The sequence below is a fragment of the Streptomyces sp. NPDC059989 genome, assembly GCF_042736975.1.
Lineage (GTDB): Bacteria > Actinomycetota > Actinomycetes > Streptomycetales > Streptomycetaceae > Streptomyces.
The window spans coordinates 1-57,671 of record NZ_JBHWUO010000040.1 but is presented as its reverse complement, the minus strand read 5'-3'; the positions used below and the strand labels follow the sequence as shown (position 1 = coordinate 57,671).

44 protein-coding genes and 1 other RNA gene (1 of these 45 running past the window's edge) are annotated in these 57,671 nt (G+C 72.5%); 14 read left to right on the top strand and 31 right to left on the bottom strand.

The features are described 5' to 3' along the window. From ACFWBN_RS29115 to ACFWBN_RS29065, 11 genes are all read right to left on the bottom strand, one after another. Window positions 1-1,238, bottom strand: partial view of a hypothetical protein gene (locus ACFWBN_RS29115; protein ID WP_385181107.1) — the 5' portion only. 1,090 nt of this gene lie to the left of the window's left edge; 1,238 of the gene's 2,328 nt are visible here — the first part of the coding sequence; its start codon is at window positions 1,236-1,238; the stop codon falls past the left edge of the window. Between the two features lie 11 nt (window positions 1,239-1,249). Beyond that, window positions 1,250-1,672: a hypothetical protein gene (locus ACFWBN_RS29110; protein WP_385181105.1), complete on the bottom strand. Its 423-nt coding sequence runs from the start codon at window positions 1,670-1,672 to the stop codon at window positions 1,250-1,252. 73 nt (window positions 1,673-1,745) lie between these two features. After that, entirely contained in the window at window positions 1,746-2,930 is a 1,185-nt protein-coding gene (gene mycP, locus ACFWBN_RS29105; RefSeq protein ID WP_385181103.1) for a type VII secretion-associated serine protease mycosin, read from the bottom strand. Window positions 2,931-2,951: 21 nt separating this feature from the next. Continuing rightward, window positions 2,952-4,397 (bottom strand): WXG100 family type VII secretion target, encoded by a 1,446-nt coding sequence (locus tag ACFWBN_RS29100; protein ID WP_385181101.1) that lies wholly within the window; start codon window positions 4,395-4,397, stop codon window positions 2,952-2,954. Beyond that, window positions 4,397-4,930, bottom strand: a complete 534-nt coding sequence (locus ACFWBN_RS29095) for a hypothetical protein (RefSeq protein ID WP_385181098.1) — start codon at window positions 4,928-4,930, stop codon at window positions 4,397-4,399. Before ACFWBN_RS29095 ends, ACFWBN_RS29100 begins: the two co-directional genes overlap by 1 nt. A gap of 167 nt (window positions 4,931-5,097) precedes the next feature. Beyond that, window positions 5,098-7,383 (bottom strand): xanthine dehydrogenase family protein molybdopterin-binding subunit, encoded by a 2,286-nt coding sequence (locus tag ACFWBN_RS29090; RefSeq protein WP_385181136.1) that lies wholly within the window; start codon window positions 7,381-7,383, stop codon window positions 5,098-5,100. Between the two features lie 53 nt (window positions 7,384-7,436). Then, a complete protein-coding gene (locus tag ACFWBN_RS29085; protein ID WP_385181095.1) occupies window positions 7,437-9,422 on the bottom strand; it encodes a 2Fe-2S iron-sulfur cluster-binding protein in 1,986 nt (661 codons plus the stop codon). After that, window positions 9,419-10,291: an FAD binding domain-containing protein gene (locus ACFWBN_RS29080; RefSeq protein WP_385181092.1), complete on the bottom strand. Its 873-nt coding sequence runs from the start codon at window positions 10,289-10,291 to the stop codon at window positions 9,419-9,421. Before ACFWBN_RS29080 ends, ACFWBN_RS29085 begins: the two co-directional genes overlap by 4 nt. Window positions 10,292-10,601: 310 nt before the next feature. Beyond that, complete coding sequence (locus tag ACFWBN_RS29075) at window positions 10,602-12,242, bottom strand: beta-N-acetylhexosaminidase (protein ID WP_385181090.1); 1,641 nt, start codon at window positions 12,240-12,242, stop codon at window positions 10,602-10,604. A 146-nt stretch (window positions 12,243-12,388) separates the two neighbouring features. Next, entirely contained in the window at window positions 12,389-12,673 is a 285-nt protein-coding gene (locus ACFWBN_RS29070) for a DUF3039 domain-containing protein (protein ID WP_030010729.1), read from the bottom strand. Window positions 12,674-12,702: 29 nt separating this feature from the next. Further along, entirely contained in the window at window positions 12,703-13,263 is a 561-nt protein-coding gene (locus ACFWBN_RS29065; RefSeq protein WP_385181086.1) for a YqgE/AlgH family protein, read from the bottom strand. Between the two features lie 264 nt (window positions 13,264-13,527). Here ACFWBN_RS29065 and murA point away from each other — a divergent pair, with 264 nt between their 5' ends. Continuing rightward, entirely contained in the window at window positions 13,528-14,868 is a 1,341-nt protein-coding gene (gene murA, locus ACFWBN_RS29060; protein WP_385181084.1) for a UDP-N-acetylglucosamine 1-carboxyvinyltransferase, read from the top strand. A gap of 304 nt (window positions 14,869-15,172) precedes the next feature. Here the strand turns inward: murA and ACFWBN_RS29055 are convergent, their stop codons facing one another. The 8 genes from ACFWBN_RS29055 to ACFWBN_RS29020 all read right to left on the bottom strand — a co-directional run bounded on the left by ACFWBN_RS29055 (window position 15,173) and on the right by ACFWBN_RS29020 (window position 25,251). Next, window positions 15,173-15,454: an HU family DNA-binding protein gene (locus ACFWBN_RS29055; RefSeq protein ID WP_007264399.1), complete on the bottom strand. Its 282-nt coding sequence runs from the start codon at window positions 15,452-15,454 to the stop codon at window positions 15,173-15,175. A 340-nt stretch (window positions 15,455-15,794) separates the two neighbouring features. Then, window positions 15,795-17,198 carry an NAD-dependent malic enzyme gene (locus tag ACFWBN_RS29050; protein ID WP_385181083.1) on the bottom strand — a complete coding sequence of 468 codons (1,404 nt, stop codon included), beginning with the start codon at window positions 17,196-17,198 and terminating at the stop codon, window positions 15,795-15,797. 457 nt (window positions 17,199-17,655) lie between these two features. Next, entirely contained in the window at window positions 17,656-19,962 is a 2,307-nt protein-coding gene (locus ACFWBN_RS29045; protein WP_385181080.1) for a HelD family protein, read from the bottom strand. A 115-nt stretch (window positions 19,963-20,077) separates the two neighbouring features. After that, window positions 20,078-20,638 (bottom strand): CGNR zinc finger domain-containing protein, encoded by a 561-nt coding sequence (locus tag ACFWBN_RS29040; RefSeq protein ID WP_385181077.1) that lies wholly within the window; start codon window positions 20,636-20,638, stop codon window positions 20,078-20,080. 324 nt (window positions 20,639-20,962) lie between these two features. Next, window positions 20,963-21,511 (bottom strand): GNAT family N-acetyltransferase, encoded by a 549-nt coding sequence (locus ACFWBN_RS29035; RefSeq protein WP_385181073.1) that lies wholly within the window; start codon window positions 21,509-21,511, stop codon window positions 20,963-20,965. A gap of 31 nt (window positions 21,512-21,542) precedes the next feature. After that, window positions 21,543-22,706 (bottom strand): uroporphyrinogen-III synthase, encoded by a 1,164-nt coding sequence (locus ACFWBN_RS29030; protein WP_385181070.1) that lies wholly within the window; start codon window positions 22,704-22,706, stop codon window positions 21,543-21,545. Window positions 22,707-22,817: 111 nt separating this feature from the next. Further along, complete coding sequence (locus ACFWBN_RS29025) at window positions 22,818-24,188, bottom strand: MFS transporter (RefSeq protein WP_385181067.1); 1,371 nt, start codon at window positions 24,186-24,188, stop codon at window positions 22,818-22,820. A gap of 97 nt (window positions 24,189-24,285) precedes the next feature. Continuing rightward, the gene (locus ACFWBN_RS29020) at window positions 24,286-25,251 is read right to left on the bottom strand and encodes a LysR family transcriptional regulator (protein WP_385181064.1); all 966 of its coding nucleotides are present in this window, start codon (window positions 25,249-25,251) and stop codon (window positions 24,286-24,288) included. An 84-nt stretch (window positions 25,252-25,335) separates the two neighbouring features. Here ACFWBN_RS29020 and ACFWBN_RS29015 point away from each other — a divergent pair, with 84 nt between their 5' ends. The 3 genes from ACFWBN_RS29015 (at window position 25,336) to ACFWBN_RS29005 (ending at window position 27,269) form a co-directional block, all read left to right on the top strand. Beyond that, window positions 25,336-26,634 carry an MFS transporter gene (locus ACFWBN_RS29015; protein ID WP_385181062.1) on the top strand — a complete coding sequence of 433 codons (1,299 nt, stop codon included), beginning with the start codon at window positions 25,336-25,338 and terminating at the stop codon, window positions 26,632-26,634. Between the two features lie 105 nt (window positions 26,635-26,739). After that, window positions 26,740-27,015: a type II toxin-antitoxin system Phd/YefM family antitoxin gene (locus ACFWBN_RS29010; protein ID WP_385181059.1), complete on the top strand. Its 276-nt coding sequence runs from the start codon at window positions 26,740-26,742 to the stop codon at window positions 27,013-27,015. Beyond that, a complete protein-coding gene (locus ACFWBN_RS29005; RefSeq protein ID WP_319198016.1) occupies window positions 27,012-27,269 on the top strand; it encodes a Txe/YoeB family addiction module toxin in 258 nt (85 codons plus the stop codon). The genes ACFWBN_RS29010 and ACFWBN_RS29005 overlap by 4 nt, the downstream gene beginning before the upstream one ends. A gap of 58 nt (window positions 27,270-27,327) precedes the next feature. On the opposite strand, the gene ssrA is transcribed toward ACFWBN_RS29005, so the two are convergent. From ssrA to ftsE, 5 genes are all read right to left on the bottom strand, one after another. After that, window positions 27,328-27,716, bottom strand: a transfer-messenger RNA (tmRNA) gene (gene ssrA, locus ACFWBN_RS29000). A gap of 82 nt (window positions 27,717-27,798) precedes the next feature. Continuing rightward, entirely contained in the window at window positions 27,799-28,284 is a 486-nt protein-coding gene (gene smpB / locus ACFWBN_RS28995; RefSeq protein ID WP_030161337.1) for an SsrA-binding protein SmpB, read from the bottom strand. An 18-nt stretch (window positions 28,285-28,302) separates the two neighbouring features. Further along, window positions 28,303-29,487, bottom strand: a complete 1,185-nt coding sequence (locus tag ACFWBN_RS28990) for a S41 family peptidase (protein WP_385181055.1) — start codon at window positions 29,485-29,487, stop codon at window positions 28,303-28,305. A gap of 67 nt (window positions 29,488-29,554) precedes the next feature. Further along, a complete protein-coding gene (ftsX, locus tag ACFWBN_RS28985) occupies window positions 29,555-30,523 on the bottom strand; it encodes a permease-like cell division protein FtsX (RefSeq protein ID WP_385181052.1) in 969 nt (322 codons plus the stop codon). Between the two features lie 17 nt (window positions 30,524-30,540). Next, window positions 30,541-31,230, bottom strand: coding sequence for a cell division ATP-binding protein FtsE (ftsE, locus tag ACFWBN_RS28980; protein ID WP_069923855.1), 690 nt, complete (start codon window positions 31,228-31,230; stop codon window positions 30,541-30,543). 225 nt (window positions 31,231-31,455) lie between these two features. On the opposite strand from ftsE, the gene ACFWBN_RS28975 reads away from it, so the two are divergent. Beyond that, window positions 31,456-31,647: a hypothetical protein gene (locus tag ACFWBN_RS28975; protein ID WP_385181048.1), complete on the top strand. Its 192-nt coding sequence runs from the start codon at window positions 31,456-31,458 to the stop codon at window positions 31,645-31,647. Window positions 31,648-31,738: 91 nt separating this feature from the next. Here ACFWBN_RS28975 and prfB read toward each other — a convergent pair whose 3' ends face one another. Further along, entirely contained in the window at window positions 31,739-32,848 is a 1,110-nt protein-coding gene (gene prfB, locus ACFWBN_RS28970; protein ID WP_385181045.1) for a peptide chain release factor 2, read from the bottom strand. Window positions 32,849-33,174: 326 nt separating this feature from the next. Between prfB and ACFWBN_RS28965 the strand changes: the two genes are divergently transcribed. After that, window positions 33,175-34,176 (top strand): isopenicillin N synthase family dioxygenase, encoded by a 1,002-nt coding sequence (locus tag ACFWBN_RS28965; protein ID WP_385181042.1) that lies wholly within the window; start codon window positions 33,175-33,177, stop codon window positions 34,174-34,176. Between the two features lie 166 nt (window positions 34,177-34,342). On the opposite strand, the gene ACFWBN_RS28960 is transcribed toward ACFWBN_RS28965, so the two are convergent. Together ACFWBN_RS28960 and ACFWBN_RS28955 are read right to left on the bottom strand one after the other, a co-directional pair. Beyond that, window positions 34,343-35,605 carry a serine/threonine-protein kinase gene (locus ACFWBN_RS28960; protein WP_385181040.1) on the bottom strand — a complete coding sequence of 421 codons (1,263 nt, stop codon included), beginning with the start codon at window positions 35,603-35,605 and terminating at the stop codon, window positions 34,343-34,345. 161 nt (window positions 35,606-35,766) lie between these two features. Beyond that, a complete protein-coding gene (locus ACFWBN_RS28955; RefSeq protein WP_385181038.1) occupies window positions 35,767-37,530 on the bottom strand; it encodes a protein kinase in 1,764 nt (587 codons plus the stop codon). Window positions 37,531-37,946: 416 nt separating this feature from the next. On the opposite strand from ACFWBN_RS28955, the gene ACFWBN_RS28950 reads away from it, so the two are divergent. From ACFWBN_RS28950 to ACFWBN_RS28930, 5 genes are all read left to right on the top strand, one after another. Beyond that, complete coding sequence (locus ACFWBN_RS28950; protein ID WP_385181133.1) at window positions 37,947-41,210, top strand: FHA domain-containing protein; 3,264 nt, start codon at window positions 37,947-37,949, stop codon at window positions 41,208-41,210. A 96-nt stretch (window positions 41,211-41,306) separates the two neighbouring features. Beyond that, entirely contained in the window at window positions 41,307-42,674 is a 1,368-nt protein-coding gene (locus ACFWBN_RS28945) for an ABC transporter substrate-binding protein (protein ID WP_385181035.1), read from the top strand. Window positions 42,675-42,678: 4 nt separating this feature from the next. Further along, window positions 42,679-44,025 (top strand): carbohydrate ABC transporter permease, encoded by a 1,347-nt coding sequence (locus tag ACFWBN_RS28940; protein WP_385181032.1) that lies wholly within the window; start codon window positions 42,679-42,681, stop codon window positions 44,023-44,025. Further along, window positions 44,022-44,939 carry a carbohydrate ABC transporter permease gene (locus ACFWBN_RS28935; RefSeq protein ID WP_385181029.1) on the top strand — a complete coding sequence of 306 codons (918 nt, stop codon included), beginning with the start codon at window positions 44,022-44,024 and terminating at the stop codon, window positions 44,937-44,939. Before ACFWBN_RS28940 ends, ACFWBN_RS28935 begins: the two co-directional genes overlap by 4 nt. 107 nt (window positions 44,940-45,046) lie before the next feature. After that, complete coding sequence (locus ACFWBN_RS28930) at window positions 45,047-47,308, top strand: CDP-glycerol glycerophosphotransferase family protein (protein ID WP_385181026.1); 2,262 nt, start codon at window positions 45,047-45,049, stop codon at window positions 47,306-47,308. Window positions 47,309-47,589: 281 nt separating this feature from the next. Here ACFWBN_RS28930 and ACFWBN_RS28925 read toward each other — a convergent pair whose 3' ends face one another. Further along, window positions 47,590-48,204, bottom strand: a complete 615-nt coding sequence (locus ACFWBN_RS28925) for a TetR/AcrR family transcriptional regulator (RefSeq protein ID WP_385181023.1) — start codon at window positions 48,202-48,204, stop codon at window positions 47,590-47,592. A 159-nt stretch (window positions 48,205-48,363) separates the two neighbouring features. Between ACFWBN_RS28925 and ACFWBN_RS28920 the strand changes: the two genes are divergently transcribed. Further along, window positions 48,364-49,290, top strand: a complete 927-nt coding sequence (locus tag ACFWBN_RS28920) for an ABC transporter permease (RefSeq protein ID WP_385181020.1) — start codon at window positions 48,364-48,366, stop codon at window positions 49,288-49,290. Next, window positions 49,283-50,068 (top strand): ABC transporter ATP-binding protein, encoded by a 786-nt coding sequence (locus tag ACFWBN_RS28915; RefSeq protein WP_385181018.1) that lies wholly within the window; start codon window positions 49,283-49,285, stop codon window positions 50,066-50,068. The genes ACFWBN_RS28920 and ACFWBN_RS28915 overlap by 8 nt, the downstream gene beginning before the upstream one ends. 164 nt (window positions 50,069-50,232) lie before the next feature. On the opposite strand, the gene ACFWBN_RS28910 is transcribed toward ACFWBN_RS28915, so the two are convergent. The 3 genes from ACFWBN_RS28910 to ACFWBN_RS28900 form a co-directional block, all read right to left on the bottom strand. After that, window positions 50,233-55,200: an NAD-glutamate dehydrogenase gene (locus ACFWBN_RS28910; protein ID WP_385181016.1), complete on the bottom strand. Its 4,968-nt coding sequence runs from the start codon at window positions 55,198-55,200 to the stop codon at window positions 50,233-50,235. A 371-nt stretch (window positions 55,201-55,571) separates the two neighbouring features. Further along, window positions 55,572-56,243, bottom strand: coding sequence for an HAD family hydrolase (locus tag ACFWBN_RS28905; RefSeq protein WP_385181013.1), 672 nt, complete (start codon window positions 56,241-56,243; stop codon window positions 55,572-55,574). Beyond that, on the bottom strand, window positions 56,240-56,752 hold the full coding sequence (locus ACFWBN_RS28900) for a DUF6912 family protein (RefSeq protein ID WP_385181011.1): 513 nt from the start codon (window positions 56,750-56,752) through the stop codon (window positions 56,240-56,242). Before ACFWBN_RS28900 ends, ACFWBN_RS28905 begins: the two co-directional genes overlap by 4 nt. A 331-nt stretch (window positions 56,753-57,083) precedes the next feature. Here ACFWBN_RS28900 and ACFWBN_RS28895 point away from each other — a divergent pair, with 331 nt between their 5' ends. Beyond that, window positions 57,084-57,521: an Rv3235 family protein gene (locus tag ACFWBN_RS28895; RefSeq protein ID WP_385181130.1), complete on the top strand. Its 438-nt coding sequence runs from the start codon at window positions 57,084-57,086 to the stop codon at window positions 57,519-57,521. Window positions 57,522-57,671: the final 150 nt, after the last annotated feature.

Sequence of the window (57,671 nt, the reverse complement as noted above, 5' to 3'; positions counted from 1 at the left end):
TTCTCGGTCCCGTCCTTGTTGTACGCGTGCGGCTCGCGCTCGGGGTCGAAGAACTCCTTCGCGGCATCCGGGCTGTGCCCCATCGCCTCCAGGAAGCTGACCACCGGGTCGTAGCCGGCGCCGTTGACCCCGGACGGATTGAACAGGTTCTTGCCGTAGCCGTTGATGTGCCGGGTCGAGTTGAAGAAGTCCGGGTCCTTGGCGTGGATCTGCGTCGCGTGCTCGGCGATCGGGACCAGGAACTTGGGGTCGTAGTTGCCGTACCGCATGATCCCGCCGAGGAGCTGGTACCCGTACGGCGGGTTCTGGTCGTACTTGGCGAGCGGGATGTGCTGGGTGCCGAGCTTGCGCAACTCCTGCGCGTAGGAGTCCGGCAGATGCGGCTCGCTCTTCGAGTTGGTGGCGGTGGCCAGGTTGAGGCCCAGGTTCTTCTGGAGTTCCTGGACGTCCTTGAGGCGCTGCTCGTCGAGCTTCGAGTAGTCGTACGTGTCCGTCGACATGTATCCGAAGAACTCGAGCGCCCCCTTGGGGCCGAGCGTCTCGTAGAAGTTCTTCGAGAACTCCGGGACCTTCGCGTTGTCCGCCAGCAGCTCGTTGAGCTCCACGAGCTCGTCGTGGCTCAGCTCCCGCCCCTTCTTCGCGAGGTCGGCGGCGCGGCCGGCCTGCTCGGCGTCGAGGCTGCCGTACTTCGGCCCGCTGAAGTCGTGCGAGTCGGTGACGTTGGCGCTGAGCATGCGGGACAGCGACTGGTCGGTGTCGTCGCAGTTGTCGATGATCGCGTCGATCTTCTGCTGCCACAGCCCGCGGTTCTCGCGCAGGGACCGCTGGTAGTCGGGATCGTGGCGGGCTGCGTTCCGCTCCCCCTCGGTGGCCAGGGGAATCTCGGACACCCGGCCGGAGGCGTCGACCCGGAAGCCGGCGGCGGGGGCCTCCTCGTCCGAGATCTTCTTCAGCTGGTCGCGGGAGGACTTGAAGACGGCCAAGCCCTCGGACAGCGCCTTGTGGATGCCCTTGGCCTCCTTGGCGGCGTCCTCGAACTCCTTGGCGGTCTTGTCGACGAAGGCTCTGCCGACACCGGCCGTGACCCCGTTCCACTCGGCCTTGTCGGCCTTGGCCTTCATGCCGTTGCGGGCCGCCTCGGCGAGCTCGTCCAGCTTGGTGACCATCGCCTGCCAGTCGGTGACGGTCGTCTGGAGCTTGTCGACCGGGGCGTTCAGCACGTTCTCGTACGTCAGCATGCGACGGGCCCCTACTTGAGGTACTGGTCGATGGCGGAAGCGGAGAAGTCCGCGTGGAGCTGCTGCTCGTCCTTGGCGTGGGAGGAGAGCGAGTAGTTCAGACCGTTGGAGATGTTGGCGCATGCGGCCACGAGGGTCTTCACCTGGCTCTCCCAGGTGGTGTGTGCCTTGAGCAGGGCCGCCCCGCTCGCGAAGCCCTCCTTCGTGAGCGCGCCCGCCGCTTCGGTGGTGGCGGTGGCGGCGTGCTTGCCGTCCGTCAGGAGGCGCGTGTGCAGCTTGTACGCCTCGGAGCCGATGGCTCCGATGTGGTCCTGGTTGAGCTCCAGGTCACCGCCACCACCGCCGCCGGGCTCGACGGGTACGTGGTTGAGCCTCATGGAGACGTTGGTGGCGGCCGTGGCGCGTGCCGCCGACCATTCCTCGTCGAACGACATCGCGTGAACTCCCGTGTGAAGGCAGGTCCGGTCAGCGGTCAGTGGTGAGTGGCCAGTGGTGGGTGGTGAGTGATCAGCGTCTGTTGCGGCTTACGACGACCGCGGTGACAGCTCCGCCGATGAGCACGCAGGCTCCCAGACCGAGGGCGATCCAGGGAAGGGTGCTGCCGCTCTTCTTCTCCTCGGCCTGGGGAGCCGGAGAGGACGCCGCCGTGTCGGGGGCCTTGCCGTCGGTGGAGGGCGAGGGGTTCTTGGCCCCGTCCGCGGCAGCCAGGTCGGGCAGCGGGTACACGTCGGCCGGGCCGGGGTCGCCAGGGGTGGGGACCGCGATCCGGGGCCGGACGATGCCGTAGCCGATGTAGTCGTTGCGCTGGGCGCCGTCGGTGGGCTTGCCGGCGGTGTTCAGGAGGACCCGGAGGACCTGGTTGTTGGTCCAGTTCGGGTGCGCGGACCAGAGCAGGGCCGCGGAGGCAGAGGCCAGGGCGGTGGCGTCACTGGTGCCGTGTGTCTTGCACAGCCCTGTCTTACCGGTACACGCCATGACGATGTCAACGCCCGGGGCAGACAGGTCGACCTGCGAGCCGTGCTGTGATTCCTTCGTCGCATTGCCACCGGCATCCACCGCACCAACGCCCACGACTCCTGGCGTCGCACCGGGGTACTCGACCTTGTTGAGTGCGTCCCCGGTGTTGCCGACAGAAGCAAAGATCAGTTTTCCCTTGGAGATCGCGTACTTCACCGCGTCCGCCCGCCCCCGGTCTTCCTCCGGCTGGCCGGACGTTCCCTGGGAAATGTTAATGATCTTGGCATCCGTGTCTGCCGCATATCTGATGGCCTCGATAAGCGACGGGGTCGATGCCTCTTCCAACATATTCGGAACACGGATCGGAAGGATCTTGGCGCCGGGTGCAAGCCCGTAGGCGCCATCCCCGCTCGGATGCTTTCCAGTACCCGCGATGAGCGCAGCCATCCCGGTGCCGTGGCCGCTGTAGTCGGTACGTTCGTCGCCCTCGGCCTTCCCGGCAAGGAAATCCTTGCCGGGAAGGACTTGCCCTTCCAGTTCTGGGATGCTCTTGACCCCGGTATCGATCACCGCAACGGTGATCCCCTTACCCGTGCTGACCTTCCAGATGTCGTCAGCCTTCATGGTGTCGAGATGCCATTGCTGCGAGCGAATGGTCTCCGCGTGGGCCGGGGTCGCGGCGACCCCGGCCAGCAGCAGGCCCACCAGGGCCGAGGTCGCCTTGCGCATGTGCATCCCGTACAACGTCCGTTCTGCTCAGTCGATCACCGGCGGAACAACACGACGGTTGCCCTGCCAGGTCTCTTCGTCCTCGGCAAGGTAATCGGGGCGTTCGCCGCCCTGGTCCTCGCGTCGCCTGTTCGGAGTGTGCGCACCCGCGCCGGTACCACCAGCGGTGTTCCGCACCAGGCCGGAGCCGCCCTGTGTGAACGGCTGACCGCCCTTGGCGCCCGCCGCGGACTGGCGCCCGCCGACGATACCTCCCGGCTCCGAAGCCAGTCGACGGCCCACCGGGGAACCGCCTACGCCACCGTGGGCGCCGCCGCCCATACCGCCACCCATCATGCCGCCCATGCCACGACCGGCCTGAGTGCCGCCCATGGCACGGCCGGTCTGAGTGCCTTCCGTGCCGATGACCGTACCGCGCGGGATGCTCGAGCTGGGGCCACTGGTCGGCACCTGGCGGCCGCCCATGATCCCGTTGTCCCGCGGGGGCAGGCCGGCTACTTGGCCAACCTTGCCGAGGCCGTTATTGGGACCGCTCAGTCCCTGCAGCGGTCCGGGGCCGCCGGGGCCGATGCCGGGCTTCGGCCCGCTGATCGGCGGGAGCGACACGGGCGGGATCGGCAGCACGGGGCTGGGTCCGCCGGGGCCCACGGGCACCTGGGGAACGGGCGTACCCGTCGCAGGCAAGGTCGTCGGCGGCGGCAGCGTCGCCACGTGGTCGAGGCCCAAGTCGACGTTATGGTCCGGGATTCCGGGCACGGGCAGAGTTGGCGACCCCGTCGTCCGAGGCGGCGTAGTGTCCGCCTGCGGCGGGTGCCCAGGGACCCAACCGGGTTCGTTCGACTGGCGTTCCCCAGGACCGCTGGGAGTCACGTGCGAGGACCCGGCCGAACCGGCCGCTCCTCCGCCGGGGCGCGCCATGTCCTCACTCTCAAAGCGTTCCTTCGGCACGAACGTCTCCGGCGGCGGCGGGAACGTCGGGATCTCCGCCTTGTTCATCTCCGTCGACGACTGCTCGTACTTCTGCGCCAGGTTGTTCATCAGCCTGACCGCCTCGCGGTGGTCGGCCTCCAGCGTCGCTTCCGCCTCTTTGGCGACCTTAGGCGCGTCCGGGTCGTTGTGGGCCTTCCGGGCGGCTTCGAGGTTCTTGGCAGCGCCCGTGTCGTAGCCGGGCATCTTCTGTGCCTCGGTCATCATCTGGACGGTGTCGGCCATCCACTTCGAGCCCGTCGCGCTGTAATCGCTCAGCCGGAGCGTCGCGTTGCCCGCCCGGCCCACCCACTCCTGGAAGGCCGTGGCCCCTGCGCCTTCCCAGCCTGTGACGCGGTGATTCTTGAGCTTCTCCGCGATCTTCCGGATGTCCTCGGACGCCTTCTCCAGCCGATCGGCCCGGTCCTTGACCGCGATCGGGTCCAGCGAAGCGATCATCGCGCGCAGCTGCTGGTGCGAGTAGCCGTCAAAAGTCGTTGCCACCATCAGTGGTTACCCCCCGTCGCGTTGCCACCAGTTCCAGGAGTCGGGGTACCGGGGTGCTGCGAGGCTGCCAGCCTGCGCTGCTCCTCCAGATAGGGATCGCGCTCCGGCACGTACTGCTTCTCTGCCTCCTTGGCAATGGCGACCATGCGACGCTGCGTGTCTTCGTCGACGTCGCCGTAGCCCTTGCCCGCCGTCATGATCGCGATGCCCAGCGCCTCGATCTGGTCCGCCAGCCCCTTCGAGAGCTTCTGGAGCTCCGTGATGACGGTGTCGTACGACTTGAAGAGGGCGTCCGCCTCCGGGAAGCCGTGGCCGAGCTTTGCGGCCGGCAGGGTGCCGTCCGCCAGCTTCTTGTGGTCCGCGTTCGAGCCGGTGAGGTCGTCCAGGAGGACCTTCACCATGTTCTTGTATTCCGTCAGCGAGTCGTACTCGATCTTCAGCGCTGCCGCCGTCTGGGCCGCGGCCTGCGCGCTGATCGCCGCCGCCGTACCCGCCGCAGCTCCCATCAGAACCGGCCCATTGTCCACTGCCACGATGGCCTCCCCGACTCCCCGTCTCCCCGTGGTCGCGGCGCCAGCGCCGCTCCCCGTCCCCGTTCGCACCCGTTCGCACGCGCACGTATTCACTCTTACCGATCACTCTAGCGACCGGCACCGACAGTCCCAAGTCCGGTGTTGCACGTGCAATGCGTGTCACACGGTCACGAGTTGGGCACGGCGACCGCCGCCGATGGCCTGATCGGGAGCCTGTTCACCGGGCGGCCCGTGGCCGCGCGTACTGCCGAGGCTACCGCCGCGGGCGCCGTCACCACAGGGATCGCGCTCGCCGCCTTCGCTCCGAAGGGGGCCACCACGTCCCGTTCCTCGACCAGTTTGACGATGCGCACCGTCGGGGCGTCCAGCGAAGTCGGCAGGGCGTAGCCCGTCAGGTCCGGGTGGCGGACCAGGCCCGAGACCGTGCGGAGGTTTTCGGTCAGGGCCGCGCCGACCCCCTGCGTGACGCCCGCTTCGATACGGGCTTCCAGCTGGCGGGGGTTGAGGATGCGGCCGACGTCCTGGGCCACGGCCAGTTCGACCACGCGGACCGAGCCCAGTTCGATGTCCACGTCCACCACCGCGCGGATCGCGCAGAAGGCGAGGCCCACGAAGGCGTCGCCCTGGCCGTCCCCGTCCAGGGGTTCCGTCGGGTGGGGGCGGCACTGGGCCGTCGCCCAGAGTTCCTTGCCCTCCATCGCCTCCGTGACCGTCGTGGAGAACGCGCCGTCGTACGACGTGATTCGGCCATCCGCGATCTGGAGCAGTTCCGTCGACATGCCCAGCTTGTGGGCCATGGGCTGGAGGAGTTGGGTGCGGACCATCTTGGCGGCCCGTTCGACCGCTCCGCCCGAGACCCAGGTGTGGCGGCCGTGCGCCGACGGGCCCGCCGGCGGCTGGTCGGTGTCGACCGGGGCCATCGTCACCTCGTCGACGCCCAGGACCTCCTGGACGATCTGCCGGGCGAGGGTCGCGAAGCCCTGGCCCGTGTCGACCGCGGCGCAGATCACCGTCGCCACGCCGTTGACCACCTTCACGGTGGCGGTGGAGACCTCGTCCGTACCCTCCGCGCCGAGCATGTGCACCATGCCGACGCCGTAGCCGACCCCGCGCCGCACCGCGCCCGGCTCGCCCGCGCCCTCCAGGCCGCCCGGGAGCAGCCACTCGTCCTCCGGGGTGTCCTTGGGGAGGGCGGGCAGCTCGAAGTCGCGGACGGAGCGGAGGAGTTCGGCCACCGGGGCCGGGCAGGTCACCGTCTGGCCGGTGGGGAGCAGGTCGCCGGTCGCCAGGACGTTGCGCATGCGCAGTTCCGCGCCGTCGATGCCGAGGGCGGCCGCGAGCTTGTCCATCTGGCCCTCGTACGCGGCGCAGACCTGCATCGCGCCTTCGCCCCGGACGTGGCCCGACGGGGGGTTGTTCGTACGGACCGCCCAGCCTTCGACGAAGGCGTGCGGGACGACGTACGGGCCGCAGGCGAAGGCCACCGCCGCCGCGAGGGATTCCGAAGAGGCGTCCGCGTACGCGCCCGCGTCCATCAGGATCTGGGCCTCGACCTTGACCAGACGGCCCTCCGCGTCCGCGTGGTGGCGGTAGCGCAGCAGGGTCGGGTGGCGGTGGGTGTGGCCGAGGAAGGACTCCTCGCGGGTGGCGGCCAGTTTGACCGGGCAGCCCGTGCGCAGCGCCAGGAGGCCGAGCGGGAGCTGGAAGGCGGCGTCCTCGCGGTCGGCCGTGGCGCCCGGGACCCCGGTGACGACGACGCGGACGCGGTCCGGGTCGAGGCCGAAGCAGGCCGCCGCCAGGTCGCGGTCGGTGTGCGGGTCGGTGGAGGCGGTGTACAGCTCCACGCCGCCGTCGGGGCGCGGCACGGCCAGCCCGGCCTCGGCGCCGATGGGGGCGGGGTCCTGGCGGCCGATGCGGTAGAGGCCCTCGACGACGACCTCGCCGGTGGCCTCCGGGTCGCCGTAGCGCAGCGGGATGTGCCGGATCAGGTTGCCGTCGGGGTGCAGGGCGGGCGCGCCGAAGGACTGCTCGGGGTCGGTCACCGGGTCGAGGAGCTCGTACTCGACGGCGATCGCGGCCGCGGCGAGGCGGGCGGTGTCGGGGTGGTCGGCGGCGACGGCGGCGATGGGCTCGCCGTGGTGGCGCACGACGTCGTGCGCGAAGACCGGCCGGTCGGCGATGCGGCGGCCGTGGGTGGTGGCGCCGGGGACGTCGGCGTGGGTGACGACGGCGCGCACGCCGGGCATGTCGGCGGCGGCCGAGGTGTCGATGGAGAGGATCCGGGCGTGGGCGTGCGGGGAGCGGAGCACGGCGGCCCACAGGAGGCCCTCGGCCCACAGGTCGGCGGCGTACGGGAAGGTGCCCTCGGTCTTGGCGCGGGTGTCCGCGGCGGGCACGGAGGCGCCGATTCCGCGGGGCTCCTGCTGGTCCGCGGCCTCCGGGGGCGCCGCCATGGCCGTCACCGTGCTGTTCACCGTCGTCGTCGCCGTCGCCGCGTCCTGCGCGCTCACACCGTGCCTCCGTGGTGGATGCCGCCCTCGCCGGGCGCTGCCTGATGCGGAATGCGCGGCTCCGGCGAAGCCGCGGGCTCGGCGGTCGCCGCCTCGCGCCCGGCCACGACCTCGCGCACGGCGTCGATGACCCCCGCGTAGCCGGAGCAGCGGCAGAGGTTGCCGCAGAGCGCCTGGCGGGTCTCCAGCTCGCTGGGGGCGTGATTGCCCTCCAGCAGGTCGTGAATGGTCATCGCCATGCCCGGGACGCAGAAACCGCACTGCACCGCACCCGACCTGCACAACGCCTGCTGCACGTCCGAGAGTTCCCCGTCCGTCGCGAGACCTTCGACGGTCTTGACCTCGCTCCCGGCGGCCGTCGCGGCCGGCACCAGGCAGGAGGCGACGAGCCGGCCGTCGACCTGCACGGCGCAGGCGCCGCACTCGCCCTGCGAGCAGCCGTCCTTGGCGCCGGCGAGGCCGAGGCGCTCGCGCAGCACGTAGAGGAGGGATTCGCCGATCCAGGCGCCGGTGACGGGCCGGTCGGCGCCGTTGACGCGCAGGACGTAGGAGGCCTGCGGGTGCTCGTGATGGGCGACGGCCCCGGCTGCCGCCGTTCCTTCTTCGTACGTCGGCACCTCGGCCGGGAAACCTTCGGCGGTGTCCTCGGTCGGCGGTGCCACAGCGGTGTCGGCGGTGTCGCCGGTCGGCGCGGGCCCGGCCGGAATCCCGGCCGGTGCCGGGGCGGCCCCGGCGAAGCCGTGCCCGTCCGTGTCGCCAGGCTCCGGGGCGGGCGAGGACGAGGACGAGGACGAGAGCGAAGGCGAGGCCGTGACCACGGCCTCGGGCGCGACCACCGGCTCGGCCTCGGCCTCGTGCGCGACCACGGGCTCCGGATCCGGCTCCGGCCCGGCCCCGAACTCCTGCCCGGCCGCGAACTCCGCCCCCGCCCCGAACCGCGACCCGCCCGCAGCCGCCAGATCCGGCATGTGGCCGAACGCCGCGAAGCCGTGCCCGTCGGTCTCCGTGAACGAGCTGGGCGATCCGGACGACCCCGACGATGCGGGCCGGGACCCCTCGACCGGCATCTCCGCCGGACCGTGGGCCGCCTCGATGTCGTGCGGAGCCGGATGCACCGGCTCGCCCTCCGGCAGCGGGGTGCCCACGCCGGGGCCGCCCAACACGCGCGGGCCGCGCCCCAGGGCGCCGACCCCGGGCCCGCCGAGCAGCCGCCCGGCACCCGTGGCCGTGGCCGTGGCGGCGGCCGTGGCCACCGCCTCGTCCGTGCCGGGCAGTACGCCCGCGTCCGGGCCCCCGGCCGGCTGCTGCGCCGCGTACCCGCGCGCGCCCTCGAAGTCGGGGTGGTTCGCCCAGGGCGCCGGGGCGCCGCCCGGCAGCGTCGCCGGGGCCTGGCTCCAGTCGGCGGCCGGCGCGCTCTGGCGGAACTCGCGCGGCTGCTCGGACAGTTCCTGCATGTTCGAGATATCGGTCATGTCCGGCATGACCCATTGGCCGGTCGCCCCGCCCTCGGGCTCCTGCGGCACGTCCGGGAACCGCCATTCCGCGGTCGCCGCCGGATCGGGCTCCGGCTCGGCCTCGGCGAACGCCGCGGCCACCGACGCCGGGATCGGGATCGACGCCGGAATCGGCCCGCCGACGGGCGCGGGCGCCGGAGCGGACACGCCCCCGCCACCGGCCGCCGGGTCGGCCGGACCCGAAGCGCCCGCCTCCGGCCACTGCACCGGGAGCGTCCAGGTGCCCGTAGCCGCCGGGTCCGTACTGGCCGAGCCGAGCGGCACGATCATCGGCGGCGGCACGTACCCGTGCCCGGGCGCCGCGAGCGGCTCACCCGTGCCGAGCGCGTCCAGCATGTCCTGCGGCAGCTTGACGAAGGCCGTCGCGTCCGAGTCGTACTCGCCGCCCTGCGGGACCGGTTCCCAGCCCCAGCCCGCCGCACCGTTCCCCTGGCCCTGGCTCACGTTCTCGTTCTCGTTCCCGCTCATGAGGTCAGCGCCCTCCCCAGGGCCCTGCGCGCCAGCACGGCCACCGTCCGCCGCAGATGCAGTACACCGGGAGCCACCGGTTCCCCCTGGTCGGGCACGCAGGCCGCCGCGACGTACTCGCCGAAGGCCTCCAACGCCTCGGGGGCCAGGCTCCGCTCGCCGTCCCAGTCGATCAACGAGGCCACCCACTGCTCGGCCTCCAGCGGCCGCAGCGGCATCGGGGCGACCGCCCCGATCGCGCAGCGCACGCCCCGGCGCGCGGGATCCAGCACCAGCCCCACGGACGCCACCGCGCGCCCCGGCCCCGTACGCCCCGTGGCCTTCAGGAACACCTGCGGCGCGTGCAGCAGCGGCACCCGTACGAAGCCGATCAGCTCCCCGGGCCGCAGCATCTCCCGGCCGGCCAGCAGGTGCGAGACCGGGATCTCGCGCGATCCGCCCGGGCCGACGATGACGAGCACGGCCTCCAGCGCGGCCAGCACGGGGAGGGCGTCACCCGTGGGCGCTGCGGTGGCGATGTTGCCGCCGAGGGTGCCGGCGTTGCGGATCTGCGGGGGCCCGGCGGCGCGCGCGGCGGCCGCCAGCGCGGGGATCAGAGCGGCGAAATCCGGCCGCCCCATCCGCGCGTGGGTCAGGCCCGCGCCGAGCAGCGCGTGGCCGTCCTGGTACTGCCAGCCGCGGATCTCGTTGATCCGGCCCAGGCCCACCAGCGCGGCGGGCCGCAGCTGCCCGGCGTTGACGGCGGCCATGAGGTCGGTGCCGCCCGCCACGGGCACGGCGGCGGGCATGGCGGTGAGTGCCGCCACGGCCTCGTCGAGCGAGGCCGGCAGCGTCACGGACTGCGCCGCCTGCGGTGCGTGCGTGGTCAACCCAGCTGCCCCTTCCCGATGTCCCGGTCCCGGCGCTCACGCCTGTCCGCCGTACGGTACGTCCTCACCGCCGGGAGGTGGCAACTCTGGCACATCTTCGCGGACGTCCGGCGCGAGGGTCGGCCGGGCGCCCCCCTGGGCCGGCCCGGCACGTTCGGGCCCCCGCCGGGGACCGCCCCGGCGCCGCCCGCTCCCGGCCCGGCCCCGCCCCCGCACCGTCCGCCCACCACCCCGCTCCGCCGACTGACCGTTTTTCCCCGTATCACCGGAAATCCAGCCAGAGTTCCGCTTCTCTTCGCCCCGCGTCCTGTCACACGTTCGGGGGCGCGCCCTCCTTCGGCCGCCCCAGCACCCCCGGCCGCCGCTGCCACGGCAGCGGGCCGCCCGGCGGCCGGTAACCGACCCCGAGCGCGTCCAGGCGCGCGTAGTGCGCCGCCGCCATCCGCCCCTCGAACCAGGCGAAATCGCGCTCCTCAGACTCCGGGAGCCGCGACCACACCACCTCCGCGAAGGCCGCCAGCCGCGGGAACACCTGGTAGTCGACCCGCCCCTGGTCCTCCATCACCTCGGTCCACACGTTGGCCTGCGCGCCGAGCACATGGGCGGCCGCCTCCGGCGACAACTTCGGCGGTACCGGCTCAAAGCGGTACACATCCTCCAGCGAGCGCACGTACGCGATGGGCACCGGCTCCTCGGAGCCGCCCGCCTGACGGTAGTCCAGGTAGACGTGCTGCTCGGGGCACATCACCACGTCGTGCCCGGCCTCGGCGGCGGCGATCCCGCCCGCGTAGCCGCGCCACGAGGAGACGGCGGCCCCCGGCGCGAGCCCGCCCTCCAGGATCTCGTCCCACCCGATCAGCCGCCGCCCGCGCTCGGCGAGCCAGGTGTCGAAGTGCCGGATGAACCAGGACTGCAGCCCGTCCTCCCCGTCCACCCCCAGCTCGCGGATCCGCTCCTGCGCGACCGCCGAGGCCCTCCACTGCTCCTTGGGGCACTCGTCCCCGCCCACGTGCACGAAGGGCGACACCTCGGCGGGGAACAGTTCGAGCAGCTCCTCGAAGACCCCTTCGTAGAACCGGACCACGGCCCCGGTCGGCGCGAGCACGTTCTCGTTGATCCCCCAGTCGTCCCACACCCCCAGCGCCGAGGTGTCGACGACGTCGGTGTTGCCCAGCTCCGGGTACGCGGCGATCGCGGCCTGCGAATGCCCCGGCACGTCGATCTCCGGGACCACGCGGACGTGCCGCTCGGCGGCGTACGCGACGATCTCGCGGATGTCGTCCTGCGTGTAGTAGCCGCCGTGCGGGGTCTCGTTCCACAGCGGCGAGGCCCGGTGGCCCCACCGGCTGCGCGCCCGCCACGCGCCGACCTCGGTCAGGCGCGGGTAGCGCTTGATCTCGATCCGCCAGCCCTGGTCGTCCGTCAGGTGCAGGTGCAGGACGTTGAGCTTGTGCGCGGCGAGCAGGTCGATGTAGCGCAGCACCCCGTCCTTGGGCATGAAGTGCCGGGCGACGTCGAGCATCAGCCCGCGCCAGCCGAACCGCGGGCCGTCGGTGATCCGCCCGTACGGCAGGCTCCACGCGCGCCCGGGCAGCGGCGCCTTGCGGTACGCGTCCGGCCCCAGCAGCTGACGCAGCGTCTGCAGGCCCCAGAACAGCCCGGCCCCGCTCGCCCCGACCAGCTCGACGCCCGCCGCGCCGACGGTGATCCCGTACGACTCGGGCCCCAGCCGCTCCCCGTACTCCGGATCCAGCCGCAGGGTCACGTCCGCGGCCGCGCCGGGCCCGGCGGCCGGCAGGCTCCAGCCGGTGGCCGCGCCCAGCTCCCGGCGCAGCAGCCGCGCCACGCCCTCCGTGCCGGGTCCGGCCGCGAGGACCGGCTCGGCGCCGAACGCGTAGCGGCGCCCGCCCTCGTCGAAGACGGCGGCTTGGGGTACGGGGATCAGGTCCATGCGTCAGCCCTTCGCAGCAGCCTGTTGCACCCTGCGCAACGCCCGTTCCACAGAGTGCTCGTGACGCCGACCCTAGTACGCGAAAGGCCCCCGGGACGCGACAATGCGCGCCCCGGGGGCCTCGGTCCCGCCAGGGAGGGGCCGGACTACTTGTCCTTGCCGCCCTTGTCCTTGTCCCCGCCGGGGCCCATGGACTCGTAGATCTCCTTGCACATGGGGCAGACCGGGTACTTCTTCGGGTCACGGCCCGGTACCCAGACCTTGCCGCAGAGCGCGACGACGGGGGTCCCGTCGAGGGCGCTCGCCATGATCTTGTCCTTCTGGACGTAGTGGGCGAAGCGCTCGTGGTCGCCGTCACCGTGCGACACCTGCGGCGTCGGCTCTACGAGGGTCCCCGTGCCAGTCCCGCGCTCGGGCTCAAGAGTGCTCATGGAACCCAGGGTACTGAACCCCGTGCGGGTCAGTTGAGCGACGGGTCGTCCGGATAGGTGGCGACCATCGCGAGCTCGCTGCGCTGGCGGCGCAGTACCGCCCGCCAGAGCCGCTCCGGGTCGGGGAAGGACACGTCGCCGGGCTCGGATTCCACGACGTACCAGGCGCCGTCGCCCAGCTCGTCCTCCAGCTGGCCCGGGCCCCAGCCCGAGTAGCCGGCGAAGATGCGCAGCGAGCCCAGGGCGGCGGCCAGCAGCTCCGGCGGGGCCTCCAGGTCGACCAGGCCGATCGCCCCGTGCACCCGGCGCCAGCCGAGGGGGCCCTCCTCGCCCGGGATGACCGCCACCCCCAGGGCCGAGTCCAGTGCGACGGGCCCGCCCTGGAAGACCACGCCCGGGTCGCCGGCCAGCGGCGCCCAGGGCAGCAGGACGTCGCCGACGCCCACGGGCGTCGGCCGGTTGAGGACCACGCCGAGCGAGCCCTGCTCGTCGTGGTCGAGCAGGAGCACCACCGCGCGGTCGAAATTCGGGTCCGCGAGGCGGGGGGTGGCCACGAGCAGCCGCCCTGTGAGGGAGGACACCTCGGTCATGCCGCCATGATCCCGCACATTCGCCCGTTGCGGGGAGCGGGCGGGGAGATCGGATCTCACGCAGCTCAGGGCGCACGGCAGCAGGAAGGAGCGCGCACGGGAAGCACGGGCGGAACGCAACGCTCCGCCACTTGGCGCACACACACGGTGCTGTGTCTCATTCATGACAGTCATACGGCCGCGTCACCCTTACGAACAAGGGGGTGGTGGCCCTTACCCTTTTCCCTGGCCCCCCTGCCCACCCCTCTTCGGAACGCGAGATTCATGACCGTCACCGACGATGTCCTGCTTGTCCACGGCGGCACCCCGCTTGAGGGCGAGATCCGTGTCCGCGGCGCGAAGAACCTCGTGCCCAAGGCCATGGTCGCCGCTCTGCTCGGCAGCGAACCCAGCCGGCTGCGCAACGTTCCCGACATCCGTGACGTGCGCGTCGTCCGCGGGCTGCTCCAGCTGCACGGGGTGACGGTCCGCCCCGGCGAGGAGCCGGGCGAGCTGGTGCTCGACCCGACCCACGTCGAGAGCGCGAACGTCGCCGACATCGACGCGCACGCGGGCTCCTCCCGCATCCCCATCCTGTTCTGCGGCCCCCTGCTGCACCGCCTCGGCCACGCCTTCATCCCGGGCCTGGGCGGCTGCGACATCGGCGGCCGGCCGATCGACTTCCACTTCGACGTGCTCCGCCAGTTCGGCGCGACCATCGAGAAGCGCGAGGGCGGCCAGTACCTGGAGGCCCCGCAGCGCCTCCGCGGCTGCAAGATCCGCCTCCCCTACCCGTCGGTCGGCTCGACCGAGCAGGTGCTGCTGACGGCCGTCCTGGCCGAGGGCGTCACCGAGCTCAGCAACGCCGCGGTGGAGCCGGAGATCGAGGACCTCATCTGCGTCCTGCAGAAGATGGGCGCGATCATCTCCGTCGACACCGACCGGACCATCCGGATCACGGGTGTGGACCGGCTGGGCGGCTACAACCACAAGGCGCTCCCGGACCGGCTGGAGGCCGCCTCCTGGGCGTCCGCGGCCCTGGCGACCGGCGGCAACATCTACGTCCGCGGGGCGCAGCAGCGCTCGATGATGACGTTCCTGAACACCTTCCGCCGCGTCGGCGGGGCGTTCGAGATCGACGACAACGGCATCCGCTTCTGGCACCCGGGCGGCCCGCTCAACGCCATCGCGCTGGAGACGGACGTGCACCCCGGCTTCCAGACCGACTGGCAGCAGCCGCTCGTGGTGGCCCTGACGCAGGCGACCGGCCTCTCGATCGTCCACGAGACGGTCTACGAGTCCCGGCTCGGCTTCACCTCGGCGCTCAACCAGATGGGTGCTCACATCCAGCTGTACCGCGAGTGCCTGGGCGGCTCGGCCTGCCGCTTCGGCCAGCGCAACTTCCTGCACTCGGCGGTCGTCTCCGGCCCCACCAAGCTCCAGGGTGCGGACCTGGTCATCCCCGACCTGCGCGGCGGGTTCTCGTACCTGATCGCGGCGCTGGCGGCCGAGGGCACCTCGCGCGTCCACGGCATCGACCTGATCAACCGCGGCTACGAGAACTTCATGGAGAAGCTCGTGGAGCTCGGCGCGAAGGTCGAACTCCCGGGCGGCGACCTCGTCTGAGCCCCGCGGCTCATCGCGAAGCCCCCCGTGCCCCGCAAGGGGCCGGGGGGCTTTCCCGTCCCCTCCCCGCCCCTTCCCCGTCCCTTCCGCCGGGCCTGGCGGACCCTCAGGCCCCGCTGGGGGCCCGCACGGCCCGCCGGTACGCCCGCAGGCCCTCCAGGGCCCCCAAGCGGCGCGCGGGGGCCCCGGAACAGGCCGAAGGGCGGCCGCCCCGCCTGGGGTGGCCGCCCTTCGCCGTTCTACGTACTGCTTGCCGTACTCGCCGTTCCAAAAGCCTGTGCGGCCTTCGGCGCCGGGGGCAGGACTACTTGCCCTTGGCGGCTTCCTTGAGCTTGGAGCCCGCGGAGACCTTCACGCTGTAGCCGGCCGGGATCTGGATGGGGTCGCCGGTCTGCGGGTTGCGCGCGGTGCGAGCGGCACGGTGGGTGCGCTCGAAGGTCAGGAAGCCGGGGATGGTGACCTTCTCGTCGCCCTTGGCGACAATCTCGCCGACGGTCTCGGCGAGCGCGGCCAGAACGGCGTCGGCGTCCTTGCGGGTCACCTCGGCGCGCTCGGACAGAGCGGCCACCAGCTCACTGCGGTTCATGTTGTACTCCCGTGTTCAACTTGCCTTAGAGGCGTGAGATCGAAGCCGATGCTGCCAGGGCCCTCGGACAGTCCCCGGACCCGGGTCTGAACGTCAGACCCTCTCGCCCGGTTACGCATCCTGCCCCCACCAGCGGCGGGAAAGCCAATCCGGCACCCGCCGGGGTCACACGAAAAGCGCCACAGTCACGCCGCGGTGACGCTCCGTCCACGCCTTCGCTCACACGCCGGTGCGGACCGCGGACCTCGCGGGCATCCCCGCAACCCTAGAGGCGGCCCACCGGGCCCGCATCTCGCGACGCGCCGGTATCAGCGGGCCGTGAGGGCGCTCGCAGGGGCTGTCACCCGGCCGAGGCGGCCTTGCGGACGGCGCCCGCGACCGCACCCGCGACCTTGTCGTTGAACACCGACGGGATGATGTAGTTCGCGTTCAGCTCGTCCTCGCCGACGACGTCGGCCAGGGCGCTCGCGGCGGCCAGCATCATGTCGGTGTTCACGGTGCGGGACTGGGCGTCCAGCAGGCCGCGGAAGACACCCGGGAAGACCAGCACGTTGTTGATCTGGTTCGGGAAGTCGGAGCGGCCGGTGGCCACGACGGCGGCGGTCTGGCGGGCGACGGCCGGGTCCACCTCGGGGTCCGGGTTCGCGAGCGCGAACACGATCGCGCCTTCCGCCATGGCGGCCACGTCCTCGCCGGAGAGCACGTTGGGGGCCGAGACGCCGATGAAGACGTCGGCGCCGACCACGGCCTCCTTCAGAGTGCCCGTGTAGCCCTCGGGGTTGGTGTTGTCGGCGATCCAGCGCAGCGGGGAGTCGGCGGCCGCGTCGACGAGGTCGGGGCGGTCCGCGTGCACGACACCGTGGATGTCGGCGCTGACGGCGTTCTTGACGCCCGCCGCGAGGAGCAGCTTGAGGATGGCGGTACCGGCCGCGCCGGCGCCCGACATGACGACCTTGACGTCGCCAACTGCCTTGCCCACCACGCGAAGTGCGTTGGTGAGGGCGGCGAGGACGACGATCGCGGTGCCGTGCTGGTCGTCGTGGAAGACGGGGATGTCGAGGGCCTCGCGCAGCCGGGCCTCGATCTCGAAGCAGCGCGGCGCGGAGATGTCCTCCAGGTTGATGCCGGCGAAGCCCGGGGCGATCGCCTTGACGATGGCGACGATCTCGTCGGAGTCCTGGGTGTCGAGGCAGATCGGCCACGCGTCGATGCCGGCGAAGCGCTTGAAGAGGGCCGCCTTGCCCTCCATGACGGGCAGCGCGGCCATCGGGCCGATGTTGCCCAGGCCCAGTACGGCGGAGCCGTCCGTCACGACTGCGACGGAGTTGCGCTTGATGGTGAGGCGGCGGGCGTCCTCGGGGTTCTCGGCGATCGCCATGCACACGCGGGCCACGCCCGGGGTGTAGATCATCGAGAGGTCGTCGCGGTTGCGGATGGGGTGCTTGGACGCCATCTCGATCTTGCCGCCGAGGTGCATCAGGAAGGTGCGGTCGGAGACCTTGCCGAGGCTGACGCCCTCGATCCCGCGCAGCTTCTCGACGATCTCGTCCGCGTGCGCGGTGGAGGTCGCGGCGATGGTGACGTCGATCCGGAGCTTCTCGTGGCCGGAGGCGGTCACGTCGAGGCCGGTGACCGAACCACCGGAGGACTCCACGGCGGTGGTGAGCTGGGAGACCGCGGTTCCGCTCGCGGGCACTTCCAGGCGGACCGTCATCGAATACGAGACGCTGGGCGCCGTTGCCATGGCCGTGTTCCTCTTCTGTCCCTGGTTTTCGCTTGTACACACAGGGCCCGGCACACGGCGGGTGTGGCAGGACCTGTTGTCCGATCGTCCCACCTACCAGCCGGTACAAGGTAACCAGCTACAAATTTCGGAAAGACTCTTCCACCATACGAGATACCAGGGGTGTTCGGAACAGTGGGTCCATACAAAACAGGTCCGCGCCCCCCACAGGTGGAGGGCGCGGACCTGGTTATTCGTCTATGACACCGACCCGCCATGCTCGCCTCGCGGCAAGTGGTCGCTCTAAGCGACGAAGGTTGGGCCCGGGGGCTTGGATCGAGTCGGTGCCGTACCCAGGCTAACAAAGGATCGCCCGATGTCATCCCCGTGCTCGAAGTCCGTTTCGAGCACCACGCTCCTGGCCGCGGACCATACGGCCCTATGCGACCCGGCCCGCCCCCGGCCGGCCCCCGGTCCGCTACGGCAGCAGCAGTTCCGGCACCCCGTCCGCGCCCGGCTTGTCCCGGTCCGCGGAGACCACCGTCAGCTGCTGCGTCGCGCGCGTCAGCGCCACGTACAGCACCCGCAGGCCCGCCGGGGACTCGTCCGCGATCTCCGCCGGGGAGACGACCACCGTGGCGTCGTACTCCAGGCCCTTGGCCTCCAGGCTGCCCAGCGCCACCGCCCGCCCGCCGAGGTCGGCGAGCCAGCCCGCCGCCTCCGCGCGCCGGTCCATGGCCACGACCACGCCCACCGTGCCGTCCACCTGGTCCAGCAGCCTGCGGGTCTCCTCCCGTACGGCCGTGCCCAGATCGCCCTTCGCGGCCGTGAAACGGGGCTCCAGGCCCGTGGAGCGCACCGCCGACGGCGGCTCCATGCCGGGCATCGCCAGGCGCAGCACCCGCGAGGCGACCTCGGCGACCTCCGCCGGGTTGCGGTAGTTCACCGTCAGCGTGAACCGCCGGCGCGGCCGGGACCCCAGGGCCTCGTCGCGGGCCGCGGCCGCCTCGTCCGGGTCGGTCCAGGAGGACTGCGCCGGGTCGCCGACCACCGTCCAGGTGCCCATCCGGCCCCGGCGGCCCACCATCCGCCACTGCATCGGCGTCAGGTCCTGGGCCTCGTCGACGATGACGTGCGCGTACTCGGTGCGCTCCGCCGCGAGCCGCTCGGCCCGCTCCCACTGGGTCTCCTCGCGGGTCGGCATCAGCTCCTCCAGCCCGCTGAGCTGGTCCAGGGGGTCCATCTCCCGCTTCCGCTTGGGCCGCGCGGGGGCGCCGAGCAGCTGCTGGAGCTCGTCCAGCAGCGCCACGTCGTGCACCGACAGGGGGCCCTTGCCGTCCGGGCCGACCCGGCGCAGCGAGCGGGCCAGCATGCGGGTCTCGCGCGGGTTCAGGTCCCGGCGCGACCAGCGGCCGAGCCTGCGCTCGTCGGCCATCGCGGCCAGCACCCCGCGCGGGGTCAGCTCGGGCCACCAGGCGTTCAGGAAGCCGATGAAGTCGTCCTCGGTGGAGATGTCCTCGTCGAAGGCGGAGCGCAGCTCGGCGGCCAGCTCCGGGTCGCTGTGCCGGCCGGCGCCGCCGGACTTCGCGTAGAGGGCGTCGAGCAGCAGCTTGCGGGCGCGCGGGCGCAGCAGGTTGACGGGCGCGGTGCCGCTGAGCACGTTCTGCCGGATCCGGTTCAGCTCGCCGGCCTCCAGCTCCTGGCGGCGGCCGAAGGCGACCACGCGCAGCCGGTCGGGGGCGTTGCCGAGCTCCAGGGCGCCCCGTACGGCCTTGCGCAGCACCTTGAGCATCCGCGAGGAGCCCTTGACGCGGGCCACGGGCGGATCGTCGTACGTGGTCGCCTCCGCGCCGTCGACCAGCGAGCCGAGCGCCCGGATGGCGACCTGGCCCTCCTCGCCGAGGGAGGGCAGCACGCCCTCGGTGTACGCGACGAGCAGCGGGGTCGGGGAGACGATCAGGATGCCGCCGGAGTAGCGGCGCCGGTCCTGGTAGAGCAGGTAGGCGGCGCGGTGCAGGGCGACGGCGGTCTTGCCGGTGCCGGGCCCGCCCGCGACCTCGGCGACCGAGGCTGCGGGGGCCCGGATCACCATGTCCTGCTCGGCCTGGATGGAGGAGACGATGTCGCGCATCGAGTGCGTGCGGGCCCGGCCGAGCGCGGCCATCAGGGCGCCGTCGCCGATGACGGGCAGCTCCGTGCCCTCCAGGAAGGCGGTGACCTCGGGGCGCATCAGGTCGTCCTCGACGCCGAGCACCTTGCGGCCCTTGGAGCGGATGACGCGGCGGCGCACCACGCGGCCGGGATCCTTCGGCGTGGAGCGGTAGAACGGCGCGGCGGCGGGCGCGCGCCAGTCGATGACCAGCGGCGAGTAGTCGGCGTCGAGCACGCCGATGCGCCCGATGTGCAGGGTCTCGGCGATGTCCGCCGTCAGATCGCCGCGGATCGCGTCGTCGGCGGGCTCGACGGAGGTGTAGGCGCCGTCCGCGCCGCGCTCCCCGTCCTTGCCCAGCACCAGGTCGACGCGGCCGAAGAGGAAGTCCTCGAACTCGTTGTTCAGCCGGTTCAGGTGGATGCCCGCCCGGAAGACCTGCGCGTCGCGCTCGGCGAGGGCGCCGGGCGTCCCGACCTGCCCGCGCTTGGCGGCGTCGTTCATCAGGAACTCGGCCTCGTGGATCTTCTCCTCAAGGCGTCGGTACACCTGGTCGAGATGCGTCTGCTCGACCGCGATCTCCCGATCTCGGACGGAATCCGCCGTGCTGTCGACAGCGGCATTCTGCGCGGCCACCAAGGCCCCCTTCTGACGTGCATGGGCGACCGTCAACCGTACGCGAATCGGCACCCTGTCCGCACGCCCGTTCCGGAACCGACCACGGACCGGATACGAACCGGCTCCGGAGCGGCTACACGGATCCCGCGGCCAGGGCCCTGCGGCGGTGCCGGGCGACGCGCTCGCGGTTGCCGCAGAGCTCGCTGGAGCACCAGCGGCGGCGGTGGCCGCGGGAAGTGTCCAGGTAGACGCGGGTGCAGCCGTCGCCCTCGCAGGCGCGCAGCAGGGCCCGCTCGCCGGGGTCGGTCAGCAGCTCGACGGCGTCCCGGGCGACGGCGGCGAGCAGCGCGCCGCACTCCACGCCGCCGCACAACTCCCGGACGAGGTGGCCTTCCTGGTCCCGTACGGCACACAGGCCCGGGGGTGGTCCGGCGGCCAGCGCGTTGACCCGGGCGAGGGCCGGCTCGTCGGGATCGGTCCCGTCCAGCTCCGCCCGTACGAGGACCTCCACGTCGGCGCGCAGCGCCCGGAAGGCCGCGACCCAGTCCGGGCCGACCCGGGCGAGCGGCGTCCGGTCGGGCACCAGCCCGGCCCCGGCGAGCCACAGCCGCAGCTCGTCGCCGTCCCGGATCCCCTCGTGGGGGGCGAATGTGGCCACCAGGTCCAGGCAGACCCGGCCGGAGTCGAACCGCATGCCCGTCACCGCCTCGCGTCGTGGGGCGCCTCCCCAGAGTGCCGCGCGCCGCTCCGCAGCGGAACCCCCCGAACCGGTCCCTCCGGGGGTCGCGGGTTGCCGCTCCGCTGCTGGGGCTCCGCCCCAGACCCCGCGCCTCAAACGCCGGCGAGGCTGGATTTGGCTGATGCCGCCCGCCAGGTGCGGCTGGATTGCCCGCAGGGCAATTTCAGCCCCGCCGGCGTTTGAGGCGCTGGGGGTCCCCCCGGACGGAGTCTGGGGGAGGGTCCGGGGGCGGAGCCCCCGGCAGCGGCGCCGCAGACGGGCTCGGGATCCGCGTCCCGACTAAGCCGGTGGGGGCGAGTCGTGGAGGAGGCGCTGGAACAGCCGGTGGTCCCGCCAGGCACCGTTGATGTGGAGGTACCGCGGCGCGACGCCGAACGGCTCGAAGCCCGCCTTCGCCAGCACCCGCTGCGACGCCAAGTTGTCCAGCAGGGTCCCCGCCTCCACCCGGTGCAGGCCCACCTCGTCGCGGGCGACCCGGCAGACCTCCAACACGGCCGCGGTGGCCAGCCCCTTGCCGTTCCAGGCCTGGTCGACCCAGTAGCCCACGCCCCCGCTGCACAGCGGCCCGAGCTCGATCGACCCGAGGTTGATCGCACCGACGATCGCACCGGTCGCCGTCTCGGCGAACACGTACGGGACCAGCCGGCCCCCGTCCCGGTCCGCAAGCAGTCCCTCGATGCGGGCCAACTGCCCCCGCTCCGTGTAGTAGGCGTCCGTCCGCACCGGCTCGGTGGGGGCCATGTACGCCCGGTTGCGTGCGAACGCCTCGGCCAGCCCCGCGGCATCGTCGAGCGCGACGCCCCTCATCTCCACCCCGTCAATGATCATCCCGGTACGCTAACGGCCCGCCCGCAGCGGCTCAACCCAGCGGAGCGCCCCCGTACTTGACCTCTCCGCCCGCGTCCAGCGACAACCGGTACCCCCGCTTGACCACCGTCTGGATCAGCTTCGGCGCCCCCAGCGCGGCCCTGAGCCGGGCCATCGCCGTCTCCACGGCGTGCTCGTCGCGCCCCGCCCCCGGCAGCGCCCGCAGCAGGTCCGCCCGCGAGACCACCCACCCCGGCCGCCGGGCCAGCGCCCGCAGCAGGGCCATCCCGGCCGGCGGCACCGGCCGCAGCTCGGCGTCGACCAGCACCGCGTGCCCCCGGATCTCCACCCGGTGCCCGCCCACCGGCAGCACCCGGGCCCGGCCCGGCAGCTCCTGGCAGAGCAGCTGGACCAGCGGGCCCAGCCGGAACCGCTCCGGCTGCACCGTGTCCACCCCGTGCCCCTGCAACGGCAGCGCGGTCACCGGCCCCACGCACGCCGACAGCACCCGGCCCCGCAAGGCCTCCAGTACGGCCCCGTGCACCCCCCGCTCCTCGGCCCGGGACAGCAGCGAGGCCGCCGCCGGGGCCGAGGTGAAGCTGACCGCGTCCACCCCGCCGCCGACCACCGCGTCCAGCAGCCGGTCCAGCGGACCGAGATCCTCCGGCGCCATCCACCGGTACACCGGGACCACCACCACCTCGGCCCCGCCGGCCCGCAGCGCCTCGACGAACCCGGGCAGGGGCTCCCCGTGCAGCTGGAGCGCGATCCGCCGTCCGGCCACCCCGGCCGACAGCAGCCGTTCCAGTACCTCGGCGAGGGATTCCGACTCCGGGGACCAGTCCTCCACCAGCCCGGCGGCCCGGATCGCGCCCTTCACCTTCGGGCCGCGCGCGAGCAGTTCGGTGGACCGCAGCCGCTCCAGCAGCTCCTCGCCGATCCCCCACCCGTCGGCGGCCTCGATCCAGCCGCGGAACCCGATGGCGGTGGTGGCGACCACCGCGTCCGGCGCGCAGGCGATCAGCTCCTTGGTGGCGGCGAGCAGCTCGCTGTCGTCGGCCAGCGGCACGATCCGCAGTGCGGGCGCGTGCAGTACGGCGGCCCCGCGGCGGCGCAGCAGGGCGATCAGCTCGTCGGCCCGGCGGGCGGCGGTGACCCCGACGGTGAAGCCCGCGAGCGGACCGGTGTCCGGTCCGGTGTTCCTGACCTCGTCCATGGTGACCTGCCTTGCCCAGTGGGTCGGTAGCGCATCGCGGGAGCGGAACCGAGCCTGCCAAGTCGGCGTGTCAGGCTCGGTTCCGCAGCATTTCGGCGCGGTAAAGCGCTGTTACACCGAGGTGAGCTGCGGCTTCGCGGCCGCCCCCGGCTCCGGAACGATCACGGTGGCGGGCCGGCGAAGGTATACCGCCCACGTCACGCCGCAGGCGACCGCGTAGAAGCCGAGGAAGGTCACGAAGGCGGACGTCCCCGACCCGGAGCTCAGGAAGGCCTCCCGGAAGACGAGGTTGATGCCGAGCCCGCCGAGCGCGCCCACCGCGCCGATCAGCCCCATGGCGGCGCCCGACAGCCGTCGCCCGTACGCGGCCGCGCCCTCGCCGCTCATGCCGCGGGCCAGTGCCTTCGCCTGGAAGATCCCGGGGATCATCTTGTACGTCGATCCGTTGCCGAGCCCGCTCAGGACGAACAGCGACACGAACCCGACGAGGAACACCGGCAGCGACTCCCGGACCGAGGCGAAGACGACGACCCCGGTCGCCGCGGCCATCGCCACGAAGGTGGCGAGCGTGATCCGCGCCCCGCCGAACCGGTCCGCGAGCCCCCCGCCCAGCGGCCTGATCAGCGAGCCGAGCAGCGGCCCGATGAAGGTCAGCGAGGCCGCCTGGAGCGGGGTGCGGCCGAACTGCGTCTGGAGCACCAGCCCGAAGGCGAAGCTGTAGCCGATGAAGGACCCGAAGGTGCCGATGTACAGGAACGCCATGATCCAGGTGTGCGGCTCGCGGACCGCCTCGCGCACCGCGCCGGTGTCGTTGCGCACGGGCGCCAGGTTGTCCATCCGCAGGGCGGCCAGCGCCGCGGCGACCACGATCAGCGGGATGTACGCCGCGAGCAGCAGCCGCGGGTGTCCGGCCCCGGCGGTCCCGATGACCAGCAGCGCGGCGAGCTGTACCACCGGCACGCCGATGTTGCCGCCGCCCGCGTTCAGCCCGAGCGCCCAGCCCTTCTTGCGGAGCGGGAAGAAGGCGTTGATGTTGGTCATCGAGGAGGCGAAGTTGCCGCCGCCGACACCGGTGAGGGCCGCCACCGCCAGGAAGGTGCCGTACGAGGTCCCGGGCTCCATGACCACCAGCGCGGCCACGGTCGGGGCGAGAAGCAGCAGGGCGCTGACGACGGTCCAGTTCCGGCCGCCGAAGCGGGCGACGGCGAAGGTGTAGGGCACCCGCACCACGGATCCGACCAGCGTGGCGGTCGCGATGAGGGAGAACTTCCCGGCCGGGTCGATCCCGTACTGCGGGCCCATGAAGAGGACCATCACGGACCACAGCGACCAGATGGAGAACCCGATGTGCTCGGAGAGCACGGAGTAGACGAGGTTGCGGCGGGCGGTCCGCTCCCCCGTCTCCTTCCAGAACGTCTCGTCCTCGGGATCCCACCGCTCGATCCAGCGGCCCCCCTTGCGCGGTGCGGTCGTACCGGTCATCGCTCGCCTCCACAGCTGTCGCGTCCGTGGTGACGACCGTAGGAACGGCGCGTTTCGGCCTCGGTCCCCGCCGGATGACCGGTGGGAAACCTTGCTCTCACCCACCGGCCGGGCCGCGTGTGAGCGCGGCGGGGCGCCAGCTTCCCGAGGGCACGTCCAGCCAGCCGCACGCGGCCGTGAGCCCGGCGGCGGCCTCGTGCAGCGCGTCCAGCCCGGGGTGGCCGAATCCTTTGCGCCACACCATCGACAGCGGGGACAGCGGCACGGGGTCGGTCAGCGGCCGCTTCACGCACCCGGGCATGTCGAGGAAGTCGACGGTGACCAGCACCGGATTGCCGGTCTTGGCCATGACCCGCCGGAACTCCTCCTTGCCGACCGCCACCGGCGCGGGCGGCGCGAGCGCGATCCCCCGCCCGGCGAACAGCTCGCGCGCCAGCCCGGTCCACTCCAGGGTCCGCGGATTCCCGTCCCCGGCGTACACGGTCTCCCCGGCGAGCGCGTCCAGCTCCACGGCCGCCCGCGCGCTCAGCGGATGCCCCTCGGGCAGCAGCACGGCCAGCGGCTCGTACCGTACGGGCCGGTGCGCGAGCTTGGCCCGCAGCGCCGGGTCGAGCCCCTGGACGTACCCGAAGGACACGTCCAGGCGCCCCGCGGCGATCTCGGCGGCGGCGTGGGTCAGCCCGCTCTCGAAGCGGGCCATCAGCTCCTGGCCCGGGGCGAGTTCGCGGGCGCGCTCCAGGACCCGGCGCCCGGTGCTCGGGCCGTCGGTGTTCAGGTCGACGAGCAGCGCCCGGGGGGCGGTGAAGGCGCCGGCCAGCTCCTCGTGCGCGGCCAGCACGCGGCGGGCGAGCGGCAGCAGCCGCTCCCCGTCGGCGGTGAGCTCGACGGCGCGGGTGGTCCGTGCGAACAGCGCGGCGCCCAGGGTCTGTTCGAGGCGGCGGATGTCCCGGCTCAGCGCCTGCTGGGCGAGGAACAGGCGGGCGGCGGCGCGGGTGAAGTGCAGTTCCTCGGCGGCGGCGACGAATCCGCGCAGCAGCCGGGGTTCCACGTCACGGGTTTTCACCTGCGGAGACTAACAACGCAGAGGCGTGAATGGGTCCTCAGCAGGTGTTGGACGGTGGCGGGGGGCGGGCCGGAGGCTTTTCCCATGCCCTCCACCGCCGCGGCCACCGCCCGTACGCCCCGCATGACCGTCACCGGCAGCACCCTCGTCATCACCGCCCCGGCCGCCCCCGCCCCCGCTCGTGCCGCGGGCCCGGGCCGGTCGCGCCGCGCCCAGGGGCCGTACCGCCGCCTGTTCGCCCTGCCCGGCACCCGCGCCTTCACCGCGGGGAACCTGCTCGCGCGGCTCCCCATGGGCATGTTCGCTGTCAGCGCGGTCATGATGATCGCCGGGCAGCGCGGCTCGTACGCCCTCGCGGGCGCGGTCACGGCGACCGGGATGGCCGCCACCGCGCTGGTCGCTCCGTGGACCGCCCGGCTGGTCGACCGCCACGGCCAGGCCAGGATCGCCGTCCCGGCCACCCTGATCGCGGTCCTCGGCTCCCTCTCCCTGATCGTGTGCGTCCGTACGCAGGCCCCCGCCTGGACCCTCTTCGCCTCGTACGCCGCGACCGCCACCACCCCCAACATCGGCGGCATGTCCCGCGCCCGCTGGACCCACCTGCTGCGCGGCGCCCCGGCCGCCCACCACACGGCGATGTCCTTCGAGCAGGCCGCCGACGAGCTGTGCTTCATGCTCGGCCCGGTGCTGGCCGCCTTCCTGTGCACCGCCGTCTTCCCCGAGGCGGGCACCCTCGCGGGCGCGGTCCTGTTCCTCGGCGGCATGCTGCTCTTCACCGCCCAGCGCGCCACCGAGCCGCCGGTGACGCGGGACGCGACGGCCCGGGGCGGCTCCCCCGTACGGGCCCTGGGGCCGCTGCTCGCCCTCTTCCTCGCCCTGGGCCTGGTGTTCGGCTCGATGGAGGTCACCTCGATCGCCTACCTCGACGCCCAGGGCCTGGGCGCCGCCTCCGGCCCGGTCCTCGCCCTCCAGGCGGCGGGCTCCTGCGCGGCCGGCCTGCTCTACGGCACCCTGCGGCCCCGCTCGCTGCGGGCCTGCGTGTGCGCGCTGGCCGCGCTCATGACCCTGCCGTGGGCCGCGGCGGCCACCGGCTCCGTCCCCGCCCTCGCCGCGGCCCTGCTGCTGGCCGGCATGGCCACGGCCCCGACGATGGTCACCGCGATGTCCCGGGTGCACGCCCGCACCCCCGAGGGGCGCCTCAACGAGGGCATGACCCTCGCGGTCACCGCCATCCTCGCGGGCATCGCGGCCGGTTCGGCCACGGCGGGCCTGGCGGTCGACCACATCGGCCCGGCCGCGGCCTACCTGCTGCCCGCGGCGGCCGCGCTGCTCGCCCTCGCGACCGCCGGGACGGGACGGGCCGCCCGGCCCGGCCGCGCATGACGAAGGCCCCGCAGCCGAGAGGCTGCGGGGCCCTTCTGGTACAAGATTTAGGTACCTATCTGGTACCGTAAATCGGTACCAGCCGTCTGGATGGGAGCGTAGACCATGTCCATAAGCGCCAGCGAGGCACGGGCGAGCCTCTTTCCGCTCATCGAGCGTGTCAACACCGACCACGCCCCCGTGCGCATCACCTCGCGCAACGGCGACGCCGTCCTCATGTCTGCCGACGACTACGACTCCTGGCAGGAAACCGTCTACCTGCTGCGCTCCCCCGCCAACGCCCAGCGCCTGATGGAGGCCGTGGCTCGCGACCGGGCAGGGTCGTCCACCGTCGCCAAAACGATGGACGAGCTACGGGACTTGGCCGGCGGCGAGGAGTGAGGAGCGTGCACTTCGACTCCGACGCGTGGGAGGACTTCCTCTTCTGGCTCGCCTCGGACCGGAAAATGGCCCGCAGAATCACCCGGCTGATCGGCGAGATCCAGCGTGACCCGTTCACCGGAATCGGCAAGCCCGAACCGCTGAAGGGCGAACTGTCGGGCTACTGGTCCCGCCGGATCGACGACGAGCACCGTCTCGTCTACCGGGCGGACGAGAAGGAAGTCAAGATCCTCAAGGCTCGCTACCACTACTGATCCGGCATGACGAAAGCCCCGCAGCCGAGAGGCTGCGGGGCCTTTGCCCACATGGGATGAGTGGAGATGGCGGGAATCGAACCCGCGTCCAACGGTGCAGAAGCAGGGCTTCTCCGAGCGCAGTCCGCTGCGCTTTTCTCGGCCCCGGAGATCACACGGACAAGTCTCCGACGGGCTCAGTCACTGTTTGATTTCCCTCCAACCCCCGTGACCGGGGCTAGAGGTTTAGATCCCTAATTGACGCCAGGATCCGGACCGGGACCACTTCCGGGCTGACGCTCCTCACAGAGGCTTCAGCTCACTGTTATTAGGCAGCGAGGGTGAAGCGGGAGTTATCGCTCTTGGAGTTGGCGATTATTTTTTGCGACATGTGGTTAGCGAGATCATTGCCGCTTCCTCGGCTCGCTTCCCCTGCATCGACATCCGCTGTCGAAACCGATCATCCCCATGTTTTTTTAACAAGGTGCTCCACCCCGTGGGGCGGTGCTGACGCCATGGTACGCGAAGTGGACCACGGGATGCCAGGAGATTACAGCTGACCGCGCTCCTTGCGCTTCACGGCCGAGATCACCCGGTTCGTCTCGCGCGTGTCCTGCTTCTCGCGCAGCGCCTGGCGCTTGTCGTACTCCTTCTTGCCCTTCGCCAGCGCGATCTCGACCTTCGCCCGGCCGTCCTTGAAGTACAGCGAGAGCGGCACGATCGTGTTGCCCGTCTCGCCGGTCTTCGAGTCCAGCTTGTCGATCTCCTCGCGGTGCAGCAGGAGCTTGCGCTTGCGGCGGGCGCTGTGGTTGGTCCAGGTGCCCTGGCTGTACTCCGGCACGTGCACGTTGTAGAGCCAGGCCTCCCCGCTCTCCACCGACACGAAGCCGTCCACCAGCGAGGCACGGCCCTGGCGCAGGGACTTGACCTCGGTACCCGTGAGCACGAGGCCGCACTCGTAGGTGTCGATGATCGTGTAGTCGTGCCGCGCCTTCTTGTTCTGGGCGATCAGCTTGCGCCCTTTTTCCTTAGCCATAGTGCGGTCATTTTCGCACTACGGACCCACCCCGAGGCCACCCAATACCTGAGCGGCCCGCTCCTCGACTCCCTCGCCCGCGGCCAGGTCGGGCGTGATGCCGCTGCCGTCCAGGCTGCGGCCGCCCGGGGTGCGGTAGGTGCCCACCGTCAGCTCGGCCACCGAGCCGTCCGGGAGCTCGGTCGGCATCTGCACCGAGCCCTTGCCGAAGGTCCGGCTGCCGACCGCCACCGCCCGGCCGCGGTCCTGGAGGGCGCCCGTCACCAGCTCGGCCGCGCTCATCGTGCCGCCGTCGACCAGGGCCACCAGCGGCCTGGCGGTGTCCCCGCCCGGCTCCGCGTAGAGGGCGCGCTGGTCGCCCCGTACGTCGTACGTCGCCACCAGCCCGCCGTCGAGGAAGGCGGAGGCGGCGGTCACCGCCTCGGCGACCAGCCCGCCCGGATTGCCGCGCAGGTCGAGCATGACCCCGGCGCCGGGCGGGGCCGCGCGGACGGCGGCCCTGACCCGCTCGCCCGAGCCGCGGGTGAAGGAGGCCACCTTGATGACGGTGATGCCGCCGGACAGCTGCCGTACGGTCACCGGCTCGGTGCGCAGCTGCTCGCGGCGGACCGTCTCGGTGAGGTCGGCGCCGTCGCGGCTCAGGTTCAGTACGACGGGGGTGCCGGCCTCGCCGCGCAGCAGGGAGATCACATCGGCGACGGCCAGGCCGGTGACGGCGTGCCCGTCGACGCTCAGCAGCCGATCCCCGGCGCGCAGGCCGGCCCGGGCGGCGGGGCCGGCGGGCTGCACCTTGTCGACCGTGATCCGGCCGTCGCCACCGCGTAAGGCCCAGAGCCCGACGCCGGTCCAGTGGCCGTCGAGGCCCTCGGTGAAGGCGGCGTACTCGCCCTGGTCGTAGACGGTGCCCCAGCGGTCGCCGCTGCGGCTGACCACCTCCTGGGCGGCCTTCTTGCCCGACTTCCCCTCCGCGACGGCCTCGGCGGCGGCGCGGGCCACGGCCTCCCGGTCGGCGGTGCCGGCCGCGCGGGGCGCTTCGGGCGCGGTGGCCCCCGTACGGCCGGACAGGGCGGCGGCCGCGGCGTCCTCGCGGTCCCAGCAGCCCATGGTCCCGGCGGTGCCCACGGCCGCGAGGAAGGCCAACGTCAAAACGGCCCCGCGACTCAGGTCGCGGGGCCGGTGACAGAAGGCGGGCAGAGCCGGCATGGCGCCGAGTCTAGGACAAGCCCCGCGCCGGTACGGATGGTTGGCCGGACCGCTCGCGGGGTGCTTGTCACACCTTCAGGTACTTGCGCAGGGCGAGGAAGGCGGCAACGGAGGGCATCAGGAGGCCGATGAAGAGGACGAACGGCAGCTTGCCGATGACCGAGCTCCAGCCCATGAAGTCGATGATCTGGATCTTGTCGCGCAGGCCGACGCCGTGGTCGATCACGAAGTACTGGCCGGAGACGAGCATGGCGCACGCGAAGAGCGCGCCGATGAGCCCGGCGACGGCGGCCTCCATGATGAAGGGGACCTGGATGTAGAAGCTGGAGGCACCCACCAGCCGCATGATCCCGGTTTCCCGCCTGCGGCTGAAGGCCGAGACGCGCACGGTGTTGACGATCAGCAGCAGCGCCACGATCAGCATGACCAGCATGATGCCGAGCGCCGCGTAGTTCAGGTAGTTCAGGATCTTGAAGAGCTCGTCGATGGTCTGGCGCTGGTCGTCGACGGTGTAGATGCCGTCACGGCCGGTGAAGGCCGAGGTGACGCTCTTGTACTTCTCCGGGTTCTTGAGCTTGACCCGGAAGGACTCCTGCATCTGGTCCGGGGTGATGGAGGAGGCCAGGGCGGTGTGGCCGTACTGCTCCTGGTAGTGCTTGTACGCCTCGTCCGCCGACTCGTAGGCGACGGACTCGACCAGGGACATCCCCTTGAGCTCGGTCTCGATCTGCTTCTTCTGCTCTTCGGTCACCGCGCCCTTGCCGCAGGCGGCGACGCCCGGGGCACCCGCCGCCGTACCGCCCGTCTTCGCGGCGGCGTCGTTGGCGTCCTGGGCGTCCTGCTTGTTGCAGAGGTAGATCGAGACGTTGGCCTTGTCGTACCAGTAGCCCTTCATGCTGCTCACTTGCTCGCGCATGAGCAGGGAGCCGCCGAACAGGGCCAGCGACAGGGCCACGGAGATGATGACCGCGAAGGTCATGGTGAGATTGCGACGGAGACCGACGCCGATCTCCGACATGACGAACTGGGCGCGCATTGCGTCTCAGGGACCTTTCAGTGCTGGTAGCCGTAGACGCCGCGCGACTGGTCGCGCACGAGACGGCCCTGTTCGAGTTCGATGACGCGCTTGCGCATCTGGTCCACGATCTGCTGGTCGTGCGTCGCCATGATGACGGTGGTGCCGGTCCGGTTGATCCGGTCCAGCAGCTTCATGATGCCGACGGAGGTCTGCGGGTCGAGGTTGCCGGTGGGCTCGTCCGCGATCAGCAGGGCGGGGCGGTTGACGAAGGCGCGGGCGATGGCCACGCGCTGCTGCTCGCCGCCGGAGAGCTCGCCGGGCATCCGGTCCTCCTTCCCGCCGAGGCCGACCAGTTCGAGGACCTGCGGGACGGCCTTGCGGATCTCGCCCCTGGGCTTGCCGATGACCTCCTGCGCGAAGGCGACGTTCTCGGCCACCGTCTTGTTGGGCAGGAGGCGGAAGTCCTGGAACACGGTCCCCAGCTGGCGCCGCATCTGCGGGACCTTCCAGTTGGAGAGCTTGGCGAGGTCCTTGCCGAGGACGTGGACCTGGCCGTGGCTCGCCCGCTCCTCGCGCAGGATGAGCCGCAGGAAGGTGGACTTGCCGGAGCCGGAGGAGCCGACCAGGAAGACGAACTCGCCCTTCGCGATGTCGAGGGAGACATCTCTGAGTGCGGGACGGTTCTGCTTCGGGTAGGACTTGGAGACGCTGTCGAATCGGATCACGGGTGCACCACGGTCGCCGGGAGTAGGTGTGCGTGACCATACGCGAACGGGCGCGGGGTGTGGACCCGGCATCCGGAGTTGCCCCATTTATCCCCTGGTCCCGGGCGGTCCGGGGTGTGATTGACCGGACGGGCCGCGCCGAACGCCGACGAAGCTGGCACAGTGGTAGGGGGAACGGTCTCGTTCCCCGCTGCGTTGTAGAGATGGGGACGAGAGGAGGAGCGCATGACATATGACCGGCTCGTGTGCGCGAACTGCGCCGCACCCGTAAACCAGGGCCGCTGCCCTGTGTGCCGGGCGAACCGGGAGCGCCTCCAGCAGGAGGGCCCCTTCTCCGGCCTGAACCCCGTGGCGCTCATCGCGCTCATGGTGATCCTCGTGGCAGCTCTGGTACTGGTGGCTCAGCAGACGGCTTAGCCGGCGCAGCCGCGTACCGCGTACCGATCACACGCATGGGAAGGGCCCGGACACCTCTGGTGTCCGGGCCCTTTCTCGCACGTAGGGGAGATTACGCGGTCTGCTCCTGCTGCTTGCGCCAGCGGATCCCGGCCTCCAGGAAGCCGTCGATCTCGCCGTCGAGCACCGCCTGCGGGTTGCCGACCTCGAACTCCGTCCGCAGGTCCTTGACCATCTGGTACGGGTGCAGGACGTAGGACCGCATCTGGTTGCCCCAGGAGCTGCCGCCGTCCTTGAGGGCGTCCATCTTGGCCTGCTCCTCCTGGCGGCGCCGCTCCAGCAGCTTGGCCTGGAGCACGTTCATCGCGCTGGCCTTGTTCTGGATCTGCGAGCGCTCGTTCTGGCAGGAGACCACGATGCCGGTCGGCAGGTGCGTGATGCGCACCGCCGAGTCGGTGGTGTTGACGCCCTGGCCGCCGGGGCCGGAGGCGCGGTACACGTCGATGCGCAGCTCGCCCTCGTCGATCTCGACGTGGTCGCTGGACTCGACGACCGGCAGCACCTCGACGCCCGCGAAGGAGGTCTGGCGGCGGCCCTGGTTGTCGAAGGGGGAGATGCGCACCAGGCGGTGCGTTCCCTGCTCGACGGAGAGGGTGCCGTAGGCGTACGGGGCCTTGACCACGAAGGTGGTCGACTTGATGCCGGCCTCTTCCGCGTACGAGGTCTCGTAGACCTCGGTCGGGTAGCCGTGGCGCTCGGCCCAGCGCAGGTACATGCGCTGGAGGCGCTCCGCGAAGTCGGAGGCGTCGACGCCGCCGGCCTCGGCGCGGATGTTGACCAGGGCCTCGCGCTCGGCGTACTCGCCGGACAGGAGGGTCCTGACCTCCATCTCGTCCAGCGCCTTGCGGACGGAGACCAGCTCGGTCTCGGCCTCGGCGAGGGTGTCCGCGTCGTCCATCTCCTGGGCGAGCTCGAACAGCACCGCGAGGTCGTCGATGCGCCCGCGCAGGGTCTCGGTCTTGCGGACCTCGGCCTGGAGGTGCGAAAGCTTGCTCGTGATCTTCTGAGCGGCGTCCGGGTCGTCCCACAGGGACGGCGCGGCGGCCTGCTCCTCGAGCACGGCGATATCTGCCCTCAGCTTGTCGAGGTCCAGGACGGCCTCGATCGACCCCATGGTCGAGGAGAGGGACTTCAGCTCTTCGGAAACATCGACGACTGCCACGGGTCCAGCGTAGCCGGTCCCCGGACAAGGCCGTCCGGGCAGGCCGATTCACCCGTACTGGCGGGCGGTCGCACGGGCGTACGCTCACGGTATGACCGTTCTCGCCGTCGTGCGCCTCGTGAAGCGCCGCCATGTGGACCACATGCGTGTCACGACGACGAGCTGTCAGCCGCCGGACCATCCCCAAGCCTGATCCACACCGATCCGACTTGGTCCTGTACGCGGCCCGAGCCGTCCCGGCGCCATCCCTGCCGGCGGCCCACCCCACCCGCGGCCCCCGCCACCTCTGGGGAACAGGACCCGTGACATCCCGAAACGGAGCCGTCATGCCGTCCGCGCACACCCTGCCCGTCCTTGACCTCTCGCAGGCCGACGACCCCGAGCTGCGGCCGGGCTTCCTGAAGCAGCTGCACGCAGCGGCCAGGGACACCGGTTTCCTGCACCTCACCGGGCACGGCGTCACCGCCGCCGAGAGCGCCCGCATCCTGGACCTGACCAGGGCTTTCTTCGCGCTCCCGGAGGCCGACCGGCTTGCCGTGAGCAATCTGAACTCCCCGCACTTCCGCGGCTACACCCGGATCGGCCACGAGCTGACCGGCGGGGCCTCGGACTGGCGGGACCAGCTGGACGTGGGCGCGGAGCGGCCCGCGCCGGCGGTGGGGCCGCACGACCCGCCGTACCTGTGGCTGGAGGGCCCGAACCAGTGGCCGGCCGCCCTCCCGGAGCTCCGTACGGTGGTCCTGGACTGGCAGTCGCGCCTGGCGGGCGTGGCCCACCGGCTGCTCCAGGAGCTGCTGGCCTCGATCGGGGCTCCCGCGGACTTCTTCGACGCGGCCTTCGCGGACCGCCCCCACCTGCACACGAAGCTGATCCGCTACCCGGGCTCCGCCCCGTCGGGCGCCGACCAGGGCGTGGGCGCGCACAAGGACTACGGCTTCCTGACGCTGCTCCTCCAGGACTCGGTGGGCGGCCTGCAGGTGGTCCGGGACGGCGGCTACCTGGACGTGCCTCCGCTTCCCGGGGCGTTCGTGGTGAACCTGGGCGAGCTGCTGGAGATCGCGACGGAGGGCTACCTGACGGCCACGGACCACCGGGTGGTCAGCCCGCCGGGCGCGGTGGAGCGGTACTCGGTGCCGTTCTTCTACAACCCGCGGCTCGACGCGGTCGTCGAAACGGTCCCGGGCGACTACCTCCGCTCGGCGCCGGGCATCGCACACGACGCGTCGAACCCCCTGCACGCGGAGTACGGGCGCAACGAGCTCAAGGGCTGGGTCCGCGCCCACCCGGCGGTGGCCCGCCGCTGGCACCCGGAGCTGGTCGGCGCGTAGCGGCCGGGGGCGCGGGGCCCGCCGGCTGCCCCTCGGCTCCGCCCGGGCGGGACTGGATGTGGCTGATGCCGCCCGCCAGGCGCGGCACCGCTGCCAGGGGCTCCGCCCCCGGACCCCCGCGCCTCAAACGCCGGCGAGGCTGGAGAGGTGCGGCGCCGCCTACGGGCTATGGCCTTGCCGGGACCGACTGTTTGCTGTCCTGCGGAGGGGGCGGGGAGTCGTCGCCGGAGACGGCGAACCACGTGCCCAGGCCGATCGCGGCCGCCAGGGCCACCGCCGATGCCGTCAGCACCAGCCTCCGCTTGCGGGCCGCCTCCGCCCGGTGCCGGGCGGAGCCCGGCCGGTGGCCGCCGGCCGGCCGCGGGACCCGGGCCGTGCCCAGCGCGCCGCCCGCCAGCTCGTCCGGCCCCGGCACCCTCATCGAGGTGTGGGTGTCCCGGTTGGAGTCCGTCGCCGAGCCCGGGACGAGCGGGACCACTCCCCGCCGCCGTACCGGATCGGCGGCGGCGGCCGGATCGTCCGAAGGACCCGGCTCCGGCTCCGCGTCGTCCGGCTCGTCCACGTCCAGCGGCGGCATCCCGGCCAACAGGGGGAGGAGGTCCCGCAGGCGGACCGAGAGTTCCGAGGCGCGCAGCCGCGAGGCCGGGGCCTTCGCCAGGCACTGCACGATCAGCTGCCACAGCTCGTCGGGGATCCCGGGCAGCGGGACGACCGTCTCCGTGACGTGCCGCCGCAGCACCGCACCCGGGTGTCCCCCGCCGAAGGGCGTGAACCCGGCCAGCAGCTCGTAGAGGACGGTGGCCAGGGCGTATATGTCGACCGCCGCCCGCGGGGGCAGCCCCTCGACGATCTCCGGAGCCAGGTAGTCCGGCGTGCCGATGATCCGGGTCGTCGGAGCGGTAGCCCGCCCCCCGGCCCCGGAGGCCCGCTTCGGGGTGTCGATGAGCTTGGCCACGCCGAAGTCGGTCAGCAGCGCCGGATGCGCCCCGCCCGGCCCGAGCGGCCCCTGCATGTCCAGCAGGACGTTCTCCGGCTTGACGTCCCGGTGGACCACCCCGGCCGCGTGCGCCGCCGCCAGCGCGTCGGCCACGTCCGCGACGATCGCCACGGCCGCCTCGGGGGCGAGCCGCCGCTCCCGGTCGAGGCGCGTGCGCAGGTCCGTACCGCGTACGAGGTCCATGACGAGGGCGAGGTCGTTCCCGTCGACGACGAGGTCGCGGACGGAGACCACGTGCGGGTGCTCCAGGCCGAGCAGCGCGCTGCGCTCCTGGACGAAGCGTCCGACCAGCTCCTGGTCGGACGCGAGGTCCTCGCGCAGCAGTTTGACGGCGACGGGCCCGTCAGGCCCCTCGCCCAGCCACACCGTGCCCGCGCTGCCCCGCCCCAGGATCTGGTGCGCGGTGTACCGGCTGCCGATCTTCCGTGCCACGACTGCTCCCTCAGCGGCTGGCCCAACGCACCCAAAGCTACGCGGCCGGGTGGGGGTTGGAGGCCAGCAGGGGGCCGGATTCGCGGCGACCTTCACTTCTGCGGGCGAAAACCTGCCCCAGAAGTCGACAAATCCACGAACTCGGCGCTACAGGGGTCCGGTCAGGGCGTGTTGGACCCCGCGGCGTCCCCGATGGCGCTCACCCAGTCGACGGCGTCGGAGCCCCAGGTCCACACCTGGTCCCACCATCCCTTGCCGGTGCCGACCCACTCCTGGAGCGGGGTCAGCTCCCAGACCAGCCAGCCCGCCACGAAGAACAGCAGGATCATGACCAGGCAGCCCTTGAGGCAGCCGAGGCCGGGGATCCGCACCGGGTTGGCGCTGCGGCGGCGCGGCTCACGCGGGGCCTGCTGCCGGGGCGGCGGGGCCTGCGGGGGCTGCTGCCGGGGCGCCTGGGGCTGCTGGTAGGGCTGGGGCTGGTGCTGCTGCGGCTGGTAGTGCTGGGGCGGCGGCGGGGGCGCGTACTGCTGCTGTTGCGGCGGCGGCTGCTGCTGCCGGTACTGCGGCTGCTGCTGCGGAGGCTGCTGGTACTGCCCCTGCCCCTGCCCCTGCTGGTACGGCTGCTGCGGAGGCCCCTGCCGGTACTGCTGCGGCGGCGGCTGCTGCGGCTGGTACTGCGGCGGCGGGGGCGCCTGGCGCTGCGGGCGGCGGCGCAGCGGGTCCTCGCTCGGGTCGAGGTACTGCATCTGCGTCTGCTCGTTGCGGTCGCGGGCGGCCCGCATCTGCGACTGCCACGGGTGCGGCTGGTCCGGGCGCTCCACCGGGGGCATGACCGAGGTCGGATCGGCCCCCGCGGGTCCGGTGCTCGGCAGCACGGAGGTGGCGTCGGCCGCGCCGACCGGCGGCATGACGCTGGTCATGGCGTTCGGGTCGTAGGCACCCATGGGCGAGCCGCCCCCGGGCAGGACCTGGGTGGCGTCCGCGGCCCCCGGCGTGACGGGGACGGGCGCGGGCGAGGGGTCGGGCGCGAGCAGCGCGCCGACGCCGAGCGCGGCCTCCACCTCGGCGGGGGCGCTGTGCACGCCGATGCCGGAGGCGACCACGCGCAGGCCGCGGGCCAGGCTCTCGGCGCTGGGGCGCTCGTTCGGCTCCTTGCGCAGGCACCGCTCGATGACGGTCCACAGCGCCTCGGGCACGGTCGAGGGCCGCTGCGGCTCCTCGCTGAGGTGCCGGTGCAGCACTTCGAGCGCGCTGCCGCCGCCGAACGGCGGGCGGCCGGTGAGGAGCTCGTAGAGCAGGATGCCGGCGCCGTAGATGTCGACGGCGGAGGTCTGCGGGCGACCCTCGGCGGACTCGGGGGCGACGTAGGCCGGGGTGCCGACGAACTCGTGGGTGCGGGTCAGGCCCGGGGAGTCCGCGAGGCGGGCGATGCCGAAGTCGGTGAGCATCGGCTTCATCTGGCCGGCGCGCTCGTCGAGCAGCACGTTGGCGGGCTTCAGGTCGCGGTGGACCACGCCGTCGGCGTGGCTGGCGGCGAGCGCGTCCGCGATCTGGGCGGTGAGCAGGGCCGCCGCGACCGGCGTGAAGGGGCCGTTCTCGCGGAGGTACTTGTGCAGGTCCGGGCCGTCGATCAGGTCCATGACCAGGGCCAGCAGATCGCCCTCGACGACGAGGTCGCGCGTGCGCACGATGTTGGGGTGCGTCAGGCGCAGCAGGACCGAGCGCTCGCGCAGGAAGCGCATGACGATGTCCGCGTCCTGGGCCAGCTCCTCCTTGAGGACCTTGATGGCCACGGTCTCGCCGGGCTGCCCGGCGACGGCCGCCTCGGCGCCGGCGGTCTCCCTCTGGCGGGCACGCCAGACGGTGCCCGTGGCGCCGCGCCCGAGCGGCTCCTCGAGCAGATATTTGCTGCCGACTGGCCGCACGTCTCGCGCTCCCCTGCTGTCGTCTGTCGTGGTCGATCCGCTGATGGGTTTTCCGGCCCACTCTAGGGGGTGTCCCTGTGGAAGACGCCGGGTGCCGAAGGTTGGTTGCCGCACATATGTACGAAGGGTGATGTTTGCGGGGTATGCCGGAGGCGATTTTCCTCCTCTTTCCTCGCCTCCGTACCGACCCGCGACCGATCAAGATCACTTGTCGGCGGGTGCCGGGCGTGTTGTCGGCGACAGGTGCGAGGATGCACCCGTACGGAACGGCACGGGACGGGAGCCCCGCCTTCCGGCAGACCTGACCGGACGACGCGTCCGTGCCGGGTGGGGGGTGTGAGCGGGCAGCCATGTCCGGGACTTCCCCCTGCCGGGCGCATACACCGCGCACCGCGCAGAAGGGACCGCTGACGGCGATGCAGATCCGGCTGACCGTCCTTGGGTCGCGCAGCGGCCACCAGACCGCGACCGCACCCGTGAGCTGTGACGTACTCGTCACCGCTCCCGCCGGGACCGCGCTGGCCGCGGTGGCCTCCGGGCTCGCGGCGACCGTCGGCGGGCCCGATACGGGGGGCACGGTCGTGCTCTACGCCGGCGCCGAGCGGCTCGACCTCCAGCGGCGGCTGCTGGGCGAGCCGCCGCTCGTGGACGGGGCGGTGCTGGCGCTGCACGGGCCGGTGCCGGAGGTCCTGCCGGAGGAGAGCCTCGGCGCGCCCCAGCTGCACGTGGTCTCCGGACCCGACGCGGGCGGGGTGCACCTGCTGCACAGCGGGCAGATCCGGGTCGGCCGGTCCGCCGACGCCGATGTCCCGCTGGACGACCCCGACGTGTCACGGCTGCACTGCGCGGTGACGGTGCTGGGGGACGGCCGGGTGGCGGTGGCCGACCTGGACTCGACGAACGGCACCACGCTGGACGGCGCCCCGGTGGGCCCCCAGCCGGTCGCCCTGCCGCCGGGGGCGCTGCTGCGGGTGGGCGAGTCCACGCTTCGGCTGGCGCCGGCGGGGACAGGGGCCGCTGCGCTGGCGGTCACCTCTGACCTGGAGGGCCACCTCTCCCTCCGCGACCACCCTTCCGCCTCCGACGGGGGCTCCGGCCCTGCCCCCGGCGCGGGTCCGCACGGCGCGGGCTCCGGCTCGACGGCGGGCGGCGGGGGCGGCTCCGCTGAACGGCAGGCTGCTTTCCCCCACCCCGCCCCTTCCCGCGGTACGGAAATGCGGCTCCGCCGCGTGGGGGGCTCCGCCCCCGACCCCGACCACGCGGGGCTCCGCCCCGCACACCCCGGCGCCTCCGGCGCGGAGTGGCCCGCCGCGGGACAGGACGACCGCCCGGCCTCCGGCGCGGGATGGGACGCCGGGTCCGACCCGGCACAGGGCGCCTCCGGCGCCGGGTGGCACGGCGCGGACGCGGCCGGGCCGCGCCCCGCGCACCCTGGCGGAGCCGATGCACCGCGCGGGGGCGCACCCGGCGCCGCCGCGCCGGACCCCTACGGCACGGCCGGGGCCGCAGGCCCCGGTGCGGGACGGGTTCCCGGGGCCGGCGCCGACCGGGACGGCGGGGCCGGGGCTGCGGCCGTTGGGCGGCGGAAGGGGCTGGGGGCCTGGGCCCGCAAGTGGGTGCGCGGGGAGGAGGTCGCGGAGGTGGTGGCCGAGCCCGTCGTCGCCGTCGCGGCCGCGCCCGATCCCGACGATCCCGCCGCGCTGCTGCTGGCCGCGCTGGGGCCCACCGGGCGGCTGTGGTCCCGTACCCCCGGGCACCCCGCCGTGCTGGAGGTCGGGCTCGGCGCCGGGAGCCGGGTCTCGCTGCGCGCCGTCGGCGCCCTCGGCATCGCCGGGCCGCGGGCCCGCCTCGCCGGGGTGGCCCGCTGGGCGGTCGCCCAACTGGCCGGGCTGCACGCCCCGGGGCAGCTGGAGATCGTGCTCGTCTCCACCGACCGGGCCCGGGGCCTCGCCGAGCGTCGCCGCGACTGGGCCTGGCTCGGCTGGCTGCCCCACGTACGCCCCGCGCACGGCCAGGACTGCCGGCTGCTGCTCGCGTACGACCGCGACCAGGCCGTCGCCCGTACGGGTGAGCTGACCCGGCGCCTCGACGACAGCCCGCTCGGTTCGAACTGGGCCGCCGCCGATCCCGAGCGGGTGCGGCAGGCCGCCGACGCCTACGAAGGCCCGTACACCCTCGTCGTCCTCGACGGCGACCCCGGCGCCGGCGCGCTGCGCGACATCACCGGGCGGCTCGCCTCCCACGGCCCGGCCGCCGGGATCCACGTGCTGGCGCTCGCCGAGGCCCCGCCCGCCACGCCCGCCTCCCCCGTGGCCGAGACGTACGAGGCCGCCTGCACGAGCGCCCCCGCCTTCCGGGACTGCGCCTCCGTCGCCCTGCTGAGCGGGGACGTGGCCACGGCCGTACGGACTTTCGCGGTCGGCGGCGGCGGACCCGCCCCGGTCGGCGACACCGCCACCGCCGACGCCGTCTCCGCGGCCTGGGCCGAGCGGTTCGCCCGGGCGCTGGCGCCCCTGCGCGCCGACGGCGGCCCCGCCGAGCCCTACCGGCCGGCCGCCGCCACCCTGCCCTCCACCGCCCGGCTGCTGGACGAGCTCGGGCTGGCCAGGGCCACCCCGGCCTCCCTGATGGCCCGTTGGGCGGCCGCCACCGACCACGGGCAGGGCGTGGGCGGCCTGGCCGAGATCGTGCTCGGCAGCGGGCGGCGCGGCGCGGTCGGCGCCGAACTGGTCCACGACGGCCCGCACCTGCTCATCGAGGGCCCCGCCGGCAGCGGCCGCACCGAGCTGCTGCGCTCGGTCGCCGCGTCGCTGTCCGCGGCCGCCCGGCCCGACCGGCTCGGGCTGGTCCTCCTCGACGGGGCCGGCGGCGAGCGCGGCGACGGGCTGCTGCCCTGCACCGAGCTCCCGCACGTCTCCGCCCACCTGGTGGCCTCCGATCCGCTGCGCATGCGGGAGTTCGCCCAGGCGCTGGGCGCGGAGCTCAAGCGCCGCCACGAACTGCTCGCCGGTGTGTCGTTCTCCGACTGGCACGCCGGGCGCGAGCTGTCCGACCGGATGGTCTCGCCCCGCCAGCCCTCACCCGGCGAACTCCTCGGCGACCTCGACCCCCAGCGCTCCGGCACGCTGCGGCTGCGCTCGTCCGTCGCCCGGACCGATCCGGCCGGGGCGAGTCCGCTGCCCCGGCTGGTGGTGCTGGTCGACGACTTCGACGCGCTGGTCGCCCCCGGGCTCGGCAGTACGGGCCGGCCCGCCGCCGGCTCGGTGGTCCGGGTCCTGGAGGCGGTGGCCCACGAGGGCGCCCGGCTCGGCGTGCACCTGGTGGCCACGAGCGCCCGCCCGGACCGGACGGCCGACACCGGGCTGGCCCGGCTGACGACGCTGCGCGTGGAGCTCGACGCCCCCGACCAGCCGGGCCCGGGCCGCGGCCTGCTCCGGTACGCGGACGGGCGGACGGTGCCGTTCCAGGCCGGCCGGGTCACCGGCCGGATCCCGCGGACGGCGACCCTGAGGCCGACTGTGGTCCCGGTGGAGTGGGAGCGGATGGGCGATCCGCCGGCCCGCCGCCCGGTGCGTGAGCTGGGCAACGGGCCGACCGACCTCGCGCTGCTGGCCAGCGCCCTGGACCGGGCCTCGCACCTGGTCTCGGCGATACCCGTGCTGTTCCCGCCCGCGCCGTGACCTCGTCCGCGCCCCCGCGAGGCGGTATTGCGGGGGCGCGCGGGTCGGCGTAGACCTTGTGGTCCGGGACACACCACGGGCATCGGGGGCAGAGCCATGCGCAGGCACGGAACGAGCCGTACGACACTCAGCTGGGCGGCGCTCGCGGCAGCGGGCACTCTCGTCCTGACCGCGTGCGGCGGGGACGGCGAGAAGAAGGAGCCGACGCAGGGCGGCACCGTCTCGGCCCCCGCGGCCCCGAAGCTGGTGTTACCGCAGCTGACCGGCGAGAAGCTGGAGGTCGCGGCCGTCTGGACGGGCCCCGAGCAGGCGAACTTCACCAAGGTCCTCAAGGAGTTCGAGAAGCGCACGGGCGCCTCCGTCACCTTCGTACCGGCCCAGGACCCGATCGTCACCTTCCTCGGCTCGAAGATCGCGGGCGGGGCGCCGCCGGACGTGGCGCTGCTCCCGCAGGTCGGGGCGCTGGTCTCGGCGGTGCAGAACAAGTGGGCGCAGCCGGTGGGCCCGGAGGCCCAGGCCCAGCTGGACAAGAACTACTCGGCGGGCTGGAAGAAGCTGGGCGCGGTCGACGGCACCCAGTACGGCGTGTACTACAAGGCCGCCAACAAGTCGCTGATCTGGTACAACGCGAAGGCCTTCGAGGCGGCGGGGGTCAAGCCCCCGGCCACCTGGAAGGAGCTGATCACGGCGGCCGACACCCTCTCGGCCTCCGGCACGCCGGCCGTCTCGGTGGCGGGCGCGGACGGCTGGACGCTCACCGACTGGTTCGAGAACGTCTACCTCTCCCAGGCCGGCCCGGAGAAGTACGACCAGCTGGCCAAGCACCAGATCAAGTGGACGGACGACAGCGTCAAGCAGGCGCTGACCACGCTGGGCGAGCTGTTCGGGCGCAAGGACTTCCTGGCGGGCGGGCCGAGCGGGGCCCTGTCCACCGAGTTCCCGAAGTCGGTGACCCAGACCTTCACCGGCGGGGACCGGCCGGCGGCCGCGATGGTCTACGAGGGCGACTTCGTGGCGGTGAACATCGCGCAGACGGAGGCGAAGGTCGGCAAGGACGCCCTCGTCTTCCCCTTCCCCGCGGTCGGTGCCAAGGCGCCGGTGGTCTCGGGCGGTGACGTGGCGGTCGCGCTGAAGCCGTCGAAGGGCGCACAGGCCCTGCTGACCTTCCTGGCGTCGCCGGACGCGGCCGAGATCCAGGCCCGCGAGGGCGGTTTCGTCTCCCCGAACAAGGCGGTCGACCCGGGCGCGTACCCGAACGACATCCAGCGGGACATCGCCAAGGCGCTGATCGCGGCGGGCGACGACTTCCGCTTCGACATGTCGGACCAGGCTCCGGCGGCCTTCGGCGGCACCCCGGGCGCGGGTGAGTGGAAGGCGCTCCAGGACTTCCTGGCGAACCCGGCGGACGTGGCGGGCGCCCAGGCGAAACTGGAGGCGGACGCGGCCAAGGCCTACGGGAACTAGCCCCGTGACGGCCACGGCCACCCCCTCGGCCGCCACACCGGCCGGGGGGAAGACCGCACGCTCCGCGGAGGCCCGGCGGCGCCGCCTGATCGCGGCGGCGTTCCTGCTGCCGGCGCTGGTGCTGCTCGGCGCGCTCGTCGTGCACCCGATCGGCTACTCGGTCTACCGCAGCTTCTTCGACCGGTCCGGCGACGCCTTCGTGGGCGCCGGCAACTACCGGGAGATCATGCACGACGACACCATCCGCACCGCCCTGAAGAACACCGCGATATGGGTGGTCCTGGCGCCCACCACGGCCACCGCCCTCGGCCTGATCTTCGCGGTGCTCACCGAACGGGTCCGCTGGGGAACGGCGTTCAAGCTCCTCGTCTTCATGCCGATGGCGATCTCGATGCTGGCGGCGGGCATCATCTTCCGCCTCGTCTACGACCACGACCCCGACCGGGGCGTCGCCAACGCGGTCTGGGTCGGGGTGCACGACACCTTCGCGGAGTCCTCGGCCTTCCCCAAGGCCCGCCCGGGCCGGGACTCCCCGCTGGAGGACGCGGGCGGGGGCGCCTTCGTGACCCGCGATCCGGTCCGGGCGGGCACCCCGGTGCTGCTCCCGCTGGTCGGCGTGGCCCCTGAGGCGCTGCCGGAGGGGACCCGCACGGCCGCGAACTCCGCCCCGGAGCCGGGGAAGGTCGCCGGCACGGTCTGGCAGGACTTCACCCGGGGCGGGGGCGGCGGGACGAACGTGGTCGACCCGACGGAGTCGGGCTTCTCCGGGATGCGGATCGAGGCGGTCAGGGACGGGAAGGTGGTGGATTCCACGAAGGCCCGCGCCGACGGCACCTTCACGCTGTCCGCGAAGGCCGACGGGGCGCGGCTGCGGCTGCCCGCGTCGAACTTCCGGGAGGCGTACTCGGGGGTGCAGTGGCTCGGCCCGACGCTCGTCACCCCGGCGGTCATCGGGGCGTACGTATGGATGTGGGCCGGTTTCGCGATGGTGCTGATCGGGGCCGGGCTGGCCGCCGTACCGCGGGAGCTGCTGGAGGCGGCGCGCGTGGACGGGGCGAACGAGTGGCAGGTGTTCCGCCGGATCACCGTGCCGGTGCTGGCGCCCGTCCTGGTGGTCGTCCTCGTCACGCTCGTCATCAACGTGATGAAGATCTTCGACCTGGTCTTCGTGATCGCGCCGGGCGCGGTGCAGGACGACGCGAACGTACTGGCCCTCCAGCTGTACCGGACCTCCTTCGGCACGGACGCCGACCCGGGTCTGGGCAGCGCCATCGCCGTCCTGCTGCTGGTGCTGGTGATCCCGGTGATGCTGGTGAACATCCGCCGACTGCGAAGGGAGCGCTCCCGATGACGGGCCCCAACCGCACCCCGGACCGAACGGGGGTCCGCCCCCCGACGGCCGAGCCCGCCGCGGGCGCCACGAAAACGGGCGGCCTGGTCTCGCGGGTCTCCGCCGGTGCGCTGCGCCTCTTCCTGGTCGCCGCCGCGCTCTTCTGGCTGCTGCCGACGCTCGGCCTGCTCATCTCCTCCTTCCTCTCCCCCACCGACCTCAACAAGGGCGGCTGGTGGCAGGTCCTCACCGCGCCCTCCCGGCTGACGGCCGACAACTACTCCCGGCTGCTGGCCAACGACACGATCACCGGCTCCCTGCTGAACACGGTCGCGATCGCCGTCCCGGCGACCCTCCTCGTCCTCGTGCTCGGCGCCTTCGCCGGATACGCCTTCGCCTGGCTGGAGTTCCCCGGCCGGGACTGGCTGTTCCTCGTGGTCGTCGGGCTGCTCGTCGTGCCCGTTCAGGTGGCGCTGATCCCGGTCTCCGAACTCTTCGGCTCCATCGGGCTGTTCGAGACCACCGCGGGCGTGGTCCTGTTCCACACCGCCTTCGGACTGCCCTTCGCCGTGTTCCTGCTGCGGAACTTCTTCGCCGAAATCCCGCGCGAGCTGCTGGAGGCGGCCCGCCTCGACGGCGCGGGCGAACTCCGGCTGTTCGCCCGGGTGGTGCTCCCGCTGGGCGGCCCGGCGATCGCCTCGCTCGGCATCTTCCAGTTCCTCTGGGTCTGGAACGACATGCTGGTCGCGCTCGTCTTCGCGGACTCGGCGCACCCGCCCGTCACGGTCGCGCTCCAGCAGCAGGTACGGCAGTTCGGGAACAACATCGACGTGCTGGCGCCCGGCGCCTTCCTGTCGATGGTGGTCCCGCTCGTCGTCTTCTTCGCCTTCCAGCGGCAGTTCGTCTCGGGGGTGATGGCGGGCGCGATCAAGTGACCGACATGCGGTGTTGACGCTGAGTAACCCGAATGCCACACGCTGCGTAACCCGAACACCACGCCGGGGGTTCCTGGGCAATATGCCCGCCGACCCCTGGATGTGCCGTGCCCCGGTTCAGCGTCATCGTGCCCGCGTACAAGGTCCAGGCGTACCTCCAGGAGAGTCTGGACTCGGTCCTGACGCAGTCGTACCCGGATCTGGAACTGATCGCGGTCGACGACGCCTCCCCTGACGCCTGCGGCTCGATCATCGACGAGTACGCGGCGCGGGACCCGCGGGTCACCGCCGTGCACCTGGCGCACAACCTCGGCCTGGGCCCGGCCCGCAACGCGGGGCTGGCCCGGGCCACCGGCGACTACCTGGTCTTCCTCGACGGCGACGACACCCTGGCCCCCGGCGCCCTCCAGGCCATCACCGACCGGCTGAAGGCCACCGGCTCCCCCGACGTCCTCGTCTACGACTACGCGCGCACCTTCTGGACGGGCGAGCTGGTCCGCAACCGCCTCTCCCACCGCCTCTCCGAGGAGGGCCCGGCCAGCTTCCGCCTGGCCGACCGCCCCTCCCTCCTCGGCATGCTGATGGTGGTGTGGAACAAGGCGTACCGCCGCGAGTACGTGGAGCGCGAGGGCCTCGAATTCCCGCCCGGCTTCTACGAGGACACCCCCTGGACCTACCCGGCCCTGCTGGCCGCGGAGTCCGTCGCCGTCCTCGACCGGGTCTGCGTGCACTACCGCCAGCGGCGGACCGGCTCGATCCTGACCACCACCAGCCGCCGCCACCTGGACATCTTCGACCAGTACGACCGGGTCTTCGGCTACCTCGCGAGCCGCCCCGAGCTGGAGCGCTGGCGCCCCGCCCTGCACCGGCGGATGGCCGAGCACTTCTGCGCCCTGTACGCCGACCCGCGCCGCCTCCCGCGCGCCGCCCGCGCCGAGTTCTTCAGCCGGGCCTCCGCCCTGCTGCGCCGCTACCGGGCCCAGGGCGGCGGGGCGCTCCCCCTCTCCCTGTCCCGCACCGACCGGCTGCGGCACAGCCTGATGCGGCTGGGGGTCCGGCGCACGTACCGGCTGCTGTCGGCGCTCCGCTCGGCCGCCCTGACCGCGGGCGGCGGCGCCTCGTCCCTCTGGCGGGGCCTGCGCGAAACCGGTCTGCGCCTGCACTACCGGATCCAGCGCCTCCTGCCGCTGCGCCCCGATCTGGCGGTCTTCTCCGCGTACTGGCACGGCGGTTACGCCTGCAACCCGGCGGCGATCGAGGCGAAGCTGCGGGAGCTGGCGCCGCGGATGCGGACGGCGTGGATCTGCGACCCGGCACACACCTCGACCCTCCCCCGGGAGACGGCGGCGCTACGGCCGGGCTCGGCGGCGTACTGGACGGCCCTCGCCAGGGCCACCTACCTGGTCACGAACGTCAACTTCGACCGCGCGCTGGTCAAGCGCCCCGGCCAGATCCTGCTCCAGACCCAGCACGGGACCCCGCTCAAGCGGGTCGGCCTCGACCTCCAGGACCGCCCCGCGGCCACCCCGACCACGGACTTCGCGGGCCTGCTGCGCGGCGCCGACCAGTGGGACTACCTGCTGTCGGCGAACCGGCACTCCACCCTGGTCTGGGAGAAGGCCATCCCGTCCTCGTACACCACCCTCGAATACGGCTACCCCCGCAACGACCCCTTCCACCGGGCCAGTCAGGCCGACGTCCTCGAACTGCGCGAGCGGCTCGGCATCCCGGTGGGCTCGACGGCGATCCTGTACGCGCCCACGCACCGCGACTACCGGCGCAGCCGGCCGGACCACCTGGACTTCGAGCGGGTCCTGCGCGACCTGGGCCCGCGCTTCACGATCCTGACCCGCACCCACCTGACGTACGCGGACACCGACCACTGCCGCGAACCGCACCCCCGCGTGCTGGACGTCTCCTCGTACCCCTCGGTGGAGGAGCTCTGCCTGGCCTCGGACGCGCTGGTCACCGACTACTCGTCCCTGATGTTCGACTACGCGGCGCTGGACCGGCCGATCGTGATCCACGCGGACGACTGGGAGGCGTACGAGGCGGCCCGCGGCACCTACTTCGACCTGCGCAGCTTCCCGCCGGGCGCGATCGCCCGGACCGAGGACGAGCTGATCGACATCTTCGCCACCGGCCACTGGCAGGGCTCCCGCTCGGCGCAGCTGCGGGCCGCGTTCCGCGCGCGCTTCTGCTCGTACGACGACGGCCACGCGGCGGAGCGCGTGGTCCGCCGCGTCTTCCTGGGCCAGCCGACCCCGCTCCCGGCCATCACCCCCCTGCCGGACCGCCGCCCCACCCCCGCGGCCTCGACCCCGTCCCCCACGCTGACCCCGCTGACCTCCGGTCCCCTCCGGCCGTAACCGGCACCAGACCCGTCTGCGGGCCCGCTGCTGGGGCTCCGCCCCAGACCCCGCGCCTCAAACGCCGGCGGGGCTGGGTTTGGCCTCCGCCGTCCGCATGGCGTGCGGTAGCTGTCAGGTGTGCGCGAGCCCCTGCGGGCTGAACTGCGCTCCGCGCCTTCAACATCGCCGGACACATCCAGCCCCGGCCGGGGAAAATCCAGCCCCTCCGGCGTTTGAGGAGCGGGGCACGGGGCGGAGCCCCGAATCCTTGAGCCGCACCGGCCCGGCGGCGGCAACGCCTAGGCGGCCCGGAGGCCCGCCACCACCGACCGCGCCAGCTCGTCGAGGTACCCGCCCGGAACCGCGTCCCGGACCACCACCTGCCGCCAGTACAGCGGCCCGATCGCCAGATCCAGCGCCCGCTCCGGATCCGTCCCCTCCCGCAGCTCCCCCCGCACGACGGCCTCCGACACGATCCCCTCCGCCATCCGCCGCTGCCCGTCCAGCAGCGCCCCCCGTACCGCCTCCGCGATCTCCGGGTTCCGCGCCGCCTCCACCAGCAGGTCGGGGATGACCGCCGAGGCCACCGGATGCCGCAGCACGTGCGACATGACCTCCAGCAGGGCCCGTACGTCCCCGTACAGCGACCCCGTCGACGGCACCGGCAGCCCGTCCGCCGCGAACGCGCCCACCAGGTCCAGCACCAGGTGCAGCTTCGACTTCCACCGCCGGTAGACCGCCGTCTTGCCGACGCCCGCCCGCCGCGCGATCCCCTCGATGGACATCCGCGAGAAGCCGACGGCCGCCAGTTCCTCGACCACCGCCTCCCGGATCGCCTCGGTCACGTCCTCGCGCAGGACGGCGGCCCCGGCGGGGGCACGGCGGGTGGGGGTGGCGGCAGGGTCCGTGGTCATGCACCGAGCATAGCGGCGCACGCCGTCACCCACCCGTCACGACGATACGGTTGCGTTCCGACGTCCGGCGCCCTAATCTCGCCGTAGCGACGATACGGACCCGTTCCGACGTAATCGTCATCGTCCAGCGACGCCCTGACCCCGGCGAAAGCGAACCCCGTGACCACCGCAACCGCAACCGCCCCCGCGACCGCCCCCACCTCCGCACCCGCGAACTCCGCGGAGCGTGCGGCCCTGGCGGCCGCCCACGGCCTGACCCTCAGCGGCGCCCGCCCCACGCTTCCGCGCTACATGGCGCAGCTCTGGGGCCGCCGGCACTTCGTCACCGCCTACGCGACCGCCCGCATGCAGGCGCAGTACAGCACCGAGAAGCTCGGCCAGGTCTGGCACCTGGTGACCCCCCTGCTCAACGCGGCGGTCTACTACTTCATCTTCGGCCTCGTCATGCACGCCAGCCACGGCGTGCCCGACTACCTGCCGTTCCTGATCACCGGCGTCTTCGTCTGGGACTTCATCGGCAGCTCCATCAACGCGGGCACCCGCTCCGTCCACAGCAACCTCGGCCTGGTCCGCGCCCTGCACTTCCCGCGGGCGAGCCTGCCCATCTCCACCGTCGTCCAGCTCTTCCAGCAGCTGCTCGTCACCATGGGCGCGCTGATCATCCTGCTGCTCGCCTTCGGTCAGACGCCCGACCCGTCCTGGCTGCTGGCCGTCCCCACCCTCCTCCTCATGGCCGTCTTCGCCGCCGGCTGCGCCATGATCATGGCCCGCATCGGCAGCAAGAGCCCGGACGTCAGCCAGCTGATGCCGTTCGTCCTGCGGACCTGGATGTACTCCTCGGGCGTCATGTGGTCCATCGACCAGATGCTCACGACGGACCAGCTCCCGCACTGGGTGTCGATGGCCCTCAAGCTCAACCCGGCGGCCGTCTACATCGACCTGATGCGCTTCTCCCTGATCGACAGCTTCCAGGCGCACTCGCTCCCGCACCACGTCTGGCCGATCGCCCTCGGCTGGGCCCTGCTCGCCGGCGTCGGCGGCTTCATCTACTTCTGGAAGGCAGAGGAGGAGTACGGCCGTGGCTGACACCGCAACCGCAACCGCAACGAAGACTCCCACCGTGATCGCGGACGAGGTCCACGTCGTCTACAAGGTCCACGGCGGCGGCACCCGCAAGGGCAGCGCCACCGCGGCCCTCAGCCGGATCTTCTCCCGCAAGCCCTCCCCCGGCATCCGCGAGGTGCACGCCGTCAAGGGCGTCAGCTTCACCGCGTACAAGGGCGAGGCCATCGGCCTCATCGGCTCCAACGGCTCGGGCAAGTCCACCCTGCTCAAAGCGATCGCCGGCCTCCAGCCGGTGGCCCGCGGCGCGGTCTACTCGTACGGCCAGCCGTCCCTCCTCGGCGTGAACGCCGCCCTGTTGAACGATCTGACCGGCGAGCGCAACGTCGTCCTCGGCGGCCTCGCGATGGGCATGACCCGCGAGCAGATCAAGGAGCGCTACCAGGACATCGTCGACTTCTCCGGCATCAACGAGAAGGGCGACTTCATCTCCCTGCCGATGCGTACGTACTCCTCCGGCATGGGCGCCCGCCTGCGGTTCTCCATCGCCGCGGCCAAGGACCACGACGTCCTGATGATCGACGAAGCCCTGGCCACCGGCGACGCGGCCTTCCAGCGCCGCAGCCAGGCCCGCATCGAGGAACTCCGCGAACGCGCCGGAACCGTCTTCCTCGTCAGCCACGGCATCAACACGGTCCGCGAAACCTGCGACCGCGCCATCTGGCTGGAATCAGGCGTCCTCCGCATGGACGGCCCGTCCGCGGAAGTCTGCGACGCCTACGAGGCCTTCAGCAGAGGATAGCCCCGCCTGGGGGCCCCTCCCAGCGGTAGCTGGGGGAGTTTGAGGCGCGGGGTCTGGGGCGGAGTCCCAGCAGCGGCGCCGCACCCGAAGACACCGACGGGCCGGGCCCGGGACCTACGAGGTCCCGGGCCCGGCCCGTAGCGGCGTTCAGCCCGCGGCAGCGATCAGCTGTGCGCCCGCAGCAGGCTCCGCATGGTCCGCATCGCAACCGAAAGGTTCGCCAGGTCGAAGTCGTCCGACCCCCGGATCTCGTCCAGAGTCGTCCGCGCCCGCCCGATGATCGCCGCGTTCTTCTCCTCCCACGCCTTGAAACGCTCCTCGGGAGTCGACTCGCCGTTGCCCACCGACAGCACGTCGGCCGTCAGCGCCGCGTGCGCCGCGAACAGGTCCTCGCGGATGGACGCGCGGGCCATGGACTGCCAGCGGTCGGCCCGCGGCAGTTCGATGATCCGGTCCATCAGCTGGGTGATGTCCAGGCGGTCGGCGAGGTCGTAGTACACCTCGGCGACGGCCAGCGGCTCCACGCCCGTCCGGTCCGAGATCGCGACGACGTCGAGCGTCGGGAAGGCGGAGGAGAACCCGGCCACCTTGGCGGCCAGCTCCTCCGGGACGCCCTCGGCGACCAGCTCGTCCATGACCGACTGGTACCACTCCAGGTCCGCGCCGCGCACCAGCTTCGGCACCTCGGACCAGACCTGGCCCACCCGTTCCGCGAAGAAGCCGATCGTCTCGGTGATCTCCAGCGGCTGCGGCCGGTTGTTGAGCAGCCAGCGGGTGGCGCGCTCGACCAGGCGGCGCGAGTGCAGCCGCACCCGGGTCTGGACACTGGCCGCGACCTTGTTGTCGAGGGCCTCGACCGCGTCCCACACCTCGGCCAGGCCGAAGATCTCGCGGGCCGCGAGCTGCGCCCGGACGATCTCCTCCAGGGAGGCCCCGGTCTCCTCGCGCAGGCGGTGCAGGAAGGTCGAACCACCGGTGTTGACGGTGTCGTTGACCAGGAGCGTCGTGATGATCTCCCGGCGCAGCGCGTGCCCGTCGATCTGCTCGGGGAACTTGTCGCGCAGGGCGCCCGGGAAGTACGCGTGCAGCAGGCGCCGCAGGTACGGGTCGTCCGGCAGCCCGGTGGCGATGAGCTCGTCCGCCACCGTGATCTTGGTGTAGGCGAACAGGACGGCCAGCTCCGGCTGGGTCAGGCCCTTGCCGTTGTTCAGCAGCTCGCGGATCTGCCGGTCGGTGGGCAGGAACTCCAGCTGCCGGTTGAGCCGTCCCTCGCGCTCCAGGCGGCGCATGAAGCGCTGCTGCGCGTGGAGCAGGCTGGGGGCCTGCGCCGCGCCGTTGGCGAGCGCCGTGTTCTGCGCGTAGTTGTTGCGCAGCACCAGACGGCCGACCTCGTCGGTCATCTCGGCGAGCAGCTTGTTGCGCTGCTTGACGGTCATGTCGCCGTCGGTGACGACCGCGTTGAGCAGGATCTTGATGTTCACCTCGTGGTCGGAGGTGTCCACGCCCGCGCTGTTGTCGATGGCGTCGGTGTTGACCTTGCCGCCCTCGCCGCCGGCGCCGCTGCGGGCGAACTCGATGCGGCCGAGCTGGGTCAGGCCCAGGTTGCCGCCCTCGCCGATGACCTTGGCGCGCACGTCGGAGCCGTTGACGCGGATGGCGTCGTTGGCCTTGTCGCCGACGTCGGCGTGGGTCTCGGTCGTCGCCTTGACGTACGTACCGATGCCGCCGTTCCACACCAGGTCCACGGGGGCCTGGAGGATCGACTGCATCAGGTCGGCCGGGGTCATCTTGGTGACGCCCGCCTCGATGCCGAGGGCCTCGCGCATCGCCGCGGTGACCGGGACGGCCTTCGCGGTGCGCGGGTGGATGCCGCCGCCCGCCGAGATCAGCGAGGTGTCGTAGTCGGCCCACGAGGAGCGCGGCAGCTCGAACAGGCGGCGGCGCTCGGCGTACGAGGTGGCCGCGTCCGGGTTCGGGTCGATGAAGATGTGCCGGTGGTCGAAGGCCGCGACCAGGCGGATGTGCTCGGAGAGCAGCATGCCGTTGCCGAAGACGTCGCCGGACATGTCGCCGACGCCGACGACGGTGAAGTCCTGGGTCTGGGTGTCGTGGCCGAGCTCGCGGAAGTGCCGCTTGACGGACTCCCACGCGCCGCGGGCGGTGATGCCCATGCCCTTGTGGTCGTAGCCGGCCGAGCCGCCCGACGCGAAGGCGTCGCCGAGCCAGAAGCCGTACGACTCCGCCACGCCGTTGGCGATGTCGGAGAAGGTCGCGGTGCCCTTGTCGGCGGCGACGACGAGGTAGGTGTCGTCCTCGTCGTGGCGGACCACGCCCTTCGGCGGCACGACCTCGCCGGCGACCATGTTGTCGGTGATGTCGAGCAGCGCCGAGATGAAGATCTTGTACGAGGCGATGCCCTCGGCGAGCCAGGCGTCGCGGTCCACCGACGGGTCGGGCAGGTTCTTGGCGACGAAGCCGCCCTTGGCGCCGACCGGCACGATGACGGTGTTCTTGACCATCTGCGCCTTGACCAGGCCGAGGATCTCCGTACGGAAGTCCTCGCGGCGGTCGGACCAGCGCAGGCCGCCTCGGGCGACCTTGCCGAAGCGCAGGTGGACGCCCTCGACGCGCGGGGAGTACACCCAGATCTCGAAGGCCGGGCGCGGCGCCGGCAGGTCCGGGATGGCCTGCGGGTCGAACTTCATCGACACGTACGAGTGCTGCTCGCCCTTGTCGTTGAGCTGGAAGAAGTTCGTGCGCAGGGTGGCCTTGATGAGGGTGAGGAAGGCGCGCAGGATGCGGTCCTCGTCGAGCGAGGCGACCTGGTCCAGGGCCCCGTCCAGCTCCTCCAGCATGGCGTCGACGAGCTCGCTGCCGGCGGTCTGCCGGACGGGCGCCATCCGGGCCTCGAAGAGGGAGACCAGCAGCCGGGTGGTGTGGACGTTGTTGCGGAGGGTGTCCTCCATGTAGTCCTGGCTGAAGGTGGAGCCGGCCTGGCGCAGGTACTTGGCGTACGCGCGCAGGACGACGGCCTGCCGCCAGGTGAGCCCGGCGCCCAGCACCAGGGTGTTGAAGTTGTCGTTCTCGGCCTCGCCGGTCCAGACGGCCGAGAAGGCCTCCTGGAAGCGCTCGCGGGCGTCGTCGCCGAGGTAGGAGTCCCCGTTGCCCGTCGAGAGCGGCATCCGCAGGCCGAAGTCGTAGATCCAGGCGCTGACCCGGTCGGAGCGGCGCAGCTCGTACGGGCGCTCGTCGGTGACCTCGACGCCCAGGCGCTGGAGCACCGGCAGGACCGCGGAGAGCGAGACCTGCTCGCCGGTGCGGTAGATCTTGAACCGGCGCTCGCCGGGGCCCGCGCCGACCGGCTCGTACAGGGAGAGCGCGAAGGGGCGGTCGCCGGCGGCGAGCTTCTCCAGGTGGCACAGGTCGGCGACGGCGGCACGCGGCGAGTGGTCGGCCTTGTAGCCCTCGGGGAAGGAGGTGCCGTAGCGGCGCAGCAGCTCGGCGGCGCGCTCCTCGCCGAGCTCGGCGACCAGGGCCTCGGAGAAGCCGTCGGCCCAGGAGCGGGCGGCGTCGACGAGGCGGCCCTCGATGCGCTCGACGTCGGCGTCGGTCAGGACGGGCAGTTCCTTGCCCTGCGGGACGCGGACGACGAAGTGGATGCGCGAGAGGATCGACTCGGTGTTCCAGGCGGTGAAGTCGACGCTGATGCCGTCGAGCTCCTCGCGGAGGATGTCCATCAGGCGCAGCCGGACACCGGTGGTGAAGCGGTCGCGCGGCAGGTAGACGAGCGCCGAGTAGTAGCGCCCGTACTCGTCCTGGCGCAGGTACAGCCGCAGCCGGCGGCGCTCCTGCAGGTACAGGACGGAGGTGACGATCTCGCGGAGCTTGTCGACCGGGGTCTGGAACAGCTCGTCGCGCGGGTAGGTCTCCAGGATCTGCAGCAGGTCGCGGCCGTCGTGGCTGCTCGGCGCGAAGCCGGCGTCGTCCAGCACCTCGACGACCTTGCGGCGGATGACCGGGACGCGGCGCACCGACTCGGTGTACGCGGCGGAGGAGAACAGGCCGAGGAAGCGGCGCTCGCCGACGACGTTGCCGTCGGCGTCGAACTTCTTGACGCCCACGTAGTCGAGGTACGAGGGACGGTGCACGGTGGAGCGGCTGTTGGCCTTGGTCAGCACCAGCAGGCGGTGCTCGCGCGCCTTGGCGCGGGCGTCGGCGGGCAGCCGGTTGAAGGACGGCGAGACCGGGTGGCCGTCGTCCTTGCCGCTGTGGTGCGGGTCGGAGCGCAGGATGCCGAGGCCGGTGCCGGGGACGGCGGCGAGGGAGTCGCCGTCGACGAGGTTGTACTCGCGGTAGCCGAGGAAGGTGAAGTGGTCGTCGGCGAGCCAGCGCAGCAGCTCGCGGGCCTCTTCGAGCTCGTACTCGCGCAGGTCCGGGGCGGTGGGCTCGTCGGGCAGGCCCTCTGCGATGCGCAGCGCGGCCTCGCGCATCTTCTCCCAGTCCTCGACGGACTCGCGGACGTCGGACAGGACGCGCTGCAGGTCGACGGTGATCTGCTTGAGGTCGGCCTTGTCGGTCTCGCGGTCGATCTCGACGTGGATCCAGGACTCGACGAGCGAGTCGTGGGGGCGCGCGGTGGCGGGGCCGTGGGCGTCGCAGTCCGGGCCGAGGATCTCGATCAGCTTGCCGGTGATGTCACGGCGGACGACGACCTGCGGGTGGATCACCACGTGGATGCCGCGGCCCTGGCGGGACAGCTCGTTGGTCACGGAGTCCACGAGGAACGGCATGTCGTCCGTCACCACCTCGACGACCGAGTGGCTGGAGGTCCAGCCGTTCTCCTCGACCGTGGGGGTCTGCACGCGTACGTTCGCGGTGCCCTGCGGCCGCATCTCGGCGAGCCGGTAGTGCGAGAGCGCCGCCCCGAACACGTCGACCGGGTCCCGGTCCAAGAGGTCCTCTGGGGCGGTGTGCAGGTAGTAGCGCTGGAGGTAGGCGAGCACGGTGTCCCGGTCCGGACGCTCCCCCTGCTCGGACCCAGTCGGAAGTAGCCCCCCGGCCGGGCTGTTCTCAGCTACCCGGGCCGCCCGCGTCAGCAGCTCGGCCTTTGCTTCGTCCAGCTTGGTCTGCATGTCCTCTGGCTCCTGTCGCGCGCCATTGCGTGACGTAGGTGAAGGAAGGAATGACGTAGCGCCGCGGTGAGGCGGGGTGTCCGTCCGTAATCGATATCGACGCTATGCCGTCGAGAGAGCCGACCGGGAGGGATTGAGACATCGACGACGACGTCATCGGGTCCCGGTGGCGGAGATCGGCGAGGGCCCGGGCACGGTCGTGCGCCGGGCGCATGCCGGGGGCTTCGGCGCCCCCGATGACTATCGCGCTGATCACGGGTACAAGGCTATCTCGCCAGACCCCCACCACGTCACCGGCCGGTTCTGTACAAAAGTGTGTACGCAAGTTTGACGATGTGCGCAGTGACTCGGTCGGCCGCGCGTGCCAGTACCTATTCGGACAGCTCGCGAGCGGTGCGTACGGCGTCTGCCAGCGTGTCCACGACGGGAACCCCGGCCGATTCCAGACTGCGGCGGCTGTGCGAACCACCCGTGTAGAGCACGGCCCGCGCCCCGACGTGAGCGGCCGCGAGGGCGTCGTCCACCGCGTCTCCCACCAGGATCGTACGGTCGGCCGTCACGCCGGTGGCCTCCATGGCCGCCATATGACGTACGAGGTGCCCCGCCTTGGAGGTGTGCGAGGGCCCGATCCGCCCGTCGACGCGGACGAAGTGCCGGTCGATGCCGTGGGACCGCACGAGCGGTACGAGCTTCTCGTGGGGCGCGAGGGACAGCAGGGACTGGGTGAGCCCGTCCCGCTGCCAGTCCTGGAGCAGCTCCCGGGCGCCCTCGGCGAGCCCGGCGTCCTCGGCGGCGGCCCAGTAGTGGCGGTGGAAGGCCTCGTCCATGACGGCCCACTCGGCTTCCGTGGGCAGGCGCCCCATCAGCCGCTCGTAGAACTTCGGCACCGGTACGACGTACAGGTCGCGGTACGTCTCCAGGGTGATCGGCGCGAAACCGAGCTCGGCGAAGGAGGCGTTGGTCGCGGTGATCACGGCGTCGATGTCGTGGAGCAGCGTGCCGTTCCAGTCCCAGACGATGTGCGTGGCGGCTACGGAGGTCATTTCAGCAGCCCCGGAATCAGCCCCGGGATCTCCTGCACGCCGAACCAGAGCAGCTCGTGGTCCTCGGCGCCGTCGACGACGAACTGCGCGTCGTCGTCCCCGCCGTCGGCGGCGTCGACGGCGGCAACGGCCGCGGCGACGTCCGATTCGGCGTCATCGGCGTCCACGTGCACGGCGGCGGCCACGGCGAGCCGTACGGTCTCGGCGAGGCCGACCTGGCCGAGGGTGGCCTCGTCGAGCCCGGGGGTGGCGGTGGCGGCCTTGTCGTCGACGTCCAGCGCGACGACGACACGCCGGCGCGGCGCACCCGCGTCCGCGGCGATCAGCCGCAGGGAGGCGGCGGCGGCCCGGCCGAGGGCCGCGTACTCCAGCTCCTCGATGTCGTCGGACACGTACCACTCCCGCAGCCCGGGCGTGACGGCGTACGCACGGAGCGGGGCAGGGCCCAGCTCACCCGCCTGGTGCGCCTCGGCGAGCCCGGGGAGGGTCAGGGGGACGTACACGCGCATGGCCGGCTGCTTTCGGTAGTCGGAAACGCCCTCAGGATACGACCGGCCGGGCACCCACCGGCAGAGGCGACTACCGCGGTCCGCTCGGTGACGGCCGACGTACCCCTTCGGGGTGCCCGGCGAGCCCGCGGACCCGTCCACTCCCGTCCGCGTACGGACCTCAGCGAGGCCGCAGAACACCAGCCGGGCACTCGGATAGGTGAACCGCGACCCCGCCCGGACCGACGCGCACAGCCGGTTGCGGAGCGTGTTCGCACGGCCGTAGAAGATCTCCCAGCAAGTTACCGCTTGGTACGGGCAGATCGCGAGGGAGGCCACCATGGAGACCACGATGCGCGGCACGATCGGCGGCGAAGGCAGCCGCCGCAGGCCGGCCGGCGGACCGGCCCGGACCCGGCCCGCCGGCCGGCAGGACTCCCGGCGCCCGGCGGGACCGCCCCGGGCCCTGCGGCTCGGCCCGCACCACTGGTTCGCCGAACGCCTCCTGGCGGTCGTCAGCGGCCTCCGCCCGGTCCACTCGCTCCTGGGCCACACCATCGGCCCCGCCTACCAGCAGCTGGTCACCCTGGCCCCTTCCGACCCCCTCCGCGACCGGCTGCGCCCGGTCGTCCGCCAGTGCGGCCGCTTCACCCCGGGCCCGGGCGTCATCGAGGCCTTCGCCCGCATCGCCACGGGCGACCGCATGACGGCCATGGCCTTCCGCCTGGAACAGGGCCCAGACCTCCGCTGGCGCTGCGCGGCGGTAGAAATCCAGGGCCCGCGGCCATGACTCCAGCCCCGCCGGCGAAAATCCAGCCTCGCCGGCGTTTGAGGCGCGGGGTCCGGGGCGGAGCCCCGATCTTGCAGCCGCACCCAGGCGGGCAAAATCCAGCCCCGCCGGCGTTTGAGGCGCGGGGCCGGGGGCGGAGCCCCGATCTTG

What these genes read in the sequence shown, in the direction of transcription:
- ACFWBN_RS29010 (WP_385181059.1), top strand. Translation starts at nt 26,740, where the DNA reads ATGTCCATAAGCGCCAGCGAGGCACGGGCGAGCCTCTTTCCGCTCATC.
- ACFWBN_RS28895 (WP_385181130.1), top strand. Translation starts at nt 57,084, where the DNA reads ATGCGCGGCACGATCGGCGGCGAAGGCAGCCGCCGCAGGCCGGCCGGC.
- ACFWBN_RS29070 (WP_030010729.1), bottom strand. Translation starts at nt 12,673, where the DNA reads ATGAGCACTCTTGAGCCCGAGCGCGGGACTGGCACGGGGACCCTCGTA.
- ACFWBN_RS28990 (WP_385181055.1), bottom strand. Translation starts at nt 29,487, where the DNA reads ATGCCGGCTCTGCCCGCCTTCTGTCACCGGCCCCGCGACCTGAGTCGC.
- ACFWBN_RS29090 (WP_385181136.1), bottom strand. Translation starts at nt 7,383, where the DNA reads ATGGCGGCGCCCCCGGAGGCCGCGGACCAGCAGGAGCCCCGCGGAATC.
- ACFWBN_RS28935 (WP_385181029.1), top strand. Translation starts at nt 44,022, where the DNA reads ATGACGGGCCCCAACCGCACCCCGGACCGAACGGGGGTCCGCCCCCCG.
- ACFWBN_RS29055 (WP_007264399.1), bottom strand. Translation starts at nt 15,454, where the DNA reads ATGAACCGCAGTGAGCTGGTGGCCGCTCTGTCCGAGCGCGCCGAGGTG.
- ACFWBN_RS28905 (WP_385181013.1), bottom strand. Translation starts at nt 56,243, where the DNA reads ATGACCTCCGTAGCCGCCACGCACATCGTCTGGGACTGGAACGGCACG.
- mycP (WP_385181103.1), bottom strand. Translation starts at nt 2,930, where the DNA reads ATGCACATGCGCAAGGCGACCTCGGCCCTGGTGGGCCTGCTGCTGGCC.
- ACFWBN_RS29050 (WP_385181083.1), bottom strand. Translation starts at nt 17,198, where the DNA reads ATGGCAACGGCGCCCAGCGTCTCGTATTCGATGACGGTCCGCCTGGAA.
- ACFWBN_RS29065 (WP_385181086.1), bottom strand. Translation starts at nt 13,263, where the DNA reads ATGACCGAGGTGTCCTCCCTCACAGGGCGGCTGCTCGTGGCCACCCCC.
- ACFWBN_RS29110 (WP_385181105.1), bottom strand. Translation starts at nt 1,672, where the DNA reads ATGTCGTTCGACGAGGAATGGTCGGCGGCACGCGCCACGGCCGCCACC.
- ACFWBN_RS28925 (WP_385181023.1), bottom strand. Translation starts at nt 48,204, where the DNA reads ATGACCACGGACCCTGCCGCCACCCCCACCCGCCGTGCCCCCGCCGGG.
- ACFWBN_RS29025 (WP_385181067.1), bottom strand. Translation starts at nt 24,188, where the DNA reads ATGACCGGTACGACCGCACCGCGCAAGGGGGGCCGCTGGATCGAGCGG.
- ACFWBN_RS28900 (WP_385181011.1), bottom strand. Translation starts at nt 56,752, where the DNA reads ATGCGCGTGTACGTCCCCCTGACCCTCCCCGGGCTCGCCGAGGCGCAC.
- ACFWBN_RS28965 (WP_385181042.1), top strand. Translation starts at nt 33,175, where the DNA reads ATGCCGTCCGCGCACACCCTGCCCGTCCTTGACCTCTCGCAGGCCGAC.
- ACFWBN_RS29035 (WP_385181073.1), bottom strand. Translation starts at nt 21,511, where the DNA reads ATGATCATTGACGGGGTGGAGATGAGGGGCGTCGCGCTCGACGATGCC.
- ACFWBN_RS29075 (WP_385181090.1), bottom strand. Translation starts at nt 12,242, where the DNA reads ATGGACCTGATCCCCGTACCCCAAGCCGCCGTCTTCGACGAGGGCGGG.
- murA (WP_385181084.1), top strand. Translation starts at nt 13,528, where the DNA reads ATGACCGTCACCGACGATGTCCTGCTTGTCCACGGCGGCACCCCGCTT.
- ACFWBN_RS29100 (WP_385181101.1), bottom strand. Translation starts at nt 4,397, where the DNA reads ATGGTGGCAACGACTTTTGACGGCTACTCGCACCAGCAGCTGCGCGCG.
- ACFWBN_RS29015 (WP_385181062.1), top strand. Translation starts at nt 25,336, where the DNA reads ATGCCCTCCACCGCCGCGGCCACCGCCCGTACGCCCCGCATGACCGTC.
- ACFWBN_RS28945 (WP_385181035.1), top strand. Translation starts at nt 41,307, where the DNA reads ATGCGCAGGCACGGAACGAGCCGTACGACACTCAGCTGGGCGGCGCTC.
- smpB (WP_030161337.1), bottom strand. Translation starts at nt 28,284, where the DNA reads ATGGCTAAGGAAAAAGGGCGCAAGCTGATCGCCCAGAACAAGAAGGCG.
- ACFWBN_RS28975 (WP_385181048.1), top strand. Translation starts at nt 31,456, where the DNA reads ATGACATATGACCGGCTCGTGTGCGCGAACTGCGCCGCACCCGTAAAC.
- ACFWBN_RS28910 (WP_385181016.1), bottom strand. Translation starts at nt 55,200, where the DNA reads ATGCAGACCAAGCTGGACGAAGCAAAGGCCGAGCTGCTGACGCGGGCG.
- ftsX (WP_385181052.1), bottom strand. Translation starts at nt 30,523, where the DNA reads ATGCGCGCCCAGTTCGTCATGTCGGAGATCGGCGTCGGTCTCCGTCGC.
- ACFWBN_RS29040 (WP_385181077.1), bottom strand. Translation starts at nt 20,638, where the DNA reads ATGCGGTTCGACTCCGGCCGGGTCTGCCTGGACCTGGTGGCCACATTC.
- ACFWBN_RS28950 (WP_385181133.1), top strand. Translation starts at nt 37,947, where the DNA reads ATGCAGATCCGGCTGACCGTCCTTGGGTCGCGCAGCGGCCACCAGACC.
- ACFWBN_RS29085 (WP_385181095.1), bottom strand. Translation starts at nt 9,422, where the DNA reads ATGAGCGGGAACGAGAACGAGAACGTGAGCCAGGGCCAGGGGAACGGT.
- ACFWBN_RS29030 (WP_385181070.1), bottom strand. Translation starts at nt 22,706, where the DNA reads ATGGACGAGGTCAGGAACACCGGACCGGACACCGGTCCGCTCGCGGGC.